The following is a 57,671-nucleotide window of genomic DNA, read 5'->3' on the forward strand; positions in this document are numbered from 1 at the left end:
GTCGTAAGGGATTTCCTTCTCCGAAAAAAAGCAGAGGACGATGTCAGTTTTATTGTTGTAGGCGTTCAGCATGACCGTCTTGCCCGGCTCATTGTACATCTGTGTCGTATTCTCCCGGATCAACAACTTATCCACGATCGTGATAGAAAAATAAGTTTTAAGGAAATGCGAAAATTCCGCCTCCTCGCCGAAGCAATATTTTCTGACGGCCGAATGAATTCCATCGCAGCCAAATACCAGGTCAAACGAGCGCTTTTGACCCCCTTTGAAAGCTACTACGACGCCATTACTTTCTTCTTTTAACGACGATATGCTATCGCCGAAAATAAACTCGACATCATCTTTGACAGCCTCGAACATGATGTTCAGCAATACATTTCGCTCGATTTCGTATTCATCTTTCGTGAGCTGCTCACTGTCTTTTTTAATGAAGTGCAATTTTTCAGTGACATCATCGGAATTTTTGAATTCCACCACTTCCATGGTTATTCTGTTCGACAGAATTTGGTCGAATAGCCCCATTCGTTTCACGATGTCGATGGTATTTTCGCGGATATTTACAGGCGTGCCACCTTTTTTGAGATCTTCGGCGATTTCAATAACGGTCACGTTGTAGCCTAATTTATTCATCCAATAGGCTGTTGAGAGTCCGGCGAAACTCGCCCCGCTGACTAGGATATTTTTTTTCATATTCTATCCTCCCCTGATGGTTGTATTCGTGTTCAATAAATCCACAATATTTTTAATGACGTTGTACAGAGTAACATCGATTTATAAACTGAATATGAACAGCTCGTGCGGAGCCAGGAATGTGCTCCGCATCAACAAAATAACGGTATATCTGGTGATCAATGTACTGAAAGTACATCTGAGTATACCTCAGCAAACTTCACGCGGTATCCGAACAAAAGAGCCTCATTCAAATCCGGGTGACGGATGAATGAGGCTCTTTTCATTTACTTCCCGCTCTTCACTTCGGCCAGCATCGACAAATCGACGAACTTGCCTAGATCCAGCTCATCTTTCTGAATCCCCTTAATATACCGGGCATCGATCGATACCTTCGCCATCTCCTCCATCACCTTCACATCCACGTCCGTGGTCAGTTTCAGGCGTGAAAGAGAGGCTTTGATCAAGCTTTTGTCCATCCCTTTGCCGCTATATCGTTTCAGCTGGTTGTTGATGAGGTCATACGCTTGATCCGGATTATTCTGGATGAAGGCAATGCCTTCCATATTGGCCTTGATGGCCCCCTTCACCATATCGCGATGGTGCCCGATAAACGTATCGCTCGCGACCATGATGACCGTCGGGTAATCGCCGTGATTGGGCGGGATCGCCTGCCAGTCGACCACGACCTTGCCCAAGCCGGCCTTCTCAATCTGCGTGCCCCATGGCTCGGGGACAAGCGCTGCATCTATTTCCTTCTGCCGGAAGGAAATGAGTGCGTCCGATGGAGACCGCACGATCAGATGCGCGCTATCGGTCCCTCTGCCGAGGCTGACATGTTCCTGCCCCAGCAGCAGGCGCAGCGATATTTCATTCGTATTCCCTTTAGATGGAATGGCGATTGTTTTATCCACTAAATCTTTAACGCTATTAATCCCTGCTCCATTGCGGGCTACGAGCACCGCCCCCCCGTTATTGGAGCCGGAGACAACGCGGTAATTCTGGCTTTTGAGATAAAAGGTCGTCGCCGGGCCCGGCCCGACAAAGCCGATGTCAATATCGCCTGTTGCCATCGCGATAGATAGATCGGAGCCGTTATCGAAGGCGGTGACTTCGATGTCGACATCCTCGCCCCAAGCCTGGCGAAAGTAACCTTTTTCCAGCGCGATATAAGCCGCTGCATGCGTGACATTTTTGAAAACGCCAAGCCGTACTTTCTTCGCTTTACCCGAAGGTGTGAGCTCTTCCCCGCAAGCGGTCAGCATAACGGAGGCCAGGAGGAGTACCGTCATGATCCATGCTAGTTTTTTCATTGTATACGCTCCCGTTATGACTTCGAGCCGGCAAGGCCGTAACGCTCCAGCACCTTATCTTCAAGTTTCTTGAAGCAAAAGTGGTCGGATACCGTACCTAGCACTGCAATAATGATGACGATGCACAGCATTAAAGAGGTATCGCCCAGATTGCGGCCGTCCTGCAGCAGTTGCCCGAGCCCTGCTCCCTTGGCAATTAGCTCCCCGGCCACCAACGCGCGCCAAGCAAACGCCCAGGCCGTTCGAACGCCATTGATCAAATGCGGGAATGCCGCCGGAATCATCACCTGCACGAACATCTTGAAGCCATTGCCGGTTCCCATCGTCTGCGCGGCGCGCAAATAAATCGGCGGGATATTCTTGATGCCCGTGCGGCTCGATAGCGCCATCGTCCATGTTGCGCCCAGCGTGGTGATGAAAATGACGGAACTTTCATTCAGGCCGAACCAAATAATCGCGAATGGGAGCCACGCTATGCTTGGAATGGTTTGCAAAGCAACCACAACAAACCCGATCGTGTCATCCACCAGCCGGTAGCGGGCGAACAAGAATCCTAACGTTGTGCCAATGAGCAAAGAAATGATGAACGAGACCAACAAGCGAACCATACTCGCAATCGTCGCTGCGATAAGCTCACCATGAACAATTCCTTCATAGAAAGCTTGCAGCGTCTGTGTAACGGAAGGAAATTTCCAGCCCCAGCCGAAAATTCTAAATCCCGCCTCCCAAGCTATCAGAAGTAGTACCAGAAAAATCGTTCTTCTTAATGCTGTACTCATCGCCCGTTTCCTCCCTTACCACTTTTTCCAGTTCATCCGCAAGGGCATCCATAATCGAATTCTCTACGTGATGCAGCACGGTATCTGCGTTATCGCGAGGTCTGGCGGCTTTCACAACAAACTCTTTCTTGATCGTGCCGGGACGCGTAGACATAACCAGAACGCGATCCGAAAGAATGACCGCTTCCCGAATGTTATGGGTTATAAAGAGGATCGTTTTGCGCGTACGCATCCAGATTTCTTCCAGTTCCTTATGTAAAATAAGCCTTGTCTGCTCATCGAGCGCTGCAAACGGCTCATCCATCAGCAGAATTTCCGGATCCATCGCCAAGGCGCGGGCAATCGCCGCCCGCTGCCTCATCCCGCCGGACAGCTCGTGCGGATACCGATCCGCAAATCGGCTGAGATGCACCGCTTTAATTTGTTCCATCGCGAGCTCATGGCGTTCTTTCTTCCCCATGCCTTTTTGCTTCAGGCCGAAAGCCACATTGTCCAACACCGTCAGCCATGGGAACAGGCCGTGTTCTTGGAATACGACAACCCGATCCGCACCGGGACCTGTCACCTTTTTCCCACTTACTTCAATCGTTCCTTCGCTCAAGGTATCGAAGCCGGCCACCAGATTCAGAACCGTCGATTTGCCACAACCGGATGGCCCCAATAAGGAGACGAATTCCCCTTTCTGTATCGTCAATGACACATCATCCAACGCTTTGTAACTGCCGCCGATCCGCTGCATGAAGGTTTTGCTGATTCCTTTGATCTCGATCATAACGCGCACCTCCAAACGTCTTAGTCCCCAAAAATGATGATTATCTCCGAAGCATATTCCGGTTACTTTTGGGGGATCCCCTTAATAATATGAAACCAAGATTTAAAATAACATCTTCAGCCCTGCCAAGACAAGCCCGATGATAAAGCCGCATATGGCGCCGTTGACACGGATCCACTGCAGATCTTTACCAATCTTGTCCTCCATCAATGCAATCAACTTCTTATTATCCAGCTTATCCAGATTCTCTTGAACGAGCTGCCCGATTTTACTGTGATTTTGCTCGAGGTAATGGATAATTTGCTGCTGAATCCAGCTTTCGCCGAACTGCATCCTATCCGGATTGCTCTTCACAGAAGTTAATAGGTTTCGAAGCATAGGCACCACATACTGGAGTGCGAATTCCGGCCCTTCTACGAACGTCTCTGCCTTCGACTTCAGGCGCTCAAGCATCCCGCCAAGCTTCTCTTCGAGCGAAAAAACTTCAGGAAGCTTCGCTTTTAGGCGCTCCAGCTCTTCCAGCAGCTTCGGATGGGTGTCCAGCTTGTTCAGCTCACCACGGATAAAGCTGAGAACCGCTTCACGGCGAGGGTGGTTCTGCAACCTCATTTGCTCAATATACGAAAGCAGGAAGTTTTGAATGATGCTCCCCAGCTTCTCCTCGCTAACCATACCCATAAAGGCATTCACCGCAAAAGCCATAAAACCGTTCGATTGCAAACCCTCAAAAGCTTTGAGCGCCATACCGCCAAGCTGATCGCGCGTCTCGAATTTGACCGCCCACGCCTCCACTTTATCCAGTACGAAATCGAACGTCTTCCCTTCATAACCGCCCTCTGTGACGACGCTTGCAAGCGAACGAACGAGACGGCTTGTATCCATGTCCTGAAGTGCCTTGCTGATCTCCTCCGCTAAAATCGGAGCCAACTTCTCAAGGTCTATCGCATGCAGCGCCTGCTTAGCTAACGCTGACATGCCCTTATGGAGCGCACCGTTATCCAGATGGTTCTCGGCCAGCTCCAATCCCCGCTCCAGGAAACGAATTTGCTGTAATCGCGCAGCAATTGTCTCTTTGGACAGCAGTTCATTTTGAACTGTTGAGACAAGCGCTTTCGTAATTTTGTCGCGATTCTTGGGCAGAAGCGCTGTATGTGGAATCGGAACCCCGAGCGGATGGCGGAATAGTGCCGTAACAGCGAACCAGTCTGCCAACCCGCCGACGACGCCCGCTTCAAAGCCGCCTTGCAGGAAGCCGCCCCATACGGTCGAAGAGACCGGAAGTGTAGCCAGGAAACCGGCTCCCATGACGCCTAAGGATACCGTAGCGATATATTTAGCTTCTCTCTTCATCTCATTAACATCTCTTTCTATGTGATATGGTGAAATCGGTGTTCCTTCTATATTATCACAAAATTCGACGCGAATATTTTTTTACATATTACCCACTCATGTTGAGCAAAATATGGAAAGTATACTTGGAGGGAAGTGACGGTCAATATGACAGGCATTGGGCTGCTTAGTATCACCATCTTGACGTTTGTGCTCATGGCGCTGCTGGACATCAAGGTTTATCATGAATCTTTCGGAACCGCATTTTTCCGGCTAAGTTACGGCTTTAACGATAACTGGAAGGCCTATTTGCTCCTTGCAGGAGCCTTCATCATAGCTTTAATTAGCGATCTACGGAGGAATTCGCGTAAGCGAAGCCTCAGAAAAAAGCATACCACGGACACAACCACGGACACGAATAGGATTAAACCATGACCCATAAATTGTCCTCCATGCAGACCTTTACGCTGATGCTCGTTTGTTTATTGGGAACCTCTATCATCTTCGGGGCACCGAAGACCGTGCCAGACAACTGGTTGATTGAATTGATTTCAGTAATACCCGCGATTCTCTTATTTTTGATGTATGTATCCATCATTTCTTTGGATGCTCGAAAAGGGTTCTATGCCCTCTTGGATTTGGCATGGGGAAGGTACCTTGGCAAAGTTATGGTGCTCAGTTACTCGGTGTACTTTCTCTATGTTGCTGCCCGTAATGTACGGGATATGCTTGAATTGGTTATGACGGCGCTTCTGCGCAGCACTCCGCCGCAGCTCGTCGTTTTATTATTCGTTCTATTAATCGCTTACGCAGCTTATGGCGGACTAAAGACTCTGGGACGTTTATCGGAATTGATCCTTGGATTGATACTATTATTTTTTATTACGTTAGCAATTTTTCTGGCGATAAGCGGTTCGCTTGTTCCGGAAAGAATGTTACCCTTTTTATCGAAGGGGATTGCTCCCATTGTGAAGGAAATCTTTACTTCCACTGTTTGGTTCCCTTATGGAGAGGTCATCGTTTTCCTCATCTTGATCCCCGGCATAGGGAGCCCTGCAAAATTTCGCAAACTGGGAATCACGGCTTTTCTGACCGCTAGCATCCTGCTCTCCTTTTCAGATCTGATTCAGATGTGGTCATTAGGGATGGAATTCGAAAAGTACTCTGAATTCCCCTTATTGGATGCTGCACGGCTCATTAATGTCGCGGACTTCATATCACGAATGGATGCGCTTGTAGCGATGATTATCATTTTTAGCGTGTTAGTCAAATGCGCTGTATTTTTATTTGCAGGTGTGAAAGGGGTATCTTTCGTATTCCGGAGCATTAGCCAATCTTACGTATATCCGCTAGCTCTTTTCGTTGGGGCCACGTCTATGATGATTACGCATAGTTTCGCCGAGCATAGCAAAGAGGGACTTTTCTATGCTGTTTACATGGTCCACATTCCCTTCCAATTTGTCGTACCCTTGTTAACCGGTATTGTAGTTTGGATTCGTTTGAAACGAAGGGGGACGCTCCGTGCAAACAACGGATAAACAGACAACACCCATCAAGGATGAGGACCAGAGCATACAATCGTTGAAGCAAGTTCATTCTTATATACAACACGTATTCGGACACACAGATGATCTTGTCATCGTGCCTGTTTGGGTTGGAGAAATCGAAGGGCTTCTCTGTTACTTGAAAACTATGACAAGCAAAGACTTTATCATGGAACATGTGATAAGGCCGATTTCCTCTTCCTCCTTGTGCACGGTTGACATCTGCCCAACGATCGTGTTGGAGCAGTTGAAAGACAAGTACTTCGGCGGACTCACAAGCGAGTTTATATCCCATCTGCAGGAAATACCCGGCAGACTGATTGCCGGAAATGCCGCACTGCTCATTCAAAATGCGGATAGGCTGCTGATGCTTGACGTAAAAAACCTGAATACAAGATCGGTCGAAGAACCGACGACGCAAACGGTGGTGCGTGGACCGAAAGAAGGATTTACTGAATCCGCCGATACGAACATGAGCTTAATCCGCAGACGACTGCTTAATGAGAACCTCCGATTTGAAAAGTTTTCCTTAGGCGATCAATCTGGAACCGCCGTCTATTTGGCTTATATAGATGGAGGGATAGACACAGAGGTGCTTCGAAAAGTAAGAGCTCGTTTGAAAACAAGCAAAATCTCAAGCTTATTCGACTCCGGGAGTTTGGAAGAAATTCTTAGACCGAGAAAGTTCTCGTTATTTCCCACTGCCTACAGCAGCGAGCGGCCAGATTCCGTCTGTGCCCTCCTCCTGGAAAAAAGACTGGCTCTCATTGTCAACGGCAGCCCGTTCATACTGGTAGTCCCAGCCGTGATGAACGATTTCTTCAAATCTCCGGAAGATCACTATCAATGGTTCGCTTTTGGCACCTTTACGCGTTTCCTTCGATATGTTTCCTTTCTCATCTCCTTGTTCATACCTTCCCTTTATGTAGCGGCCACTACCTATCACCAGGAATTAATCCCTACAAACCTGTTGACAAGTATCGCCGCGCAAAGAGAAGGGACCCCGTTTCCGGCAGTTATCGAAATCCTCATCATGGAGCTAACGTTCGAAATTCTGAGGGAGGCCGGGACACGAATGCCTCGGGTTGTCGGACAAGCCATATCGATTGTTGGTGCATTGGTGTTGGGACAGGCTGCCGTTGAAGCCGGCATTATCTCCAACATTCTGGTCATTGTTGTCGCTTTGACTGCCATCTCAGGCTTCGTCTCCCCGGTATATACGTTTGGCGCAAATGCCCGGCTTTTGAGATTTGGGGTCATCATGTTTGCTTCCATACTCGGATTGTATGGTGTCATTCTTAGCGCCTCATTCCTGATCATCCATCTGGTACGGCTGGAATCCTTCGGATACCCCTATCTTTCCCCGTTCGCTCCCTTTGTCAAAAACGGACAGAAAGACGCTCTTTTCCGTTTGCCGGCGCCCGTGCCTGGAAGCAGACAAATGCCAGAAGAGGACCAGGGTAATAGGGGGCGCTCATGAATAAAATGCGCAAGATTCTACTGTTTGTCCTTCTTACCTCTCTCATGGCTTCTTTGACAGGCTGCTGGGATCTCAACGAACTCAATGAGTCTTCCCTGATTACAGGAATGACGTTGGAGCCGGGTCAAAACCATAAAGTACGAGTGACCGTGGAACTATTGAACGCAAATGAAGCGCAAGCGCATAAACCGGGAAAAGGAGGCGCTCCAAGCATTATTCAATCTTCAGAAGGAAATACAATTGGAGAAGCTGTAACTTTATTAAACCAAAGCGTAGATCGAACTATGCTTAGTTCACACATCGGGGTCATTATCATCGACGAAAAATTGGCTAGATTAGGGATCAGCGAGCATCTGGATACACTTCAACGGGCTCGAGCGGTTCGGGAAGATGTCCAAATACTCATTTCCAAAAATACCCGTGCCTCAGACCTCTTAAAGATTCTTTATCCCCAGGGGACATATTCCAGCTTGAAGCTTCGTTCCCAATTGAACAGTTATAAAAAAACATGGGGAGGGATCGCGAATAGTCGGTTATTCGACCTTACACAAGCTCTTCTTGTCGAAGGAAGAGAAGCAGCAATCGGTGCTGTCACATTAAAGGGATCTCCAAAAGACGGCGAAAATCTGGAAAACGTCAAGTCTGTGGTTCCCAAAACGTTGGTTGAACTGGCCGGTATGGCCGTTTTTCGTGATGATAAACTGCTAGGATTCCTTACGGCCGAGAATAGCCGGATGGTTGTAATGGCAAGAAATCAGTTCCTACGCGGAACAACACTGTCTGTCCCTTTGGAAGAGAAGGGCAAGTACGCGGCAATCCGCCTGTTCCGCATCAAAGCCAAGATGCAGACAACTATGAAGAATGGCAAACCCGACATGCGGTTGACCTTGCACGGCGAAGGGATAATCGCCAGTATCGACAAAAAGGAGCATTTGGATGAGGTTGCTGGATTTCGCCACATGGAAGCTTTGACCTCCACCTATGTGCAACAACAAATGAGTACGGCTATCGACAATATACAACGAAAATATGGCGTGGATATATTTGGATTCGGTGAGCAGCTGTTCCGCAGACATTATAAGCAGTACCAAGAGATTGCAGGAAATTGGAATCAATTATTTACAAATTCGCCCGTTACCGTGGAGTGCAACATTAATCTTCTTCGTTCGGAATTAAAAACGGATAAAATTGAAAAAGAGGAATAGGCATGGCGAACGACATTGACTCTGAACTCACCGGAGTCTCGCCAAATAACCATAAATAACTTACTCAACTTTCGCAAATCTATAAGCTAGACTATATAGTTAAAGTAGAAATGATAAAAGCACCCTGATCGGGTGCTTCTTTATGCTTCTGACGAGGATTTCTTTGTGGAAACGATCACAAAAGCTGGTGTTTTGTGTACCTGTCTGCCCCTCACTTGTACTTGTAAGGACGGACTTGTTCATCAGGAGTATTATTGTCAAGCGGCAGCCTTTAATTGCTGGCCGCTGGTTATGATCACTTCATCTCGTTATAACTAAGTGCTTAAAACAGCAGCGGTAAGTCCGGCAAAGTTTATAGTGATTGTTTGCCCCCCGGATAAAGCATTGCCCGTAGCTTCTAGAGTGTAGGTATGAGTTCCTGTCAGTGGTGCTTCGTCACAAGTGGTGAGAGCAGTCGTTATAGGGCTGTTTGCTGATACTGGAGTATCATTCGCAGTGCCGATTACAGTAGCATCATCACGAACGATTCTTAGTGTAAAGGTTGGATTTGCAGAACTCGGTGTCCATGTTGCGTAGGCGGTCAACCAAACTACGTTAGTAACTGCAGCTACAGTTGCTGCTACAGTTAACACGGTGGCGGTTGGTGTTGCTGCGGTCAAAGTAATGGTTGGGGTGCCAGAAAACTTTTCACAATCAAATCCAGTTAAAAGCCCTGGGGCTCCCGCTGGTCCCTGGGCTCCTGGGGCTCCCGCTGGTCCCTGGGCTCCTGGGGCTCCTGCTGGACCCGCTGGTCCTTGGGCTCCTGCTGGACCCGCTGGTCCTTGGGCTCCTGCCGGACCCGCTGGTCCTTGGGCTCCTGCTGGACCCGCTGGTCCTTGGGCTCCTGGAGGGCCTGGAGGACCTGGTATTCTACCCATATTCGCTCACACTCCTTAAGGTTACGTTCAAAATTATGTTATTCATACCCGCCTTCAATTGTTAGGGACAATTGTACTCTAATGACAAATGTACTCTATGGAAACACAACCAATTTTTATTATTTGAATTACATTGTTGTCCAAGCATTTTCCTTCTCGTGACATAACATACTTACATGTCCCTTAGTAATAAATAAGGAGGAAAATAGTGAAAACGAAATATAGTTCTATCGGAATTATGGTTAATAAAGGTAATGAAAGGAAGTATCTTCTTAAAAAGTATCTTGATTGCAAGATGAAGAGTATTAAGATGTTCTGTTTTACCCCCTCTGATGTCGATTGGGAACGGAAGAGCATTGTCGGATATCACCGTGTTAATCGAAGGTGGGTAATGAGTAAATTCCCCTTTCCCCAAGTTGTTTACAACCGTTGTTACACTTTGAATCCCAGTTTTATTGAACGGTTAGAGGAAGTAATTGGCATTAATAAGTGCTTCAATCACATAAACCAATTTAACAAATATGAAACTTATCAAAAATTAAACGAATGGCTTGTACATCATTTGCCGGAAACTGTCCCCTTTGATAAGGAGAACGCTGCCCGCCTACTAAACATTCATAAAGTTTTATACTTAAAACCTTTTTACGGACATAGCGGGATAGGCGTATATCGTGTGGAGTTGAAGAATTCAGGGGAAATTCAATTTGGCCACAACCATTTTTTACCAGAACATCTTGTAGGAGACATTCTGCAGTTTCAAGTGAGAATTCAGGAACTTGTTGGATCCACCCCCTACATTATTCAAAAGGGAATCAATACCCCGAAAATAAATGATAAAAACTTCGATATCCGAGTGCTTGTGCAAAAAAATATGAAGGGCTTATGGTCTGTAACGAATGTCGTCAGTCGTATAGCTCATAGGGGTTACTTTAATACAAGCATCTGTGAAAAAGTCTGTTTATCAGAAGAAGTACTCAATTATTTCTATCCTCCCGATATGGTTAATGCTATTTTTCAATCAATTTATGACCTCAGTTTAAGAAGCGCAGAAATTATGGAATTACATGCTGGTTACCATCTTGGTGAGCTTAGCGTTGACTTTGCGTTGGACAACGTCGGTCATGTTTGGATAATTGAAGTAAATGGCAAGCCACAAAAAGATCTATACGGTGAAATCCGAGAACAAAAAAATATCTATAAGCGTCCACTACAATATGCTCACTTTTTATGTAGACATCAATCTATTCGATGACCCAGTATATGGATTGTGGCTTGGCTTACCCTTCTTTTTAAGCGACTTACCTAGATATTTCAAGAAATCCGGAGAAAAACAAAAAATGGCTCTTTCGCAAACGATGCGAACAGAGCCGTTCTTTTGCCATTGTTACATGGAAGCAATTTAACTACCACCGCAAAAGTTGAGCAAATTTCAGAAATGACAATTGGGTTTTCTTTGGATCATTTTTTAAACGGATTGCTTCCATAAGAAACCGAAACCCTTCTAGCTACGGGTGAATTTTTTTATAATCGGTTCACCCATCGTGTACGAGCTGCAAGGTAAAATGATCCGTGAAAATCTGGATGGAAGAAAGACCGAGATTATCCGAGTTTAAGCCCATTTGCCGATCTGCTCGCGCAAAGATCGCGACATTTGATTAAGAACGACCGCCTGATTGGCGAGTTCCTCCATCGAGGAGCGCTGTGTCACAGATAGTTCGGATATTGATTTAAACTGTTCGGAGGACTCCTTGGTCACTCCGGCAATCTCCGTAATCACGGCGGCGGTTTCCTGCGAACCTGCGGCGATCTGTTCGGATGCAGCGGAGACGTCCTGAATTTGTTCCGCAATATGATGAGTGGACTTTAAGATTTTCCCGAAAGATACGCCTGCCTCCTGAACGACCGTATGCCCCAATTGAACATCCTTTTGTACGTTATCCATCATATCGACGGATTGAGCGCTCATTTCTTGAATCTGCTGGAGCAGCGTGTAGATGCCTGAGACGGATGCGGCGGACTGCTCGGCCAGTTTTCTCGTTTCGTTGGCGACTACCGCGAACCCCCGTCCGTGCTCGCCCACCCTGGCCGCTTCAATGGATGCGTTTAAGGCAAGCAGATTGGTCTGGGAAGATATGCCTTTGATCACTTCCGCAATTTGTCCGATTTGCCGGGAAAAGTCATGCAATTGGTGAATCTTGCTCGCAGTATCTTTGACCGAATATTGAATGGATTCCATCTGAACAATCACCTTGCCCATAGCCTCGTTGCCATCCACCGCACTTTGCGAGGAATCTTGCGACGAATCCGAAACAATAGAAGCGGACTCGGCAATCCGCTGAATGCCTATCGTCATTTCGCTCATCGCTTTCGAGCTCTCTTCCGTCCCGTGCAATTGCGTCTCCGCCCTCTTGACGGTTTCCTGCATGATCACAGACAGTTGCTGGTTCGCAGCGGCGGCTTGTTCGGCAATCCTGACAATCCTGTCCGAGGAGTCGGCCACCTGATCTGCTGTCATCTTACTGGCGTTAATGATGGCTTTGACCGCATCGATCATTGCATTAAAAGAAGAAGCTGCTTCGCCCATTTCATCTTTGGTGCGCGTCGCAATGCGCGTCAGCAAATTGCCTTTGGCCACTTCCAGCGATGAGAGCCGAAAAGCGCGGACTGCTTTTGTGATGGATACATAGAAAGCGCCAAAAACGTAAAACACCAGCAAAAAGACGATAATGACAAAGCTGATGACAAAATATTTGATTTGGGTATAATGATCCACCCGCTCCAATAAACGACTGTCTAATAACGAAGCTTCCAACGTGTAAAGTGACTCGATGTCCTCTACGGCTTTCGTTGCCGAAGCCATGAACGCTTCTCCGTTCCCTGCGATCTTATCGGGTGCGATCAAATTGCTGTCAAGACCGGCGATCAACTGGGCGAAAGTGCTGCCCCATTGCTGAATCGGCGCCTCCAATTTAGGCTTCAGCTGCGGATTTTTATCATAAATGACCTGAGCGCCGGCACTCACCGCATTGGCGTTAGAGGTCACCGTGGCTTGTTTATAGATGAGCATGGTTTTCTCTTCCTTGGCGATGAGCTTTCTTCGTTCAATTCCGCTCCCCAACTCGCGAAGCTGGCTGATGTCCTCAGTTAACGCGGGAAACCTCAGCAACGAGGCATCCATTAAATAGTAGCAGTCCAGCTCGGGATCGAGAATCAGGTTAGACTTATCGCCAACATGGGCGATTAAGGCCAAGCTGTCTGCGGCAAGCTCCGTATGCAGATCGTAGCTTTCCTGGAGCTTGAGATTGGGCAGCTTGGTTTTCAAATCCTGCCACTTGGTTTTGAACGCGGACCACTGCCCTGTCGTATCGAGCTTGGCGCCAAGCTTTTGCTCCAATGCGTCCACCTGCTTGATTTGTTCGTCCACCACGGCCCCGGCGGCAGTTAGCTTGTCTTTCGAAGCCGCATCGCCATTAAGCGCAGCATAGGACAGCCTGCGGGACTCCTGCACGCCGCTTAGAACCTTGTTCATGGCATTGTTGTATGCCAATCCATAGCGCTCCATCTCTGCAAATACAATGCCTTTATTAAGCTCCGCAACGAGAAAATAAAGCGTAATCGCACAAGGCAGTAAAATCAGGACACCGATCAGCGCAAATTTTTGAGAATACTTTAAACGATTCAGCACATACAGAACAGGGAAGAAAAAACGGGACATCAACTATTCTCCTTTTCTAGGTAAAATAAAAAGCCAAGAAGGAAATACACAACTAAAAATAGTCGCATACATCTTCTTGGCTCTGTTGCCGCAAACGGAATTGACCCCTTTGTCAATCCGCATAATTATTTTTGGAACTATTGGAACTAGTAACTAATTCCTAGTATAGAGTAAATATCTGGATGTTTCAATGCGAAATTCGACAGGATTTAACAATTTTTATGAAATAAACCTCTATCTTGGCCTTTCGATGATGAGCGACCGCGTTCATAGGAAGGTTGACATGCCAATCAGAATGATGTTCTACGCGCTTTAGCGCTGTAAAGAACTTAAACATTCTGATGTGGTCAAAAAGAGAGGGCTTATCTCTCGCCTTCCCACTCTGCGTAAAACTGTTCCAGGTAATGCTCCATGAAGCGGTGCCGCTCATCCGCCAGCTTGCGGGCGTAGGCGGTGTTCATCAGCTCCTTCAGCTTAAGGAGCTTCTCATAGAAATGATTAATCGCGGTATCGTTCCCGCTGCGATACTCGGCTTCCGTCATCTGCTCCCGCACGATGACGGAGGGATCATGTATCGGGCGTCCCTTCCAGCCCGAATAAGCGAATACGCGCGAGATGCCTATCGCGCCTATCGCATCCAGCCGGTCGGCATCCTGCACGACCTGGCCCTCCAACGTGCGCACCTTCGGCCGCGCGCCGCCCTTGAACGACATCGTGCTGATGATCTCCAGCACGTGCTCTGCCTGCGCCGGCGGCGTCCCGCTGCCGGCGAGCCACGCCGTGAGCTCGCGCTGCGCAGCAGCGGGGTCGGCGTGCAGCTTCTCGTCGGCGACGTCGTGAAGCAGCGCCGCGAGCTCGCAGACGAAGCGGTCCGCGCCCTCGCCGGCTGCGATGCGCTTCGTCGTCTGCACGACGCGATAGATGTGCCACCAATCGTGGCCGCTGCTATCGCGCTCCAGCTTCTCCTTCACGAACGCTTCCGCAGCTCGAAGAATCCGTTCTTGCTCCCGCTCTTTCCCTCGTTCCGTCATTTCTTCTTCCGCCTCTTCCCTTCCGCTGACTTCGCTTCTATCGGCTTGGCCTCGGTATATTTCTGAATCATTTTCTTGAAATGTTTACCATATTTTTCTTCCAGCTTCGCACCCATATCCTTCTGCAAATCATGCATCACTATGTAATGGAAAAAGTTAGTCAGCAGCAGCTCCACCATCGCCGGATGCTCGGTGAATAATGCTTTGGTCGGTTCACCGTCGCCCCGCGTACCGACAATCGCCAGCTTGCGGTCAAGCAGCAGCGCGAATTTGCGCCCGCTGCGCTCTTGCCAAGCTTCCTCGCGTCCGCGAGGAAACAAGTGCATGCCATCCGGCAGCCCCGCCTCGCCCACCGTCGAAATAAGGATATGCGCCCCTTGCTCCCGGGCATGCACCAGTTCCTGGCTCAGCAGCTTTGCTTCTTCCGGCCACAGGTCGCAAAGCGCTTCCTCCCGCGCCTTCTTCAGCTCGGCGCGAATTCGCTCGATAACTTTCGCGTCGCCTTCTACACTGAAATATTCGGTACGTTCCGCATCCTGCTTCGGCATATGCGTCTTCACATAAGAGATTGAAGCCTGCAGATCAGCTTCAATCCTGTCGCCGATCTCCTCAATCGGCACGCTCTGGTAATGCGTAGGCTCGCCGTGGCTGGTGAGCACAACGCCCTTCTCCGCGAGCTTTTGCAGCGCGGAGTAGACGTTCGAGCGGGAAACGCCAAGACGCTTGGCGATTTCGTATCCCGTTTGCGTTCCGCACTCTGCCAGTACGTGCAAGCATTTGGCTTCAAGATCCGTGAAGCCCAGCTGTTTCAGATGCCGCAAAATTTCGTCCATGCGCGCCCCTCCTCCATAAACCGATATCTTAACCATGATTCATATTGTAGCATGATTTCCGTGATGTTATCGCCTCGAAATACACACCGCTTGGATAATTCACCCGAAAATGGCAATCCTACTTTGGACGAAAGGAGGCTAAGCCATGGTGGAATCCAGTAAGACGAAGAATAACAACTCCGAAGCTGCGGAGGCTTGCATCATTGACTACGACACCAAGAAAGACCCGGGCCATTCTGACAACGATTTGTCGAACGCCATTCCGAATGAAGAAGAATACATTGATGAACCTTGACCAGATCTGCTAGACCGCCATGATGGCGGTTTTTTCATTCCTTCGAAAGCTATTAATATACGTCCATACCAATCTGGAAATGGCACATATATTAATAGAATCATATAGGTAGAGGTGATGAGATGGCGGAGATCAGAGAGCAGGTTATTTATGAAATTTTACAATATCATTATGGTATAACGCCTCAAAACATTACGCTGATAAGACGAAAAGTGGATAGGCAAGTATGGAAAATTACGGATACTACTGGCCGCTTATATGCTTTCAAATATCTGGAAAAACGAGAACGTGCGCCGATCATCGCAGCAGTAAACGTGTACCTCTATGGAAAAGGAGTTCCGGTAACTACCGTTCTTTCCACCTTGGCCGGCGCCTCGTTCGTCAATGTCGATAGCGGCTGTTTCCTTCTGTTTCAATGGCTTGCTGGTGAACATCCTAGCTACACAGAGCCAGGAATGATAGAAAAGATGGCTATTTTGCTTGCACAATTTCATGAAGCGTCTCAAGGCTACCAGACTGCAGGCAACCCAATTACCAGTGCCCGGCTTGACTGGAACCATATCTATAGGAAAAAGATAAATAAGCTGGAAAAATGCCGTGATAAGGCCAACGTTAGCGGAGATGCATTCTCTGCACACTTTTTGAACCATTTGCCTTGGCTTCAAGCTCGCGCGCAATGGGTGCTTGATCGCCTTCCGCAAACGGCGTTAGGTACGCTGCTCGACACCACAAGGCAGGATCCGCGTCTGGCGCACGGCGATTATTCTCACCTTAATCTGCTCCGCAGCCCCGAGAGTAAGTTAACTGTGATTGATTTAGATACCGTTAGCATCGCCCTTCCGATGAGAGACATCTCCCATCTGATTACCTTCATTAACCACGCCTTGGGGGCCTGGTCCAAAGAGAGATTCCGAGTCATTTTGAATGCCTACCAGCAAGTCCGTCCCCTTTCTCCTGAGGAATATGAGCTGCTCTTGTTTGATCAAATTTTCCCCCATAAAGCGATTCGAGTGGCAAATAAATATTTTGATGCTCCGGGAAACTCATCGTCGCTGCTTCATGAATTCGAGCGTTGTATGGCAATTGACAAAGAAAAATTAGCTGACCTCGGGAGAGCTAACCTATGAGAGTGGTCATATTGGCAGCAGGAATCGGAAGCCGCCTCCATCCCCTAACCAAAAACAGGCCCAAAGCTATGCTTAAAATCAATGAGAAACCTCTGGTGCAGTATCAAATTGAAAGTGTACTGAAATCTGGTTTTGCCTATGAAGATATCTACATCATTGGCGGCTATATGATCGAACAGCTTGAAGAGCATTTCAAAGAAACAGGCATCCATTTTATCTACAATCCGTTCTATGCGTCTATGAATAATATTTATTCATTTTTACTTACCCAAGCTGTGGGAGACGATTTATTGCTGATTAATTCCGATGTTTTTTATAACCATCAGTTAATTCCGTTAATTTTGAGCACTGAGTTCCCCTCATGTCTGTTGGTTGATCGGAAGAAAGCGTTGACTGAGGAAGCGATGAAAGTCAAGCTCGACGGCAACCGATTGCGGTTGGTGAACAAGCAGTTGAATCTGGCCGAAACGGATGGCGAATATATTGGCATTTCTAAATTATCCGTTTATGACCTCAACATTCTTTACCGAAAAGCGGCTGAGCTTATCGAAGCCGGAGAAGTAAGCGGTTGGTATGAAAACGTATATGAGGCCTGCGCCGCAAATGTGGACATTCGAGCTGTCCATACGGAAGGATATCCCTGGATTGAAATAGATGATATGCGTGACTGGGAATGCGCGAAGCAGCTTTCGACTTTAGTGATTTCATAAGGGGGCTTATGATGTATAAAAAGGTGGAACTCCCTACGCATCTCATTTATGAGTCCCAAGCATTTGAACGATTGAAAGGCAGCGAACTTTGGGAAGCGCTCGCTCAGCGAAGAGTTGTTGTGATCCGCGGCATAGGACCGACTCGTCAGATCAGCGAGCAGTTGATCACGACTTTGCAGCTGTGCTCGTCACAGGTTAGAGCGCTATTCTGCGCGGATAACACACTGCGGACAATAGATGCGCTGGAATTCGAGGCACACATGTTTTTGGCCGAAATGGTCATTGGCGTCGGGGGCGGCAAGGTATTAGATGTGTGCAAAGTAGTCGGAATGCGCGTGAAAGCGCCTGTTGTGCTCGTACCGACTGCATTATCCAGCGATGCTATCTGTTCGCCGGTTGCTTCGATCCGAGTGAGTGCAACAAAGGGGACAAGTATCGAAGTTGGCATGCCGTGGGCCGTCGTGATTGATTTGGACATTATAGCCCATTCTCCCAAACGGTTATTTATTTCCGGAATCGGAGATTTGCTATCCAACAAATCAGCGCTCTTTGATTGGAAACTTGCGCATCAAGTAAAGAAAGAGAACATAAACGCCTTTGCTTGCTTGACAGCCAACCAAGCAACAGAAGCTTTTTTGAATACGGCTAATCAGGAAAACATAAGCAGCTCGTCCTTGCTGCAAGTGACGGCCGAATCGCTGATCATGAGCGGACTTGCTATGGCCATAGCAGGCACAAGCAGACCCTGCAGCGGCTCCGAGCATTTGATCAGCCATGCGCTTGATAACTATTGCGGCGGGAAAGCGCTTCACGGTGAACAGGTTGCAGTTGGGTTGTTATTCACCGAATATGTTCAGGGAACCTCGGACACTGAACATAACATGAGACAATATTATGGGCGATTTGGTCTGCCAACCCACTATGCGGAGCTTGGTTATTCGAAGGATGAAATGATCTCGGCGATTCAGAGGGCGCCCACGCTAAGAAATCGATATACCATTTTGAATCAAATGGATTTAACAGCAGCGCATATTGGTGATGTGCTAGATGAAGTTTTCCCTTTTGTCTCCTGAACCGTTACTAATTCCAAGAGGTGGTACTATTGAATACGACTAAGTATTCTTCGCAAGATGTTCGAGAGACTTATAAAAAGAAAGATGCTTGGTGGACCGTGTTTTTGGTTGACCCCATCGCATCCCGTTTATTGCTTCCTCTAGCTAACTACACCAAAATTACCCCGAATCAGCTGACCCTATTGGCGTTTATCACCGGCCTCGCCGCCGCTTTTCACTTTTATCAAGGTACCTATTTGTCGTTAGTCGTGGGCGCGGTTTTGTATCATATTAGCTTCACTTTGGACTGCATGGATGGGAAAATCTCCCGACTCAAAGGAACGGGCTCCATATTCGGGGCATGGATGGATTATATATTGGATCGTACCCGTGTCGCTATTTGTGCTTTTGCCCTCATATACGGGCAGTATCAGCCTTCAGGAGCTATCATTTATTTTTATTTAGGGGCTCTTATTTGCTTTCTGGATAGCACGCGATACATGAACTCACTACTGGTGTACAAGTCGCTCAATGAAATGAGAAAGAAAATAGACCAAGCGAATTACACACTTCAAATCGAGAAAAAAGCGATTCCGATCGATGAAATCAATCTTAAAGAAGACTTCTTGAGAGAAGTTGTCTCCCGGTACCCCTCCTATTTGAAAATACGAACTTTCTTTCTACAGTTCAGAGTTCGCTTGCATCTAATGAGTGGAATTGAGTATCAGATGTTTATTTTTATCATCGCTCCGATTATTGGCTTCATCCCCGAAGGCATTATCGCCAGTTCCGTTCTTATGATCCTATTCGAATCGGCAGTAATCTATAAGCTCTGGCTGATGACAATCGATTTCCAACGGCAGCTAAATAAGCTTACGAAAAAAATAAATAGTCTGGATCCCGAGTAATTATTGACAATGATAATCATTATCACTTAAGATGATGAGGATAATCATTTGGATGGAGGGATACCGGTGTCAAGCATTATTATTGTGTATGCCAGTATGACAGGAAATACCGAGGAGATTGCCGAAGCTATCGCGGATGGCGTAAGAGAAGCAGGCATTGAGCCTGTTGTGAAGTCTGTTATGGATGCAAAAGGCCAAGATTTAGAACAATATGACGGCATTCTTCTAGGCGCTTATACATGGGGGGACGGCGATCTGCCTGATGAATTCGAGGATTTCTATGAAGAAATGGATGAACTGAACCTTCAAGGGCGCAAATCAGCGGTCTTCGGGTCGGCTGACTCCTCCTATTCCCATTTCGGCGCCGCTATTGACACGCTGGAAGCTAAACTTGCAGCGCTTGGCGCGGAGAGAGTGCTGATCGGATTGAAAATCGAGCTGAATCCTTCCAAGGAAGAGAAACAATTTTGCTTGGATTTCGGCAAGCAGTTTGCTGCCGCCGTCGGTGTAACAGCTTAATCGGCATTGAAGCCGGAAGGAGCGCTTCTGTTTCCTAAGCTTCAGAAGCCGCTCATTTCCTATCCGTGCGCTACAGAGTTTCCACTTCCGCAATTTCGATGAATTCCATGCTCTTCAACTCGTCGTACACTTCGGAAGCATACTTGCGGTCGATGAATACGATGAAATTCAGCTCCTGCTGATCGCGGCTCAGCTCCTTGATGTGAACGCTTTTCATTCGATATCCTTTGGCAATAATCGCCTTAATGATCGAGGTCAAATTCGCTTCATGAGACACAATCAGCCTGACCCGCAGATCCTTCATAATTAACGGTTTAGGACCTACCTTTTTAATGAAATATGGCAACGCTACAACGCTGATCATAATAAGCAGCAGCCCGAAGAAAGCCTCCACGAAGAAACCCGCCCCCACAGCAATGCCAAGCCCGGCCGCACCCCAAATCATCGCGGCGGTAGTCAGTCCGATAATAACATCGTTATGCTTTCTGAGAATAACCCCCGCTCCAAGAAAGCCGATTCCGCTCACCACTTGAGCAGCAAGCCGCATTGGATCCATCACATGCAGTCCTGCTACTGCATACTTATTCGCAGATTCGATAGACACAATCGTCAACAAGCAGCTGCTTAGGCATATGACCAAAGAAGTTTTCAAGCCTAACGGCTTATTGCGGATTTCACGCTCCAGACCAATAATGAGTCCGAACACCGCTGAAAGCCCTAGTTTTAGTAAAATATGAATATCTACGCTCACCATCATGTGTGCTCTCCCCCAACCTGATAACTAAGAAGTCATTCATTAGCATAGCCTGCAATTCTTGTAAATATCATTTACAATATCTTAACAATCACCTTTTGTAAATGACCTGCCCTGAAATAACTTACTACGTAATCGAAATTACTATGACTAACGATTACGTTTGCGAGTCCCCTATTTCATAAAAAAACCTAGCGGAAGATCACAGATCACCGCTAGGTTTTTTTGCTGTGCTATACGATACGGTTGTGCGTGGAAGAGGGAATGCCGGACCGCCAATTCCCCATGTACAGCGATATCGACGGAACTACGATGCCTTATTCCACTGCAACGTCCCTTTTCTCCCCCTGAAGCGGAACTAGGGTGCGTTAAATGAGCGAAAACGTGCCTGAAACCCAGCATTTCCTGCTGATAACGCACGGTAGTTCCGCGAAATGTCCCTACAACCGGAAATACCGCCGCATAACGCACCCACGTTCCGCTCACCCGCAAAAAGACGATCTATCGCAAGATCGAGGCCGTATTTCAATACTCCGAACAACTGTGGCACTTCCGGATCTTCTACCTCCATCCTGCCAGATGCTCGTACCGCACGATGCGTGCGGAACCTCTCCGCTCTGCGAGCTCGTCAAACACACATACCTGACGACATAGGCTTTCCTGTTAGCATGGGGATCCCTAACGCAATCTGCAAAAAAAGCCTGGGAAGAGCATATGCTCCTCTCAGGCTTCCTTCATATCCGGAACCGGTACCCCGCTCCCCAGATCGTCTCGATATATTGCGGGTTGGACGGGTCCTGCTCGATTTTCTCACGCAGCTTGCGAATGTGGACGGTCACCGTCGCGATCTCCCCCATGGCATCCATCCCCCACAAATGGTCGAACAATTGATCCTTGCTGTACACACGATTGGGGTTCATCGCGAGGTAGGTCAGCAAGTCGAATTCTTTGGTAGTGAAAATGACTTCCTTCTCGTTCACGAAGACGCGCCGGGCCGTTTTATCAATCATAAGGCCGCGAATGCGAACTTCATCATTCTTGGTCTCCCGTTTCCCCATCAACCGCTCATAACGCGCCAGATGCGCTTTGACCCTTGCCACGAGTTCTCCCGGGCTGAAGGGTTTGATCATATAATCATCGGCGCCGAGACCCAAGCCGCGTATCTTATCAATGTCTTCCTTTTTAGCGGAAACCATTAGGATGGGAATATCTTTCTCGCTGCGGATTCTGCGGCAGATTTCGAAGCCGTCCACCTTGGGCAGCATCAAGTCGAGAACGATCAGATCGTATTCGGTGTTCATGGCTCGTTGAAGCCCTTTGTCACCGCTATTTTCAATATCGACCTCATAGCCGCTGATTTCCAGATAATCCCTTTCCAGTTCAGCGATGCTTTGCTCGTCTTCAATAATCAAGATGCGGCTCATTATGCACACTCTCCTCCTGCTTGATTAGCGGCAGTACCATATAGATGGTCGTTCCCTGGCCCCATGTGCTTCTCGCGCCAATCCTTCCGCCATGCTCCTCCATAATTTGTTTAGCAATCGCCAGCCCTAGCCCGCTCCCGCCCGTCGACGTGTTGCGCGATGGGTCAGCCCTGTAAAACCGGTCAAAGATATGCGGCAGCGCTTCTTCAGAAATGCCCTGGCCATTGTCTTCTATTTGAATGACGGCGTGGCCGTCGATTTCTTTCACGTCTAGTCGAATCGTACAATTCGCATCGCCGCTGTATTTGATCGCATTTTCGATCACATTTAACAGCACGCGTTTGAGCTTTTCCCGGTCGGCGGTAACGAGAATCGGCGACTCCGGGAGCTCCTTCAATACGAAGTGAACGCCCTTCTTCTCCATCTCGAACTGCAGTTCCTGCGCGCAGTCCTGCACATACCCGCCAAGATCGACAGGTTCAAATTGAAACGGCACTTTGCCGAGATCCAGCTTGGAGAAAAGAAACAACTCATCAATGAGCCGATCCATGTCAGCCGCCTTATTGTAGATCGTGCGGACATATCGGTCAAGCTTATCCGGTGAATTGGTTACGCCGTCCATAATGCCTTCGACATACCCTTTGATTGCGGTTACCGGCGTTTTCAGATCATGCGAGATATTGGATATCAACTCTTTACGGTTTTCCTCATATTGAAGCTGCATCTCGACGGATTGCTTCAATTTGCGCCGCATTTCTTCAAATGCGATACTGAGCTCTCCGATCTCGTCATCGGAGTGAGGAACGACTTCGAAATCAAGATTGCCCTCTTTGATTTCTTCGGCGGCCTTTTTGAGCGCCTTCAGCGGACGGATAATGCTTCGCGAGACAAAGTAAGTGAGCACCCCGTTGGTCACGACCAGAATCGTAATAAATGCGAAAATGACGAAGCTGGAGAATTGATGCAAATAGTTTTGAAACCGGCTTCCATCCAGAAAAATGAACACGGACCCTTTGCTCTGATCAGAAAAAATAAAATCCTGTTGGCGAGTTATCCAAAGCGATCCCTGATTTCTCTGAAAATGGCCTGTAGAGGTCCCGAAGCTTGGAAGCCGCGAGGTATTGGCTGCCTCCGCTTGTTTCAGATAAGGCGAAGCGTACGTTATTTCCTTGTCTTTGCGAATAATTAACCCCATATTGATTTTGCGAAGCTTCTCTTCGACTGCTTTCACGAAAACTTGATCGAGAAACAAATCCGGCTCACTATCTGACTTTGCCTTGATAGTTGCCACAATTTCCGCTTCTTGCTCGACGACTCTCTTAATCGGATTGCCTTGGGAGAAATCAACCTGAAACACAGATTTCAAATTGCCAAGCGTCGCGATGCTAATCAAAATCACGGCTAGCCCGGAAAGCACAAGCGGCACAAGAAGCATGGCTACATAAGAAAGCACCAGCCGTAAGCGAATAGACATCTGGATCAAATCTCCTTTTTGTCAAATAAATAGAAACCTGCTGTAAAAAACAATATACTACAAGCTATCAAAAACATAAAGATGCTGCTGATTTTGCCAATGGCCATCGAGCTCCCGATCCAAAGCATATGCCAATCAGTGTAAGCCGTCGGCGAATAGGTGGCGATTTGCGGAATGAAGAAAGCCGCCACTTTAAAGGCTAAGTATAGGAGAATACTTACCGTCAACGCAGAGCTGCTGCTGCTGAAAAACTGCGACATACAAACAGCTGTAATGCTCAGTACGAGCAGGGGAACAAAGGCTGAAGCATATGCGAGAATCCAATTGATTACTGTGCCGAAACCGCCAAAATGCTGAAAGAACAGCGCCGACAAGATGGAGGCCAGCAAACCTGCGATCAAATACAGGGCTATATATAAGCTGAGCGCGATCTGTTTGGACGCGAACACTTTAAACCTGGTGATCGGTCGGGTCAGCGTGATTTTCATCGTGCGGTCGCCCATCTCACCGGAGAATACATCCGCGGCTCCCATAAAGACGAACAAAGGCAGAAAAATGCTAGTAAACAAACCAAGCATGACGATCGGAAAGTCCTGCGATGCGATGGCGCCGATGCCAATGCCAATTTGGAAACGGGAGAGCAGTACACCCGCCAGAACCGGGAGAAGCAAGGTTGCCGCCAGGAAAAAGAGCGTCTTTTTCTTCGCTGTGATCTTGATCGTTTCGTTCCACACATTTGCCGTTAAACTATGCATGAGCCGCTAACCTCCTAACGCCTTCAATTTCGCGTAAATACGCTTGTTCCAGCGATTCGCTGCCTTGCATTAACTCGGACAGGAGCCCCTCTCGCACCAGACGCCCTTGATGGATGATGCCCATGCGATTGCACATCAGTTCCATCTCGTGAATGAGATGGCTGGAGATCAGGAACGTGATCCGTTCTTCACGAGCCAGACGAAGGATAATCTCGCGGATGTGCACCATCCCCTCGATATCGAGACCGTTCGTGGGCTCATCGAGGATCAGCAGCTCCGGCTTCGACAGCATCGCCGCCGCCAGGCCGAGCCGCTGCTTCATGCCCAGCGAATATCCAGCCACCTTTTCATGTTGAAAGGGCGTCAGGCCTACGATGTCGAGCACTTCATCGACACGCCCCTTGCCGATGCCGGGATAAAAGCGCGCGGCCAGCTCCAAATTCCGCCTGCCGCTCATATATGTGAAAGCCTCCGCCGTCTCAATCAGCACCCCAACCTTCGCCATCGCTTGCTCATAGTGGGTCGAGACGTTCTTGCCAAACAGCTTCACCTCGCCATGCTGCGCTCTGCTGAGACCCGCCATAATCTTCATGACCGTTGTCTTGCCTGCCCCATTAGGCCCGAAAAAGCCGTAAATATCGCCTTGCTGCACGGTCATATGCACATCGTGTATGCCGCGCAGGTTCTTGAAAATTTTGGTTAATCTCGTGATTTCAACGATGGGTTCCATTTCCCTGCCACCTTTCGTTCGTAGAGAATAAAGAGGTGAAATGCTCACGAATACCCGCATTTCGCCTCTCTCTTTGCGAGTCTTATTACTTGTTGCCCCATTGTTTCCGGGAATAGTGTTCGAACTTCACATTTTCCACTTGCTTGCCTTCCAAATCTACGGTGTCTGGTGTCGTGCTGTTCAAGCTCGAAAGCGTCATATCCACATTCAGAACAACATCATGGTTGGCACCCTGCGCATCTTTGCCGGAGATGTGAATTTGCGCCGTTTGGTTGGTGATATGGTTATCTCCATCCACAGTTGCGTTAACCTCTACAGCGTCCATTTTGATGTCGTTAGCCAGCTGGGGAAAGCTGTTTTTCAGCGTGCTTACATCAAACCCGAGCTTATCTACTGCATCCGGTACCGGATGATGTCCGTTCTCTGCGACGCCGTGCTTAATGACAAGCGAGCCAATCGTATTTACAACTGGGGAAATTTGGCTGCCGGATACTTTGAAGTGAATGTCTTTGCCGTTGCCGGACGTTTCATCCATCGTGATGTAGTTCTTCAAGTTGCCGACCAAGGCGTCAACCACATTTTCAACCTCTTGAACCGTTTGCGGATCAGGCGTAAAGTGCTTATCTTCGAGCTTGTTGTACTTCTCATATTCGCCATCAAACACGATGACTTTGTAGACATCCGAATCCGCCGTCTTCACAATTTGTTTGCCGCCTTGGCTGTAGTAGTTGATCGTCTGCTCTTCCGTACCGGTTTTCACCGTTACTGCGGCGCTGCCTTCACGTTCGGATTGACCGGTCTTGATCGTAGTTTTCACATTCATCACTGACGAGCCGTTATCCTGTACGGACACATTTACTTGGCGGGTGGCATTGTGCACCTTGGCCGTCTCTTTGAAAGCCGATTTGTATGACTCATACCCCGGTGCATCGCCAACTCCTGCATAAACCGAAGTGACCAGCATCATGCTGCCTACCGCCACGCCCAATCCCATCATAGCTAACTTCTTATTCATATCTTTACCTCCGTAAGCTTTACGCTTTATCTATTTGGATGCGTCCCTCGCCTCCATGTATTCATCTTATCCCGTCAGCCTTAACTCCCTCTAAAACAGTTCTAAACCGCTCCTAAAACAATTATTAAAACTTTATAAAAAAAGAAAAAACCACCCTGTAAGAACAAGGTGGCTGATGGTTGCTGCGTTAGTCGATCTCCGGATTACTGCATATCTTCCTCTTTTTTGGATACCAAATACCGCGGGGCATCCAATTGATGCTTTGGCAGTGTAATTCGCACGGTCGTGCCGCTTCCTACCGAACTTTGCATGGTTACCCCATACCATTTGCCAAAATGCAGCTTGATCCGTTCGTTCACATTGCCGATTCCATACCCCATGCTCGTCCCATTCACATTAAAAATTTGATCCAGCGTTTCTTCGCTGATCCCGAGCCCGTTATCCTGAATTTCAAAAATAATCGTTTCTTTATCTCCATAAGCCCGAATCCAAATGGAGATCAAATCGTCATACCAAGCATGTTCCAGCACATTCTCAACAAATGGTTGCAAAATAAATTTGACTGTCGCGTAATCCATAATAACGGGGTCGATCTCATAATTAACGAGAATACGTTCCGCATATTTAATGCGCTGGATTTCGATATACGCCCGAATTTGCTGAATTTCTTTATCTATTTTAATCATTAATTCTCCCTTGTTGAGCGTGAGCCTGTAAAACTTCGCTAAACTGCGAATCATTTCGTGCATTTTATCGATTTCTCCAAGCTTGGCCATTCGACTGATCGAAGAGAACGTATTATATAAAAAGTGCGGGTTGATTTGAGAATGCAGCACCTGAAGCTCCGCTTCTTTTTTTTGCAAATTGCTCACGTAGACTTCATCAATTAATTGTTCCATGGTGGCGGCCATATCGTTAAAAGCTTTTGCTATCCCAACAAATTCATCGTTGCCGCTGTATGTAATCCGTTTGTGGAATTCACCCTCTTGAAAAGATTGGAGCGATTGCACCAGCTTATTGATTCGTCTGGAGAATCGTTGCGAAATATAGAAGCTAATCGCGCTTAACACGGCAAGACTCAGCAAACAAACGATAATTGTCACCGTGCGCACCTTCAGCGAACTCTCTCTCAACGTAGAAGTAGGAATGAAAGCGACAAGTTGTGCAGGGAAATTGGTTATCGTTTTCGTTTTAGTCAAATACGGCGTTTTATCCTGAGCCAGCAGCACTGTTGAACTAGTTGCATCTGAGGAACTGGCATACAGCAGGTTCTGGCGATCATTCAGCACAAACAAATGCGTGCCCTGGCCTAGTTTATTATAGTCGACCGATCCGAATATATCGCTTAATTTAACCGTGATCTTCATAAATCCTTGTGATTTCAAAGAATCGTAATCAATAATCGGACGTACAAAAGAAATATTCTGATACTGCTCGTCGGATTCAATTTGCATCCAGGCTTTGCTGTTGAAATCGAAATTCAACTGCGAATACCAAGCAGCATGCTTCAGTCGATCCGTATGAAAAATACTGTAATTTCTCCCGGTTTCCAATGGGTCTCCGGAAATTTTGTAATAGGCTTCGCTAATCGCCGGGTGATCCAAATAAAGGGATAGACTGACCGGAATAAGCGATAAATGAATAGCTGATTCGACTTTGGGTATGACATACTGCGTCGTAAATAAGTACTTGTCCCAATCCGGATAGCTGTTTGAGAAATATCGTGATAACACTTGATCATTAAAGATTTGATCGGACACCCGCAAAATATCGGCCAATCGGTAATCGATATTCGTATCCATTTGCTCCATGGCCACCTGAAGGTTGCTTTCCGTTCGTTCTCGAATCGATTGCACCGAAGAGTAATACGAATAAGAACCTATTACGATAACAGGGATCAACACTAAGCATAAATAAGAAAGAAACAACTTAAGGCTTAGGGGCACATACTTTCTGGTTAACCCTTTCACTCCACATTCACCCCTGTTTTCTGTAATCCCCCGGTGATGAACCGAAATATTCTCGGAATTGCCTGCTAAAATATGTCAAGCTCTTGTAGCCCAGTTGATCGGCTATTTCATATATTTTCAGGCGCGGATTGTGAAGCAGCTGCTCCGCCTTCTCCATTCGGATTCGAATGACGTAATCGCTAAAGCTTTCATTGAAATGTTCTTTAAACAAGAAACCAAGATGGTTGGGCGAATAGGAATAATAATTGGCGACATCCCGGAGCGTAATATCCGTAGAAAGCCTGGACTCGATATACTTCAGCATGTCATCGAAGAATCGGTTATTTTTGACTTGCCGATTGAAATAAATCATTTCCGATATTTGAAAAACCGTGCGGCGAAGCCAAGATTTAATATCATCAATCGTTTCAAACTTATGAATCAGGTCAAGATGATCCAACTCCCAGCCAAGCAAGCTTTGAAACGTTTTATTTCGCTTATTAAGGTGAGAATCCAGCTTCGAAATCATATGTACCGCAAAATTATACACCGTAACACGCTGCTCAAAGCCCTTCGCTAAGGCAAATAGTTCCTCGATGCAATCCGATATTTGGACAAGCCCGTAACTATCCATGGCGGTAAACATGGTGCCCAGAATTTCGTTGAAATTTGTTGAACCCGCGACTAAACTCATCTTCGTAGACTTAGAAGTAATCATGCGATTTTTGCCTACAAACATCTTGAAGTTAAGCATTTCTTTGGCATGATGGAAGGATCTCCATACGTCTTCCGCACCTTGTACTTCATATCCGACACCTATCGTAATCGTTAGTTTCGTCGTTTCGTTGATGAACAGCACCAAGCGGTTCATCTCCTCTTCCAGATCGGATCCGTAAGTTCCATGAACGATGAGTCCCACTTGAAAATGAGACAATTTGCAGTGCAGTCCTAACTGGCGGGAGTCCACATAATCCGTTATGAGCTGGACTACCGATTGCAGCTCTGCCCGCTGTTCCTCGACCGAAGCTTGATGCAATTTGAGAACAACATCGTCGATTTCAGCGATGATCGCTACCAAGGTCTCCCCCCGCTGTAAGACATCGTATTCTTGCAGAATAAGGGCAAACTCGTCCTGCTCACAGGTGCCCTCCAGCAAATGAAGAATAAAATTGCTTTTCACATAATTAAACGACTGCTTCAAACTCGTATCAGCGTGATGCTTCCGCTTTTCGGCATCCAGACGCTGCACCGTTTCCTTGACAATACGAATGACCTCATCGTCATCCACCGGTTTCAGAATATAGCCGCAAGCTTTCATCTGAATGGCTTCCCGGGCATATTGAAAATCCTCATAGCCGCTAATAAAAATAACATTCAAGTCTGGATTGTGGAGAAGCGCTCTCTTGGCCAGCTCAATCCCTGAATGCACGGGCATTTTAATATCTGTGATCAAGATATCGACAGCGTGATTACATATATAGGCTAAGGCCACTAAGGGCTTATTCACTGAACAGACGACTTCAATGTTTAAATCCGCCCATGGAATCAGCTTCTTCAAGCCTTCCAGATCAAAATTCTCATCGTCGACCAGCACGACGTTATACACGCAGCATCGTTCCTTTCAGTTATGCCATTACGCACCATTACGCTTGGATACGAGAAAAAGAAGGTATACAATGAAGTATATCTTCTTTCCCTGCGTCTTGTATAAGCAATTATTTACCAAGTTTCTTCAAGTTTTCTTGCCAAACGTTTGTTTTCCATTTCAATACTTTGTCGTAGCCAAGCTTCACCGCTTCTTGCTGCGCACTTCCAAGCAAGCTCTTCACTTCGTCTTCGCTTTTCGCGAATACCATTTTCGCAATGGCTTGTTTGTATTGATCTTTCAGACGTTGCATCGCGATACCTTCCTCAGTGTTAGGCTGAGGGTCAAGATTTGAAAATTCTGTAATGTTTTTCGAAGTTTTAAAGGTTACGTTAGCTTGTGCAAGTGTTGTCCAGTCTTGAGCTTCCGCCGGCAACATTTTTTCCCGTGCTGCTTTCGCGCCGTCGATAAACGAGGTGTTGCCATACCAGTTGTACTCGTTGATTTTCAACTCATCATATTTTTTATTGTCGCGCTTAATGTAAGCTTCATTCGGGATTGGAACTTCATTTTCCACTTTATCGTAGAACATGCCTTCCGGACCAAAGAACATGATTCGTTGACCTTGTGGACTTGTAGCCCAGTTCATGTAGGCGAAGATCGCTTCTGGATCTTTTGCGTTTGTAGTAATAACGTTAACGTTCCAGCCTAATGTGGAGTAGTTGCCAGGGAATACCTTGTTTTTATCTAAGCCATCTTTATGAACAGGCCAGATTGCCGTGTAACCATCTTCTGGATCCACTGCTTTCAATTTGCTGTTCGCTTCACGTCCGATAACTTCAGCGACTGCATCGAAAGCGCCGAATACCGCGATTTTCCCCGTATTCAACTTCTCTTTAACTTGATCGCGAGTTTGTGTGAACATATCTTTGGAAAGCAAGTTCCCGCGGAACAATTTATTCGTAAACAGTACGGTTTCCTGGAATGCTGGGTCAGCGTAGATGGAAGTCAATTGATTGCCTTTAGGAATACCAAACACTTGACCTGCTCCAGGCGAGACGAATGAGGTGCTCACATCGGTTGCAGCGCCACTGTACAGAATACCGAGTTGTTGCACTTCAGCGCCGTCACGAATTTCACCGGAATCAAACGGAACGACATCCGGGTATTTTTCTTTTACAAGCTTCAAGTAGGCTTCAAGATCATCCCAGGTTTCCAACTTCGGAGAACCGAGCGCTTTGTAAATTTTCTTTTCTACAATGTATCCGGCAACGCCGTTGCCATTCTCACCATTGATGTACCAGTTAGGAATTTGATACAGCTTGCCATCCGGGCTTCTCAACATGTTCAGCGTTTTCTCGCCAACTGTTTTCACAAACTCTGGATATTTCTCCAGATAAGGGTCCAGAGCAACCAATTTGCCTGCTTGTTGTAAGCGCTCAACATCTTTACCGCGATCAAGTACAATGGCGTCAGGCAGCTCGTTGGCGACGATCATGGAATTTAATTTTTGCGCTGCAGCTCCGTTGGATTGAATTGGCGTAATGTTGATTTTTAATGTTTCTTTCAAATACTTCGTATTCGGCTGATCACCGAATTTCAGAGATGTGTGCCAATCGTAGTTGACATACTGAGTGAAATCCACCGGTTTTAATTTAGATTGCGGATCTCCGCTGGCAGCCACTGGAGCAGAAGATGCAGCCGCTGTAGCCTTGCCAGGATCAGTGGAAGTTGCTGGATTCGCATCTTTGGAACTGGTGCAGCCAGCTAACAACATGCTAACGCTGAGTACTGTGGCTACAGAATACATACCTGTTTTCTTAAAATTCAATGTGTTTCCCCCTCAAGTATAAATGTATTATATGTTGAAACAAATCTATAAGAAAAGCTCTTATTCGGAGCTATTTCCACGCTACTCTTTCATAGAACCGACAAGGGCACCTTTAACGAAGAACCGTTGTACGAATGGATAGATCAGCAAGATTGGCAGCGTAGCGACCATCATCGTGGCCATCTGGATCGATTTGATCGTCGCCGTCTTTCGAACTACAGACTGTGCAGCTACAGATCCCATATTTTGAATAAACGATTCTGCTGAACCCTGATTAATGATCTGAATCATTATGGTTTGCATAGGAATCAGCTTCTGATTGTTGATAAAAACGGCTGGGAAAAACCAGTCATTCCACAACGTTACAGCTGTGAATAAGCCAAGCGTCGCGAGAACGGGTCCCGAGATCGGGAGCACGATTCGGAAAAATACGCCGAAGTTTGACGTTCCGTCGATCCGAGCCGCTTCCTCCAACCCTTCCGGCAGCTCCATAAAAAACGTGCGGAAGATGATTACGTTGTACACATTCACCATGCCGTGAATAATGAGGAACCAGTACGTATTGTACAGATGCATTTGGTGGATCAAAATAAAGTATGGAATCAGTCCACCGCTGAAATATAACGTGATGATGCAAATGATCATATAAAACTTTTTAAATACGATGCCTTTCTTTGATAGGCCGTATGCAAACATCGCTGTGAAAAACATCGATAATGCTGTGCCTAGCGCCGTTCTGGAAATCGTGATCAAATAGGCGTTCAGGAGTGATTTTTCTTTAAATACGACTTTATAATTTTCAAAGGTAAAGCTTCTTGGCCAAAATGTAATCCCGCCATTCGTCGTATCCGAGCCAACGTTAAACGAAATAACGAGCGAGTTCCAGAATGGATAAAAGGTGACAAAGGCCAGCACTAGAAGGATGAAGTAAATACTCCACTTCAGTGTTTTGTCCATAACATTAAGTTTCATAGATTTCCCCACTTTCCAAAATGACAGATGCCGCTAACTTACCAGAGACTTGTTTTGCCCAGCTTTCTGGCAATCGTGTTGGCAATCATCAGAACGATAACACTGACGATTGATTTAAATAATCCCGCTGCTGTTGCGTAGGAGTAACGCTGCTGGATAATTCCCATTTGATACACATAGGTATCAATAACATTCGCTACCGAGACGATGACACCGTTGTTCATATTTTTGGTCAGTACCAATACATCTTCAAATCCGGCATTCAAAATGTTACCTACGCCCAAGATTAAGAAAATGACAATAACGGGCATAATACTCGGAATCGTAATTAAGAAAATTTGTTTAAATCGATTCGCTCCATCCATCGCTGCCGCTTCGTATAATGCTGGATCAATACCTGCGATAGCAGCCATATATACGATCGAACCGAAACCAATTTCTTTCCAAACATTGGTCGTGACCAGAATCGCCCAGAACAGTTTCGGTAAAGACAACCAGTTAATCGGCTCATTGATCAAGGAAAAGCTTGTGAGCAATTCATTCACCGAACCGTTGTCAACGGCAAGCATCGAGAATAAAATACCTGCTACGACAACCCATGACAAAAAATGAGGAATGTATGTGATGGTTTGCACGATCCGTTTATACAATCCGTGCGTGACTTCATTCAGCATCAATGCCAGAATAATTGGCGCAGGGAAACCTACGAACAGTTTGAGCAAACTGATACAAATCGTATTACGCATAATATCCCAGAACTCCGGGGATTCGAAAAACATCCGGAAATGCAGCAACCCTACCCATGGACTTGCCTGAAATCCACTGAATAAGTTGTATTCCTTGAATGAAATAAGCACACCCCACATCGGGATGTAATTGAAGATGAGAATGAACAGCAAGGCGGGTAAAATCATCAATTGATAATCCCATTGTTTGAAAAACTGAACTACCTTCGATTCCCTTCTGGATGGACGGCTATCCGCTGCCAGCTCCACTTGATTTTCCATTGTTTTCATTGTCAACGCTCCACTTTTTTATTTGATCTGAAAGTAATTGTATCGAAATGAAACCGTGCACAACACTTTACAAACCAACGAAAAGTGTAAGAATGACATGTCAATTGCGTTCAGCTGTGCCTCAGGTCTCTAAACCCATACGTCCAGGCATGGGAGGGAATGGGTATGGGATTCCGACCGCTATCGCTTCTCCACCCCATACCCATTCCTTTTTGTTCTACTTTGCGCTGCCTTCCACTTCTCATTTCCCTAACCTGTCTTCCATCCGGTATTCTTATCCATGAACACCCTTGTAAGATTCCGGGTACATGTCGCCTCCGCATGCTTCGCAAGAAAACGGAGGCGATACTGCCTGTCAGACACCGCCGACTCCCCATGCCGGGTTGACCGCCGCCATGCGCCGGCGAAGCAATGCGCGCCCAGGATTCGCGGCGTTGGGGCAGCGATATTGACGGAACTACGATGCCTTATTCCTCGGTAACGCCCCTTTTCTCCCCCTGAAGAGGAACTGGGGTGCGTTAAATGAGCGAAAACATGCCTAAAACCCAGCATTTCCTGCTCATAAGGCACGGTAGTTCCGCGAAACGTCCCTACGACCGAAAATACCGCCTCTTAACGTACCTACGTTCCGCTCACCTGTGCATAAAGGTGATCTATCGCAGATCGCATACATTTGAGTATAAGGAGGGAATTGGATATTGGATTCCGACCGCTATTGCTTCTCCACCCCATACCCATTCCTTTTTGTTCTACTTTGCGCTGCCTACCATCCGGTATTCTTATCCATGAACACCCTTGTAAGATTCCGGGTACATGTCGCCTCCGCATGCTTCGCAAGAAAACGGAGGCGATACTGCCTGTCAGACACCGCCGACTCCCCATGCCGGGTTGACCGCCGCCATGCGCCGGCGAAGCAATGCGCGCCCAGGATTCGCGGCGTTGGGGCAGCGATATTGACGGAACTACGATGCCTTATTCCTCGGTAACGCCCCTTTTCTCCCCCTGAAGAGGAACTGGGGTGCGTTAAATGAGCGAAAACATGCCTAAAACCCAGCATTTCCTGCTCATAAGGCACGGTAGTTCCGCGAAACGTCCCTACGACCGAAAATACCACCTCATAGCGCACCCACGTTCCGCTCACCTGTGCAAAAGACGTGCAGATCGAGGCGGTATAGGGTGATCCAAACCGTTGTAGTACTTCCAGATCGCACCTCCATTCCGCTCACCCGTGCATAAAGGCGATCTATCGCAGATCGAGGCGGTATTCCAATACTCCAAACCGCTGTGACACTTCCGGATCGCACCTCCGTTCCGCTCACCCGTACCAAAAAGCGCTCTATCGCAGAGCGAGGCGGTATTCCAATACGCCAAACCGCCGTGGCACTTCCGGATCTCCTACGTCCATCCTGTCAAATGCACGTACCACACGATGCGTGCGGAATCTCTCCGCTCTGCGAGCTCGTCACACACACAAAGCTGACGACATCTGCTTTCTGGCGTCAGAATGGGTATCCCTACTCCTTTAGTTCTGTAGAGGATTAATCATTCAGGCAACAAAAAAACCATCGCAACCTGTGCGATGGTTTGCCTAACATTCTGTTCCTGTTCACGAGCGACATGCCTTAGCCAGCATTCGTATTTCATCGCTTAGCTTGGCATTGACCGGATAAATCTCTTCGATGAAATCCAAAATGTGGAGAGCTGACTCAGGGATCTTATCATACCCCTGCATCATTTGGCCGATTCGATTTGCAAATCCAGGGTATCTTTTTTCGAGCCTTCTGTCGTTTCCGAATGGATCGGGGTAATAGTCCACTTCTTGTTCCGATACATGCAAGGCTGATAGGATGCTGTCTATTGCATATTGCTCGACAAACCTTACAGCGGACAGCTTTTCTCCCCTTGCGTATCTGCCAAGTCCCACATATAAATTGGTTAACGCCTCGTTGAACACATGGTCGAGAGATACGACTTTGATTCTAGAGGAGCTCACCGCCGATTTAACAATTCCTACGTTCTCATAGGAAGGGTCCTTCCAGACGATCCTTCCTTCCGAATAGGCGGCATGCGCTAATTCCTGCTCTTCAAAAATAGCAAATTCGCCATAGATGCCGTCATGGAACATAACTTTATAGCCGATATCGCAATTTTTAAACGAATACGCTAACGGATACGCGGCCTCCAGCCAATCTAATTGGTCGATGAATCTCATCTTGTGACCTGGCTTCGCAATAATGAAGAAATCAAGATCCGAGTACGCGTCCAAACGTTCTATCTCTTTGCCTACGGAGCCAAGACCCAGTAACATGAAGGCTCCGCCTTTCATCTCCAGTATTTTCCCAATTTCATCAAGTCTTTGAAGCAGCCTCTCTTCTCTTCGCATCTAAGTCGCCTCCGTCAAATGAAATACGCAAAAAGGGTTCAACCCCACAATGAAGCGAGGTTGAACCCGAAGGTTGCATTGCCTTTCTATTCCTTAAATCATGACACATCAGCCGCAATTACGTCAATACTCTTGCCGCTGTTTCTGTTGCATTTTGTACATACCGGAGTGCATAATTTTCACATCCACACGAATCGTTCCTAACTGAACTTCTTTCAATGGCTTAGTGCCTTGGGCTGTTAATTGGGACCACTGTGAAAAAGCGTTTTTATATAAGTAATGCTCCAAACTAAATAGATCGATTCCCTGCTCCATTCCTATTTTAAACGTACGTTCGACCTCCTCTTTCATTTCCTTTTCAATCTGTTGTTTGAGCAGATTCTCATCGATCTTCTTTGTGATTTCTTTAATCACGGCCTTACCTTTGATACCAATAGCAAAGCTTATCCGCCCATCGATTACTTGCGGCTTTATTGTAGCTCTAGGATTTAGAATGGAGGCTGTGCCAACATTTTCACCATTTATAGTAATCTTTAACACGGCACGCACTGTATTCTTGTCCATCCAGCGCAGTCCAGCGAGTTGATCTTCTGTAAATGTAACTGGGCTATGAGTACGGTCAATCGCATGAACGCCGCTTATTTGGAGCTTCGGATCGGTTTTGTCATTTTTTTCCCAGACATTTTTATTAATGGACAGTACGGGAATCAGTGTGGTCATGCCAGGCTCGCGGAAATCGGCTAACACATGGTACAAGCGCACCGGCTGAATGTAGGAGCGCTGACGATAATTATCTAAAGGATGGGCAAGAATGGAAGCGACCGGCGATAAGTTGAAAAATGGAGTAACCGTGAAAATGCGATCGATAGGCTCATAGGTGCTGTAAAACCACTGTGTAAATCTGGTTTCGCCATACCGTACAATTCCATCCGTAAAGACATTAATCCCTTTTTGCAAGGCCGCATCGGTAAACACGAATGCAAAGACATGCCCCCAAAACATCCGCTGTTGAGCAGTCCTGTAAAGCTTGTTGAACGCATCGTCAACCGTTTCCCCTTCTTCGTGCCCTACCCATACGGTAGCCGGCTGACCGGATTTGCCTCCTTCTTGTTTAGCCACGCTCGAGAAGTCGATCATTTGACCATACACAACATACTTCCCTTTCTGATAATCGAAACCGATGGCTGTAATGTAATTTGTGTCCTGGATGGTCTTGATGTCCCAGCAGCCGGTTAGGCTTAGCAACAGACATATTTGCAATCCCAGCAAGATGATTTTTCTCATCATGAGGATTCATCCCCTTGGCGGGTTGCATCATTCGGATTCAGCATCTGCGGTCTCCTCCGTATTTTGTCCCACGGCTTGGCGAATACAGCCGTAATCATTTCCCGGAATCCCGGTGGCGACAAGGGAGCTAGATAAGGAATGCCGAAGGATTCCAATGTGGACAGGTACAACACAATGCCCATTAGGCTGAGCATAAAACCAAAGATGCCAAAGATCGATGAGGCAAACAAGACGAAAATTCTTAGCAGCGTCACTGTACCTAATAACGATTGATTAACGAGCGTGAACATCGATATCGTCGAAATAGAGGTAATCACGAGCGTAGTTGGGCTTGTTATCCCTGCGCGTATGGCCGCATCCCCAACGATAAGCCCGCCAACGACCGTAACGGTCTGACCAACGGATTTGGGCAATCGCATGCCCGCTTCACGAAACAGCTCAAACAAAACTAACATAAGAATAAAATCCATCGGCCCAGATATCGGCAGCCCAAGCCTGGAGGATGAGATCGTTGCAACGAGCGGAAAAGGAATTTGTTCAATATTGTAAGCTGATACCGCAATCCAAAAGCCAGGCAATAAGGAAGAGACGACCAGTCCGCCCAGCCGCAAAATACGTTCAAAGGCCACATAATAAAAAGGATAATGAATATCCTCCGGAGATTTCAATAAGAAGGTGAGGTTCGCTGGCGCAATGAGCACCATAGGCGACCCATCTACAACAACCGCAAACCTTCCGCGCAGTAAGCTTTGCACGACATAGTCGGGTCTACCCGTTATCTCCACAAGAGGAAAAAACGAATGCTCGCGCCCGGCCAAAACAGCCTCTAATTGCGAACTAGCGACGAGCGCATCTATGTCGATATCGAATAAGCGTTGTTTCGCGTCTTCGATAATGTTCATGTCGATAACATCGCCGATATAAAGAAGAGCCACCATGGTGTGACTCCGCTGCCCGATTGCTATTTTCCAACAACAAAGAGAGCTCGTCAGCAATCGTTTTCGCACCAGGGCGACGTTCGTAATCATGCTTTCCGTAAAGCCATCACGAGGGCCTTTAATGGACGTTTCTGTACTGGATTCCTCCGGTGTGCGATTAGGCGGCGAAGAAATATCCAGAGCATAAAACTTGTTTGTTTCTTCGAAAAAGAAAATTAGCTCGCCGCGATACAAACTCACCGTCAGCTCTTTCATCACATCTGAGCCATTGATCTCATGAAACTGGAGCATCATATTCAAATCCAGCTCTGAGGGATTCCGGTCAATTTGTTTGGACATTAAGGATTGCATCTGTGGGAACACCGATTGCTCAAGATGATCAATACTCGTCATCCCTTCGCAATACATCGCAACGAACTTCTGATGGTAGCTGCCCTCCCCTAGCTGATACGACTTTATAATGACATCCGCAGAATCGGCGAACAATTGTCGAAGTTCATCTTCATTCATTTCCTTTCACTCTCCTTGGACTTGGCCGGCAGCATGGATAATAGAAGAAGGACAAACAGCATACAGACACCGACTCCAAACATCGACGGATAATACCAGGTCTCGATTTGTTTCAGAATCAGATTGTCATCCACGGGAATTAGACCTAGAACGAAAAAGAACAAACTGAAGCCAAACAGAACCATCGTTCGATTCTGCTTTTTCTGGACACCGATTGTATCCAGGATTAGAAAAAGCAGGAGAGACATCCGAATACACGCGCCAGAAATCCATTGGTAGATAGATAAAAAATCAAGGTGCGAGATATATTTCCCCATGGTAACCATACGCCACTGTTCGAAGGCCGGGTACCTTAAATCAGCTGCTTCAAATGGACCGAATATCGCAATCGCGCCTGTCAGCGGCCCGATGGTCAAAATCAGGAGAACAAGGGCAAGAATAAGCAAAGAAGACAACCGAATGCGCGTCGAGACATGATGCTGAATGAAAATGATGCTTATCATTTCGAATGAAGCGCCGCATGTAAGTATCATGGACGTCATTGCAGGCTCATAGCCATGTGTAAACAGAGGAGTAAGCATGCCGTAATCTTTGTAATGGAAATTAGCGCTCATTACCAATAATCCTAAAAAAACAACCCCAGGGAGCAAAATACCTGCTGTTATGGCGATTGCCCGCAGCCCTGCTAAAGCAGCAAAAAAGCAAAAAATCATGAAAACCAAATTGATTGTCCAAGAAGGGGACTGCGGCAAATAGCTCACATGCGTCCAGATCACGATATCTTTTAAGGTCACGATGGCATCGATGACGCACACGCCTATGACGATGAGCATACATAGACCTGACGTGAATCTCCCGAACCTTATCTTGAGCCAATCCATGATTCGCTGATGAGCTGTCTTTTTAATTAGCATGTATAGCAAGAGTACCCAAATCACTAAAGGGACGACTGCAGCAGCAGCTCCAATCCAGGAGTCACGCTTGCCGTTTTGCAGCAACGCGGGAATTAGAATCACATGATTCGTGATGCCGATTGAGAGCATAAGAACAAAGTATAGCTGCAGGGCGGATATCTTCTTGTTTCCATGCATTTTTCATTCTCCCATAGAAGTATTGAGGCGGAAGCTTTTCTTGTTAAAATACCCACAATTGGCGAAAACATGCATGCATAACCAGACAGGCAAATAGGCCGCACCCACAATAAGTGGAATGCGGCCTATGATGGCGTATGTTTGCAATTAGAATGTTGCCAGGATGATAACTAACAGAACATAAAGAACCAGAATAACAGCTGTGCTGTTGGAGCCAACATGAGACATGGTTATTCCTCCCTTCACCCTGACCTATCTTCTATGCTGTTGCTTGATACATCCTATGAAGTTGCAGGCGGATAGGTATGGACTCACGTCTATGTCCCGGCGAGAAATGGTGTCAAAGCACCCAGATGGAACACATCCAGGTGATGCTGCGCGCGGGTGCAAGCCGTGTAAAACAGCTTGCGCTCCTTGGCCTCCGCGTAGACGGCCTCGCCCGCGTCGTAGAGAATCACGGCGTCGAACTCGAGCCCTTTGGCGAGGTACGCGGGCAAGATCATGACGCCAGCCTCGTAGTGCTGCGTTGTTTTGTTAATGCGCTGCAAGCCGGGCAGCAGCGGCTCCAGCTTGGCGTGCACGCGCTCCGTCTCGCGCTCGGTCTTGCACAGAATCGCGACGGAGCTGGCTCCGCCGTCGCGGCGCTCTTGAACAGCCGCCGCGATGAGGCGGCTGAGCTCGGTCTCGTCCTCTGCGCGCTGCAAGCGCGGAGGCTCGCCGCTGCGGCTGAACGGCTCGACCGGCTCGCCGCCCGGTAAAACCCCGCACGCGAACAATGTGATTTCGCGTGTCGAACGATAACTCTTGACGAGTCGAATCGTCTCCGTCTCGTCTTCTTTCATGAGCTCGCTGATGGAGGCGTACTCGCCCTCCGTCGAGTTCGCATTCACATTCGCATTCGCATGCGTGAAAATGCCCTGGTTCCAGTCGCCAAGCAGCGTAAAGCGAGCGCGCGGGAACAGCTTCTTCAAATACGCATAGTGAAACGGCGAATAGTCCTGCGCTTCATCCACAACGACATAGCGAATCGTGCCTACGCGCAGCTGCCCTTCGACCAAGCCCTTCAAATACACGAGAGGCGTCGCGTCCTCGTAGAGGATCCGGCCTTGCTCAAGCGCTTCTGCCGTGAAAACCCGAATCGTCTCCCATGCGGCAGGAAGCGCCTGCCCGGCGCTCTCCGCCAGCTCATGATGCAGCGCCGTCTGGGTAAATAGATCCTTGTACATCCCCAGCGCATCGACATACGCCAAGCTGTGCACTTGCTCCTTGAGCGGTTCAATCGCCTTATAGGCTTTGCTCTTGCTCATCCGTTTCATTTCCTGCTCGGTGCCTATATATTTCGGCTCTCGGACCATTTTACGATAAAATCGTTGCTGGACATCGCTTTGAATCTCATCCAACTTGCCCAGAACCCATTCGCTGAGTTGCTCCATCCGATCTCCGATCGCTTGCGTCGAAGCTTTGCGGTAGAAGCGTTCACTCAGTTGCTCGGCCGTAATCAGTACCTTCTTGCCCACAGCGAAATCGCGAAACCGCAAACCGCCGGTCTTCAGCTTCTCACCGTATGCTTCAATTACCTGCAGGAATGCCGCCGAAGTCTTGTAATGAATCCCTTGCAGCCGCGCCTGATAGGCCGAATCTTGATCCGTGCCGGTCAAAACATATTCCAACTGATCATAGGGGTCTTCAAGAGATAACTCCGTGCCGCTCAGCTTGTGCGTCAAATAGTCCTGAAACGTCGTCTGCTGCATATTGGCTTCGCCCAGCTCCGGCAGGACGTTCGAGACATAATCGCTGAACAGCGAGTTCGGCGAAAATAAAATCATATTATCGGCGCTCAGCGTCTTCCGATATTTGTACAAGAGGTAGGCAATCCGTTGCAGCGCAACGGATGTTTTGCCACTGCCCGCCGCGCCCTGCACAACGAGCACCTTATGCCGATCATCGCGGATGATCTGGTTCTGCTCGCGCTGAATCGTCGTGACGATGCTCTGCATCTTCTCGTCGGCGCTGCGGCTAAGCATCTGCTGGAGCATCTCATCGCCGATGGAAATGCCCGTGTCGAACACGTCCTGCAGCGCGCCCGCTTTGATAATATACTGCCGCTTCAGCAGCAGCTCACCGCTGACGTCCATCTCCGGCGTCAAGTAGGTGGCCGGACCTGGTGGATAATCGTAGAAAACACTCGCGATCGGCGCTCGCCAATCGTAAATCAGAATTTCATCACTGTTCGGATCGATGAAGGAAGTCAGACCAATGTAGATCTTCTCCCGATCGTTCTCGCCTCGTTCCCGGAAATCAATCCGGCTGAAATAAGGCGTGTCTACGACACGCTGCAGCTTGCGCAGCGCATCTTGGGCGACACGATAGCTTCGCTCTTGTCCCAGTAGGACATGCTCTTGCTGCGCCATACTTGCCGCAGTTTCAATAATATCATCCGCGTTATCGGCGTTAACGGAAATATCATCCCAGAAGCTCCGGCCTATCGCCGTAACTTCCGAGCGCCGTTCATCGACGATTTGGCCCAGTTCCTCGATTCGCTGCTTGATGCTTGTTCGAACCGTGCTGACACGGTCCGCTTCGCGCTCGCGTTCTTCTTTTTCGATAGGCATACTCGTGTCTCCCTTCTATGTATAAACCCCTTGGATCACTTCTTCAAAGTCCGGCTCTTCCATGTGCACATCGTCCATATCGCCCCAATCGCTAACGACGCGAAGCACTTCCATCACCTTCAACTCTTGACGGTTGCAGGCAAGCGTCAGCCTATGCGGTTCCTGTTCCACGATTCGGAACGGCAGCCCCCAACCCGCCGGTACTTGATAAGGGCCTCGAAAAGTAACCTTCATCATCGTCGGCAGGCCGATCCGCTCCCGCAGCTCGCTAATCGAACCATCATAGCCAATTTGCCCATGATTGATGACGATGACGCGCTGACATAATTGCTCGATGTCATCCATATCATGCGTGGTAAGGAGGATTGTCTTCCCAAAATCCTCATTTAACGCCTTCAAGAAGCCGCGAATATTCCGCTTCGCCACAACATCAAGCCCGATAGTCGGCTCATCAAGAAACAAAATATCCGGATCGTGCAGCATCGCCGCAGCCAAATCTGCGCGCATGCGCTGGCCGAGCGACAGCTTGCGGACGGGTGTGTCGAGGAACTCATTCAGTTCCAGGAGATCCTTTAATTCGCCTAAACGGCGGCGTGCTGACGCTTCATCGACGCGATACATCGCGGCCAGAATTTCGTAAGAATCTTTAACCGGCAAATCCCACCACAGCTGGCTCCTTTGGCCGAACACGACGCCGAGCCGCTGCACGACGCGTCTCCGGTGCTTTTGCGGACTAAACCCGTGAATAAGCACTTCCCCCGACGTTGGATGGAGAATGCCCGTTAGCATTTTGATGGTTGTTGATTTGCCTGCGCCATTAGGTCCAATATACCCGACAAATTCGCCCGATTCAATGTTGAAGCTTACATCGCGCACGGCTTCCTTCTCTTTGTAAGCTCTCGACAGCAGCGTGCGGATGCCGGCAAACTTGCCTTCTTGGACAAGCGGAGTTTGAAAGGTTTTGCGTAAATGTTTAACGGTTATCAAACGATCAGCTCCCTGTGCTTTGATAGCGGGACAAGCCTAACTTCCATAAACGCATAGCGAGAAGCAGGACCGCTGCCGACACAGCCATCGTCCCAAGAAGCATCCATAGGCTGCCTTGATCCCGCAGGAGATATAAAGTAGGTATGTAATTCACAAAGCCCACCGGAATCAGCACAAGCAATGCACCTTGCAACCATTTCGGATACAAGGACAAGGGATAGCGGGCCGCTGTTTGCGCAGCATCCTCTGTCATATTTTGCAGCGACTCGATGCGGGTCAACCAGAAGCCGGCAGCCGCCGTCGCAAGCCCTATGGCGAATAAAATCACTGTCCCCGTGCCGATAATGAGCAGCGTAAAAGGTATCGCTAACCAGCCGATCTGCCCGCTGGCCATCATAGCTTTCATTGAAATTGCCAGCAGCAGGACGCCCTGCGCCATTTCGGCGAATAAGATTCGGTTGTTCTGCGTCATCAGCGCAAGCAGCACCGGTATAGGCCGCGTAAGAAGCGGATCCAGGTCACCGGTTACGAGATACTTTTCCAAGTGATGCACGTCGGAGGCGAACGAGCGATAAATCGCTCTGGACATCATCATAACCCCATAGAGATAACAGACCTCGTACAAGTTCCAGCCCTTGATATTGCCGAATCGCATGAGCACAAGCGCCACCATCAGGAACTCGGAGATATGCACCATGGCGCCCATCGCGGTTGAAAAGAGAAAGTTGAACTTGTACTGCATCCGGCTCCGCAAACTGGCTTTGATAAGCAGCATATACAGCTTCAGCATCGTCATCCTCCCTGCACCTCCAGCTTTCTGCGCACCCCATGCGTTGCCGCCAGACAGACACAAGTAAACCCGATGCACCACAGGAGGGCGCCGAGCGTGGCAGTTCCATGTTCAAGCTGCATATAAATACGCGTTGGGTAGTAGAGCAAATACGGGTAAGGCGACCAAAAACCAATCGTGCGCAGCCAGCCCGGCAGCCACTCCAAAGGGATAAAAAAACCGGATAACAACATGCTGAACGCATAATTTACCCAGTAGAACCAGCGGGATTCAGTTGTCCATAAAGCGGCGACACCGATTAAATAATTCGTGCAAATGGAGATATAAGCTGCGAAGACAAGCGCAATCGCTGTCCAAGCATACACTGAAGCTTGATGTGGAAGCCGTAAGGAGAAGATGAAGAAGTAGAGGATGTAGATCGGCAGAAACTTGTAAAGAAATTGATAGATCACCTGCCCCCATTCCCGGCTCATCGCCTGATAGAACAAGTGAACCGGCCGCATGAGATCAACCGCAATTTGCCCGGTGCGAACCGACTGCTCCAAGCCCAGCCCATTCGTTGTGAACAGGGTGATCCATAAAATCGCCTGGTTGAATGCGATATAGCTCACGATTCCCTTCTGTCCGTAGTCGCCGAGCGATGTATCGCCGCCCAAACCCGTCCAGATGCTCACATAAATGAAGCCAAACGCAGCGCTTACCACATTGTGCAGCAAATGCGCCCCACGATACTGCAAGTTCCTGGCGTACGCCTTGCGCGCCAAAACCGCGAAAAGCATGAAACACCTCCTGAGCTTGTTGAGTTAGAGAAACTAGCTTGTTGATGCAGCCGCCGCGTAGAGAGAGAAATCTATATTACCAAAATTGCCCTGATGCTGGCAATGGTTTTTTTTCATCCATTTCTCCGCCGAAAATACCCCGTTGGCACAGCTACATTGACGGAACTACGATGCCTTATTGTATGGAATCGTCCCTTTTCTCCCCATGAAGAGGAACTACGATGCGTTAATCCGGTGAACATGCAGCTTTATCCCATTATTTCCTGCTCATAACGCACGGTAGTTCCGCGAAATGTCTATTGAACCGAAAATACCGGCTCATAACGTATCTGCGTTCCGTTCGCCCCTGCAAAAGGACAATCTATCGCAGTTCGAAGCGGTATGGGATGGTCAAAATGGAAAAAAACCCGAGGCTTATGCCTCAGGTCCTTGCCTTATTTCACATGTATGAGCGTTTCTGCCATTTCGCGGAACAACGAGCGCTGATATGAACGCGCCACCCTGTCAGCCCCGCAAGTCAGAAGCGCTTATTTAATAAAAACATATTTGGTCTTTTGAATGCTTTCCACATCGCTCTTTGCAATGACCAGCTTATCGGTCTCGCTGCGATCCTCAATCTGCAACGCAGTTAGCATTTCATCCACGATTTCCGGTTTAAACTCGGTAGGCAACACAATTCGGGGCTTTATTTGTTGCACAGCCCGGATTGACGTCGCTTTTTTAATATTCCAGGTGGGCGCATCGTTAAAATAGGTGAGCAGGATATCAATCTTGCCCAGTTGGTCGAGCTGTTCCTTCGTTAATTCATCCTGGCCCAAACCGCCGATATAGGCGATGCGCAAATCATCCACCTCGTAGACGTAGATGACATTTGTCGGCGCAGCTGGCTGAATGGGAGCTGTAGACTGAGAGGCGGCAACGCCGATCACCTTAACATCTTTCACGGTAAAGCGTTCCGCTTTCATTTCCGAAACTTTTGCTTCGGGATTATACTTTACGAAAACAGGGTCCTGATGGCTATGATTAATAAAGCTGGACGTAATAATGTCCGCGTGAAGCACGCCTTTCGTTACTGGCATCTCATGAGGATCGGCTACGATAACGGTTCCTTGCTTGGACACAATCGCAAACGACATATGATTGCCGCCCTTTTCTTCAGTAACACTTTTGATCAACGTTTTTCCAGTGTTGTTTTGGAGCGTTTCGGTGTCCTGCTTAGGCGATTTAGACGGAGCAGGCGATGGTTCCGACGTTGAAACGGGAGTCGCTTGTGCAGCCTGGGTAACCTCCGGCGCTTTACCGGCAGGGGTTGTCCCGTTAGAGCATGCTTGAAGAAATAAGATACTGGCAACGAGCAAAACCATGAATAGAGAAACGATGGTACGATGCATGTAATAGCCCCCTTCAATGTAGAATCCTTCACCAGATTAAATCAGTTTCCGGATGGAAAACATTGTGAATTGGAAGCAAATTACTGCAAATATGGAATTTCGGTCTATTTGTGTTTCAGCATCCAGCAAAATTGGTTGCGGTATTCTGCCGGCGTACAGCCCGTAAACTTACGAAAATTGCGATTAAAATGCGCGCTGTCCTGGATGCCCACCATCTGCATGATTTCGCTGACGGATAAGGTCGTATTTCTAAGCATAGAGCTGGCCATTTGCATACGAATAGCATTCACATACGCCATCATGGTGAGTCCAAGATGCTCTTTAAACTGGTTATTCAGTGTCGTTTTATTGGTGTTGAACGCTCTTGTCACATCTTCGACTTTAATCTTTTGCCGATAATTCGCGTGCACATATTGAATGATGGCTTCAATTTGCTTCGACGCTCCGTAAAGGATCTTGTCCGCCTGCAACTCCGAGCGATCATACAACCTTCGAACTAACGATAGAAGTTCCAGCATGAACGAACGGCTTCTGCACGGCCATGAAACATCGGGTTGAGCCGTCAATTGCTCATCAATCTCATCGATGATTTGCGAGATGTGCCTCGCGAACATCGGATCAATTTGTACACATTTCGCATAACAGCCGCTCCGGTCCCTGAAAGGCCGCAAGCACCATAAATCTTGCCGATCCGTGTCCGACCAGTCGTGTCCTTGCTCCATGACCGTTAGAAAGTCAAATTTATAATTAACAATTAACGGATGAAAGTAGATCGTTTTGGCCGCGATAGCGGAATCGCTGACAAGGGACAGGGATTCGTTTTCATTCAAGCAAATGATGGCCGGTGCGATGATAGGCACACTCTGTCCGTCGATTTGCAAAGCGCCGAAGCTTTCTTCGATGAGCATGAATCTGTACCTCGTACGCATGGCTTCCGCACTTTGGATATGTTCGTTACGATCCGTCCACATCAGATGGTGATAACCAGGATAAATTTTCCTGCCCACCGTTGTCCATTGCATGCTGAATTCCCCCGCTATAATAAAATGAAATTTTATGCAGGCAACCTGAAAGTTCGCCTATTCCCTTTATTTGAGACCCGCAAGCCACGTCGCCAAAGCTTTCAATTCTTCATCCTTCAAAGCCACTTGGAAGGGTGGCATGCCGCCTCCGCCCTTCTGAATCCGCTTGATAATCTCCGCTTCATCGAGGCGTTCTCCGACTTTTTGAATGTTTGGCCCCTCGCCGCCCTGCAAATTAGCACCGTGGCAAGAAATACAGAAGTTTTTATAAATCGTGGGGGCATCCGCTTTCACAGCTGCCGGCTCAGCTTGTTTTTCTTGATTCCCGCAGGCGGACAAGCTAAGAACAAGGATGACCGCACTAAGCAGCTTGAACCTCATTGGACATCATCTACTCCCTTAATCTCTTTTCCTATTATGATACCAGAGGCTTGGCTGAAAAATAAAGAAACTCGGAAAAGGACACGTTTCGTTTTATAAACTTGACTCAAAAAAGTCCGAATACGGTGAATAGATTTCTATCATCTGTGAAGTCATTTTACAAGTCTATGATCTATCTTAGACAGTATCCCTTCGATAACCCTCTAATCGATTCACAAGCCTAATTTGAACAGTTTTTATTCCCAATACCGCCATTTGATTCAAGCGATTTTTCTTTTAGAAGGTCTGTTCGCGATTGATGTCTTTACGACAACAGGAGCTTGTAGATAAGCTGATACAGGCGGAGCGTTCATTGCCGAAAACCATTGTAAATGGACTTCAAGTATTTTTGCACAGTTTAGTCGAGATGAATACGAACGGGAGGTTAGTTTTAATGTTACTGAATAAATTCTCCTAAGGAAAATATTGACACCACTGTAGTGATTTGAGATGATATGTTAATTTCTATGCTTTATCCGAGGTGATCCAAGTGAAGGAGTCCATTCAAAAAGCTGCCCAACGGATCAATATGGCTGTACGCCAACTGATCGGGAATTATTGGATCCCTAAGTCAAAATATCTGTATAAAATGGGGTTGCTTTCGAGACGATGAATATGCAAGATGACAATTTGCTGCCGATGGCGTCAGGTAACGCCGACGAATCGCTTGATGCAGAAACGGCCCGTCTAGCACGGCTGATTCACACCTATACGCCACATGACGGCACCTTTAGCCAGCGCATCCCCGGTTTGCACGTCAGTCGCTATTCACAAGTAAACATTGACTACGTAAAAACCTTCGACTCACCCTCTCTGTTAGTCGTTGCACAGGGGGCAAAGGTCGTCACCGTGGGGCAGGAGGTCTATCAGTTCGGCTGGTCGCATATGCTCATGTTCCCCGTTGCTCTACCAATCGCTGTGAAAACCATACATGCTAGCCATTCCGAACCATTCCTGAGTGTTAAGCTGAGCCTTGACCCGCAAAGGCTTGCTGAGTTGGCACTGAAAGTCTATCCCCAAGGCCTGCCTGCCGTTCGTAATTGGAGCGCGGGTTACGTTATTAGCGCTGATTTGGGCATGGTCAAAGCTGTGACGAGGCTAGTGGAGTGTCTCGCCAATCCCGGTGACGCTGAATTGCTTGCCCCGCTTGTGGTGGATGAGATTTTGATAAGAGTCCTGCGCAGCCCCATCGGCGTTCACGTCGCTGAAATTTGTTTTGCGGATTCTGACGCGCAGCGGGTTGTGAAGTCGATTGCTTGGCTCCGCGACAACTTCTCCCAACAGATGAAGGTTTCAGATTTGGCCGAGCTGGTACATATGAGCGAGTCCTCGTTTCACGAACATTTTAAGGCAGTCACTTCAATGAGCCCGTTGCAATATCAAAAAGCGCTGCGCCTTCATGAAGCGAGGCGTCTGATGGTTTCCAACTCCATGGATGCGAACACTGCTTGCCAGCTGGTGGGGTATGTGAGCACCTCTCAATTTAGCCGAGATTACAGCCGCTTTTTCGGAAGTCCTCCAAGGAGAGACGTCGCTAGATTGCGTCAACAAACGCGAATATTGGACTGATCAAATTGTATGGGATAGCAGGAAGAGCTCCACCTTCCCTGCTTCAGCCTTTACTGACCGAGTTGCTTACAATCCCCCTATTTTTCCTTCATAGCCCGCGGCCGTAAGGCTTGGCGGGCTATCATTCTATCATTCTATCAATCGAAAACCAGCCATATCGGACTACCTACAGATTAATCCATGAACGGTCAGAGGTCAGGGGGTGTTCCGGAGGATTAGGCAAGAAGTGACGAGGAACAGGCAAAGATCTGAGTGAGACGCAGATTATAATGAGATTAGCCTTGGGGCCGGTGGTGCTGATCGTTTATGCGCACAGTTGGTGGCTCAAGTAGATCTACTACTCAACAACTTAAGGAGGACTGCATTATGCGTATTTTTGTCACAGGAGCGACGGGCTTTATCGGTTCCGCCGTCGTCCGCGAACTCATCGATGCAGGGCATCAGGTAGTTGGCCTTGCCCGCTCAGACAAGGCTGCCGAGTCGCTGACGGCAGTCGGGGCTGAGGTGCACCATGGCGCCCTCGATGACCTCGACAGCCTGCATAAGGGTGCTGCCGCGGCAGACGGCGTCATTCACCTGGGCTTCAAGACCGACTTCTCGGACTTCGCCGGCGCAGTCGCAGCCGACCTGCGTGCCGTCGAGACGTTAGGTGCGGCGCTCGAGGGCTCCGAAAAACCGTTCGTGTTCACCTCGGGAACATTGTTGGTCGCATGGTCGACCCCGCTGGGGCTTCTCGGGACGGAGGAGGTCGCGGTCGACGACGCAGTGCCCCGGGGCGCAGCGGAGAATGCTGTGATCGCACTAGCAGAGCGCGGGGTGCGATCATCGGTCGTCCGTCTCGCACCGTCCGTGCACGGCCCGGGTGATCATGGCTTCGTCCCGATGCTGATCGACATTGCTCGCGACAAGGGCGTCTCCACCTACATCGGCGACGGGTCCAACCGCTGGCCAGCCGTTCATCGCCTCGATGCGGCGCGCCTGTACCGTCTCGCCGTCGAATCCGCACCGGCCGGCTCACGGCTGCACGGGGTCGACGAAGAAGGTGTGCCATTCCGTGACATCGCCGTCGTCATCGGTCGCCACCTAAACCTGCCAGTGGCCAGCATTTCCCGCGAAGAGGCAGAAGCCCACTTCGGCTTTCTAGGCGCCTTCACGTCGTCTGATAACCCGATGTCGAGTGCACTGACCCAGGAACGCTTGGGATGGCGGCCAGTGCACCCCACATTGATCCAGGATCTCGAACAGGGGCTTTACTTCAACCACTGAACTGAACCCATCGGCTCTAACTGTGTCTAAGCGGAAGGAAGCCCGCTGCTGGGCCTAGTTGTGTGATTGCTCTCATGGCATCTCATTAAGCAAACGGTGAACTACAGCTCAATACCAATACCACAGGCTGCCGCGAGAAATGAATGGCAGCCTTGCTGTGCTAACTGGCAGTATAGTTCTAAACATTTACATTTGAGAATTAGATTTAATGGTTATTGAAAGAAAGGTCTCAGATTTTGGGTAAATCTACGATCCGCTCCATACAAAGTCTTGATCTATAAACAACGGCGGTTGTTCGAAGGTCGATTTACTGAATAATTATGTTGTTGTAAATAACGAAAAGAAATGGATAGAAATTCAGATGTTTTCTGAAACTTCTATCCATTTTATTTAGCCAATAAAAACTCATTATTACTGGCTTTATTGGATTTCATCGTTTCTTTATTAATGATATTCCGTTTATACCAGCTTCAAACGAATCACGTTCCATGAAGCTTTAGACAGAGTCGCCTGCACCTGACCGCTGCTGGTTACAACCGCGTTACCATTCGTATGAGGCTTCACTTGATCCTGAGCTTCGAGGGTATTCGCCGCTTTCAGATCTTCGTTCTCCAGCACGATATGTTCGATCACGCGACTGCCGCCGAAGCTGCGCAGATCCAGCTCTAGCGGCAGTGCATCCTGCAAGTTGCGGTTAACAGCGAAAATCGTCACTTCTGCGTTCTCTTCATGATGAACTGCCACTGCTTCCAAGTATGGAACATCGGTATAGTCTTTGGCATCATATTTCGGCGATTTGATAAGCGGTACCAACACCGTTCCCCGCCCGAATACACTCGCGTGCATGTAGGGGTAGTAGATCGTTTGTTTCCAAGCGGCTCCGCCATTCGCTGTCATAATTGGCGCGATAACATTGACGAGCTGCGCCATGCAGGCCATCTTCACGCGATCCGCGCGTTTGAGCATGGAGATCAGCATACAGCCGACCAGCAGCGCATCCTCATGATTGTAAATGTCCTCAAGCTGCGGAGGGGCAATGCTCCAAGGCTCGATCTTCCGATCGGCATCGTTGGAGTGATACCATACGTTCCACTCGTCAAAGGAAAGGTGAATTTGCTTCTTGCCGCGTTTCTTCGCCTGCACATAGTCAGCTGTGGCAATGACAGTGTTGATGAATTTATCCATGCCGAGCGATTGTGCAAGAAAATTGGAAGAATCGTTATCCCGGTTGCCATAATATTGATGAAGCGAAATATAATCAACATGATCGTAGGTATGTTCCAGAACTGTCGCTTCCCATTCCGGGAAAGTTGGCATGTTCAGCGCAGAGCTGCCGCAGGCAACCAGCTCGATCGTTGGATCCACCCATTTCATTACTTTAGCCGTTTCACAGGCGATGCGGCCATATTCGGCAGCTGTTTTGCTGCTGATTTGCCAAGGGCCGTCCATTTCATTGCCCAGGCACCATGTCTTAATATTGTGCGCTTCCTTGTAGCCGTGCGAAATCCGCAAATCGCTCCAGTAGCTGCCCGACTTATGGTTAGCGTATTCGACCAGCTCACGTGCCTGATCTGGCCCTCTCGTGCCTAAATTTACAGCCATCATAGCCTCAGTCTTCGCTTTGCGGCACCAATCCATAAATTCATTGAGCCCGAAATAATTAGGCTCCAGCGTTCGCCAAGCAAGCTCCAGGCGCTTTTTACGCTGCTCCAGCGGACCCACGCCATCCTCCCAATTGTAACCGGATACAAAGTTACCTCCCGGGTAACGAACAATCGGAACATCCAATCCTTTAACCAGCTCCAGCACATCTGTCCGGAATCCTTGCTCATCCGCTTGCGGATGGCCCGGCTCATAGATGCCGCCATATACCGCGCGTCCCAAATGCTCAATAAATGAGCCATATATACGTGGATCGACTTCCCCCACTTTAAAATCCCTGTCAACAATCATGCTCGCTTTCATAGACATCGCCTTCACCTCATCGTATAATTAATAAAAATATGAATCGATTAATATTTTTATGATCTATAGACTTATTAAACAATACCCCAGCTATAATTTCAAGCTTTTCATTTCGCTTTTTTTGAATTAATATTTTCATTAATTAGTCGTTCGATCCGTCATTCATAGCGGATCCGAACATGAATCTCATTTTGAATCGAGTCGACGATTCCACTAAATAAGGAGTTATGACCTATGATCCAGACAACCACCGATCGCAAATGGCTGCCGCTCTATGAAGCATTGGCCAGTGATGTGAGGCTTACCATATTGGAGCTGCTTGCGGAGCGGCCAATGAATGTGAAGGATTTGGCAAATACGCTTGGCCTGAGCAGCGCTATTGTAACTATGCATGTGAAGAAGCTGGAGAAAGGCGGGCTGATTGTCACGGAGCTCGTCCGCAAGCAAGGCGGCACGCATAAAATATGCTCGCTGGCCGTGAACCGCATCGAAATGAACCTCCCTCAATCCGCTGAACAGCAGCGGACGTTCGATGAGGTTTCAATTCCGATCGGCCATTACACGCGATTCGATGTGCATCCGACCTGCGGGCTTGCGACAACGGAGCATACGATCGGTCAATACGATGATCCCCGTTATTTTTTTGAACCGGAGCGCATGCATGCCAGCATCCTGTGGTTTGGGCGCGGATTCGTCGAGTACCGGATCCCCAATTATGTGCTGCCCGGTCAAACGCTCGAAGAAATCGAGATCTCGCTGGAAATAGGCTCCGAGGCGCCCGGCATTCAGGAACACTGGCCATCGGATATTCACTTCTACGTGAATGACACACTGCTCGGCTATTGGACGAGCCCGGGAGATTCCGGTCGGGGACGCGGACTGCTCACGCCGGCATGGTGGCCGGACTCCATCAACCAATATGGCTGGCTGAAGGTTATCCGCATCACCGAGCTGGGCACCTTTCTCGATGGACAGCAGCTTTCCGCTGTCACGGTCAAGGATATCCGCATGTCCCGCAACGAGTGGCTACTACGTTTGGAAGTACCGGAACATGCGACACATGTCGGGGGATTGACGCTCTACGGCGAGGGCTTCGGCAATTACAATCGCGACATCACTTTCCGTACATATAGACGGTAAACAAAGCAAAAAACCGACCTCCCCTTCAAGGGAACGTCGGTTTCCATCTTATCTATCCATAATATCTGTAAACAATTGCTCTTTTCTTCAGGCTTATCTCGGTAACATGCAGGTAATCGAATATTTCAAAAGAATAATCAACAAAAGCCCGGCCTTTGGCCGTGATGACATGCCCGTCTTTTACGACACGGGTGTCAACGTAATTTCTCCGCGGGAATGGATTCCTCTACGCCTAATAGATAGATCCTATCCAGCGAGCAAGAGGCAGCCGGGCCGCTGACCCTTCTCCGCCGCCTGTAAGGGCCGTTTCGGCTCTTTCACGCTCGCTCACTCGCGTCTCCTGCTGCTGTAACGCCCAAAATGGACGCTTCAACTCGGTCAGCCAGGCCGCCGACCCTTCTCCGCCGCCTGTAAGGGCCGTTTCGGCTCTTTCACGCTGCCTCACTCGCCTCTCCTGCTGCTGTAACGCCCAAAATGGACGCTTCACTTCGATCTGCCAGGTCGCTGCCCCTTTTCCGCTGCCCGTAAGGGCCATTTTGGCTCTTTCACGCTGGCTCTACTCGCTATCCCGCTGCCGTAACGCCCAAAATGGACGCTTCAACTCGGTCAGCCAGGCCGCTGACCCTTCTCCGCCGCCTGTAAGGGCCATTTTGGCTCTTTCACGCTCGCTCACTCGCCTCTCATGCCGCTGTAACGCCCAAAATGGACGCTTCACTTCGATCTGTCAGGCCGCTGATCCTTTTCCGCCGCCTGTAAGGGCCGTTTCAGCCCTTTCGCGCTGCCTCACTCGCTATCCCACTGCCGTAACGCCTAAAATGGACGCTTCAACTCGGCCAGTCCGGCCGCTGACCCTTCTCCGCTGCCCGTAAGGGCCGTTTCGGCCCTTTCACGCTGCCTCACTCGCCTCTCCCGCTGCCGTAACGCCCAAAATGGACGCTTCAACTCGGCCAGTCCAGCCGCTGACCCTTTTCCGCCGCCTGTAAGGGCCGTTTCGGCTCTTTCACGCTCGCTCACTCGCCTATCCCGCTGCTGTAACGCCCAAAATGGCCCCTTCAACTCGATCAGCCAGGCCGCTGACCCTTCTCCGCTGCCCGTAAGGGCCGTTTCGGCTCTTTCACTCTCGCTCACTCGCCTATCCCGCTGCCGTAACGCCTAAAATGGACGCTTCAACTCGGCCAGTCCGGCCGCTGACCCTTCTCCGCTGCCCGTAAGGGCCGTTTCGGCTCTTTCGCGCTCGCTCACTCGCCTATCCTGCTGCTGTAACGCCCAAAATGGACGCTTCAACTCGGCCAGTCCGGCCGCTGAACCTTCTCCGCCGCCCGTAAGGGCCGTTTTGGCCCTTTCACGTAGCCTCCTCGCTACCCCGCTGCTGTAACGCCCAAAATGGACGCTTCACTTCGCTCAGCCAGGCCGCTGACCCTTTTCCGCCGCCTGAAAGAGCCGTTTCGGCCCTTTCACGCTCGCTCACTCGCTATCCCGCTGCTGTAACGCCCAAAATGGACGCTTCAACTCGGTCTTCCGGGCCGCTGACCCTTTTCCGCCGCCTGAAAGGGCCGTTTCGGCCCTTTCACGCTCGCTCACTCGCTCTCCCGCTGCCGTAACGCCCAAAATGGACGCTTCAACTCGGTATGTTTTCCCCTTCTAGCTCCCTGCGTTCTAGCTCTCTGCCTCCCAACCTGCCTCATTGATTTTGCCCATAATGAACTTCGTTTCGCCGTCGACGATCAGCCGATCCAGCCCTTTCCCCGCACAGAAACCGTTGCGGCGTCGTCACCAACTTTTTGCATACCTTCTTCATTCTCCGGGCATGTACGCCATAATAGCGAATGGTTTTAAAATTTTTGTTGGCTCATCATTCAATATTCTCATTAAGAAGGAACGCCCAGCTCCGTCCCTGCTCTAGGAGCAGCCTCAGCCTGCTGATTCCGCTCTGCTCTCCTCAAATACTTTTGGCGGCGCCAGCGAATTACGACCAGAATGCCTCGCAGATACTCGTCACAGATCATTGCCACATAAATGCCGGCTAATCCCCAGCCCATGCGGATGCCCAATACATAAGAAAGGCCAGCTGCTACGCCCCACATGGAGATCAAAGAAATGACCATATTATACCGTGTATCCCCGATCGCATTCAGCGAATTCCCCATCCCCATGTTGAGCATCCTCCCCGGCTGCAGGATCAGCGTAAGCACGATACAGGAAAGCGCCAGCTGAATAATCGCTGGGTCGGAGGTGAAGAGTCCGAGAAAGCTTCTGCCAATCAACACAAGAATCCCGCAGTTGAAGGCGACAAGCCCTAGTCCTATCCAAGTCCCGCGATACCCGCTCCGGTACGCCTCTTTCAAATTCCCTGCACCATAGAGATGAGCAATTTGGATTTGCACAGCCAGAGCGATCGAATAGCCCAGCATAAAACAAATCGACTCCAACGTGTTCATGTACGTTCGGGCCGCTAATTCCTTGGCCCCCAGCATCGCCAGAAACGTGTAGATCGTTAACTGCGTAAGCACCCACGACGACATGTTAATGCCAAGCGGCCAGCCGATTTTCAATACTTCGCCAAACAGCTTACGATTGAAAAGGAACAGATCCCGCCACTGCATCCTGCGCTCAAAGGCAGTAAGAAACATGTAGAGCAGCATCAGTGTCGCAAGCAGGCGGCTGACTAGCGTGGAAATCGCAACCCCCGTCAAGCCCAGCTGAGGAAAGCCCAGTTCCCCATAAATGAACCCGTAATTAAATACAATATGAATGACGTTCATTCCGATTGCCGTAATCATCGGCCCTTTGGTATTGCCCGTATTCCGGATGACCGTGCTGAGCGCAGCGGTTAAAGCGGTTAGCACCATTCCTCCGCCGACGATGGAAATATACGTTTCCGCCAAAGGCAGCAGGCGCTCCTCCAATTGAAACAGCTTCGCAAGCGGTCGCGCTTCGGTAAACAAGAGCAGACTGAGTGCGAAACCGATGATCGCGCTAACCGTTACGGCCATAACCGCGACAGTACGCGCGTCTTCATTGTTTTTGGCCCCCAGCTTTTGGGCAATCAGGATGCCTGCTCCGCTGGCGATGGTCATGAACAACGTCGTTAACGCTTGAAACAGTTGATTCGACAGTCCTACCACGGCTACAGCATCATCAGAAACCCGGCTGACCATGAGTGTGTCAACGGCTCCCAGCAGCAGTTGCAGCAGTAATTCGATAAAAATGGGCCACGCGAGCAGCCAAAGCGAAAATTTGTTAGTTTCTTTAATCATGCACTCTCCACCATCCAAGCATTCTGTCTTTTTTTTGTGTAAATAAAACTTTGTTTTCTGCTCAAATTATAGATGCTTTACTTGAATCCGTGTATGATGAAAGCAACCCAAACTTTCAAAATTCCAACTTCTCTCCAGAAGATCAGAAAGGCAGACTTCTCATGGCTCTTATTGCATTCACCGTCCCCCCGCTGCCCCACTATATCATTAGCGGATCCAACACCATTCCCAAAGGCGGCAGCCATCCGAGTCGGCACAACATCCAGGTGTTCGATCTGTTAGTCACCACAAACGGCTGCTTCTACATCGGCGAAGACGACAATCACTTCGAAGTGTCCGCCGGGCATGCTGTCATCTTGCGACCGGACCGCTATCACTTTGCCATGCAAAAATGCGCCCAAGATACGGATACGCATTGGCTGCACTTCCATGCCGGCGGTACCTGGGCGATGGTCGATGACACTTTGCCTCATACGTCGTTTGAAGAATCGGCGCATAAGCCGATCCAGCCCTTTGCCGTGGAGCCATTCACGATTCGTATTCCGCAATTCACGCGCCTCC

51 protein-coding genes (2 of these 51 cut by a window edge) are annotated in these 57,671 nt (G+C 48.5%); 15 read left to right on the top strand and 36 right to left on the bottom strand.

The window, feature by feature from the left end:
- The 5 genes from ABRS97_RS22460 to ABRS97_RS22480 form a co-directional block, all read right to left on the bottom strand.
- A protein-coding gene (locus tag ABRS97_RS22460; RefSeq protein ID WP_367818102.1) for an FAD-dependent monooxygenase crosses the window boundary here: on the bottom strand, positions 1-690 show its 5' portion. Its footprint begins 417 nt before the window's first position; only the first 690 of its 1,107 coding nucleotides appear in the window; its start codon is at positions 688-690; the stop codon falls past the left edge of the window.
- Between the two features lie 266 nt (positions 691-956).
- Positions 957-1,982, bottom strand: coding sequence for an ABC transporter substrate-binding protein (locus ABRS97_RS22465; protein WP_367818104.1), 1,026 nt, complete (start codon positions 1,980-1,982; stop codon positions 957-959).
- A gap of 14 nt (positions 1,983-1,996) precedes the next feature.
- Positions 1,997-2,761: an ABC transporter permease gene (locus ABRS97_RS22470; protein ID WP_367818106.1), complete on the bottom strand. Its 765-nt coding sequence runs from the start codon at positions 2,759-2,761 to the stop codon at positions 1,997-1,999.
- Positions 2,694-3,533, bottom strand: a complete 840-nt coding sequence (locus tag ABRS97_RS22475; RefSeq protein ID WP_367818107.1) for an ABC transporter ATP-binding protein — start codon at positions 3,531-3,533, stop codon at positions 2,694-2,696. Before ABRS97_RS22475 ends, ABRS97_RS22470 begins: the two co-directional genes overlap by 68 nt.
- A 102-nt stretch (positions 3,534-3,635) precedes the next feature.
- Positions 3,636-4,883 (bottom strand): DUF445 domain-containing protein, encoded by a 1,248-nt coding sequence (locus tag ABRS97_RS22480; protein WP_367818108.1) that lies wholly within the window; start codon positions 4,881-4,883, stop codon positions 3,636-3,638.
- 135 nt (positions 4,884-5,018) lie between these two features.
- On the opposite strand from ABRS97_RS22480, the gene ABRS97_RS22485 reads away from it, so the two are divergent.
- The 4 genes from ABRS97_RS22485 to ABRS97_RS22500 are packed head-to-tail and all read left to right on the top strand — an operon-like array spanning position 5,019 to position 9,091.
- Positions 5,019-5,297, top strand: a complete 279-nt coding sequence (locus ABRS97_RS22485; RefSeq protein ID WP_367818110.1) for a hypothetical protein — start codon at positions 5,019-5,021, stop codon at positions 5,295-5,297.
- Positions 5,294-6,400: a GerAB/ArcD/ProY family transporter gene (locus ABRS97_RS22490; RefSeq protein ID WP_367818111.1), complete on the top strand. Its 1,107-nt coding sequence runs from the start codon at positions 5,294-5,296 to the stop codon at positions 6,398-6,400. The genes ABRS97_RS22485 and ABRS97_RS22490 overlap by 4 nt, the downstream gene beginning before the upstream one ends.
- Positions 6,384-7,886, top strand: a complete 1,503-nt coding sequence (locus ABRS97_RS22495; protein ID WP_367818112.1) for a spore germination protein — start codon at positions 6,384-6,386, stop codon at positions 7,884-7,886. The genes ABRS97_RS22490 and ABRS97_RS22495 overlap by 17 nt, the downstream gene beginning before the upstream one ends.
- A complete protein-coding gene (locus tag ABRS97_RS22500; protein ID WP_367818114.1) occupies positions 7,883-9,091 on the top strand; it encodes a Ger(x)C family spore germination protein in 1,209 nt (402 codons plus the stop codon). The genes ABRS97_RS22495 and ABRS97_RS22500 overlap by 4 nt, the downstream gene beginning before the upstream one ends.
- A 314-nt stretch (positions 9,092-9,405) precedes the next feature.
- Here ABRS97_RS22500 and ABRS97_RS22505 read toward each other — a convergent pair whose 3' ends face one another.
- Positions 9,406-10,008, bottom strand: coding sequence for a hypothetical protein (locus ABRS97_RS22505; protein ID WP_367818116.1), 603 nt, complete (start codon positions 10,006-10,008; stop codon positions 9,406-9,408).
- 208 nt (positions 10,009-10,216) lie between these two features.
- Here ABRS97_RS22505 and ABRS97_RS22510 point away from each other — a divergent pair, with 208 nt between their 5' ends.
- On the top strand, positions 10,217-11,260 hold the full coding sequence (locus tag ABRS97_RS22510) for a YheC/YheD family endospore coat-associated protein (protein ID WP_367818118.1): 1,044 nt from the start codon (positions 10,217-10,219) through the stop codon (positions 11,258-11,260).
- Positions 11,261-11,617: 357 nt separating this feature from the next.
- Here the strand turns inward: ABRS97_RS22510 and ABRS97_RS22515 are convergent, their stop codons facing one another.
- The 3 genes from ABRS97_RS22515 to ABRS97_RS22525 form a co-directional block, all read right to left on the bottom strand.
- Positions 11,618-13,723 carry a methyl-accepting chemotaxis protein gene (locus ABRS97_RS22515; RefSeq protein WP_367818120.1) on the bottom strand — a complete coding sequence of 702 codons (2,106 nt, stop codon included), beginning with the start codon at positions 13,721-13,723 and terminating at the stop codon, positions 11,618-11,620.
- A gap of 362 nt (positions 13,724-14,085) precedes the next feature.
- On the bottom strand, positions 14,086-14,754 hold the full coding sequence (locus ABRS97_RS22520) for an HD domain-containing protein (RefSeq protein ID WP_367818122.1): 669 nt from the start codon (positions 14,752-14,754) through the stop codon (positions 14,086-14,088).
- On the bottom strand, positions 14,751-15,587 hold the full coding sequence (locus ABRS97_RS22525) for a TrmB family transcriptional regulator (RefSeq protein ID WP_367818124.1): 837 nt from the start codon (positions 15,585-15,587) through the stop codon (positions 14,751-14,753). The genes ABRS97_RS22520 and ABRS97_RS22525 overlap by 4 nt, the downstream gene beginning before the upstream one ends.
- Positions 15,588-15,732: 145 nt before the next feature.
- Here ABRS97_RS22525 and ABRS97_RS22530 point away from each other — a divergent pair, with 145 nt between their 5' ends.
- The 6 genes from ABRS97_RS22530 to ABRS97_RS22555 all read left to right on the top strand — a co-directional run bounded on the left by ABRS97_RS22530 (position 15,733) and on the right by ABRS97_RS22555 (position 20,198).
- Positions 15,733-15,882, top strand: coding sequence for a hypothetical protein (locus ABRS97_RS22530; protein ID WP_367818125.1), 150 nt, complete (start codon positions 15,733-15,735; stop codon positions 15,880-15,882).
- Between the two features lie 122 nt (positions 15,883-16,004).
- On the top strand, positions 16,005-17,009 hold the full coding sequence (locus tag ABRS97_RS22535; RefSeq protein WP_367818127.1) for a phosphotransferase: 1,005 nt from the start codon (positions 16,005-16,007) through the stop codon (positions 17,007-17,009).
- Positions 17,006-17,719, top strand: a complete 714-nt coding sequence (locus ABRS97_RS22540; RefSeq protein WP_367818129.1) for a phosphocholine cytidylyltransferase family protein — start codon at positions 17,006-17,008, stop codon at positions 17,717-17,719. Before ABRS97_RS22535 ends, ABRS97_RS22540 begins: the two co-directional genes overlap by 4 nt.
- Before the next feature lie 8 nt (positions 17,720-17,727).
- Positions 17,728-18,792 (top strand): iron-containing alcohol dehydrogenase family protein, encoded by a 1,065-nt coding sequence (locus ABRS97_RS22545; RefSeq protein ID WP_367818130.1) that lies wholly within the window; start codon positions 17,728-17,730, stop codon positions 18,790-18,792.
- Positions 18,793-18,821: 29 nt separating this feature from the next.
- Positions 18,822-19,679: a CDP-alcohol phosphatidyltransferase family protein gene (locus tag ABRS97_RS22550; RefSeq protein ID WP_367818131.1), complete on the top strand. Its 858-nt coding sequence runs from the start codon at positions 18,822-18,824 to the stop codon at positions 19,677-19,679.
- Between the two features lie 66 nt (positions 19,680-19,745).
- Positions 19,746-20,198: a flavodoxin gene (locus ABRS97_RS22555; RefSeq protein ID WP_367818133.1), complete on the top strand. Its 453-nt coding sequence runs from the start codon at positions 19,746-19,748 to the stop codon at positions 20,196-20,198.
- Between the two features lie 70 nt (positions 20,199-20,268).
- On the opposite strand, the gene ABRS97_RS22560 is transcribed toward ABRS97_RS22555, so the two are convergent.
- From ABRS97_RS22560 to ABRS97_RS22665, 22 genes are all read right to left on the bottom strand, one after another.
- Positions 20,269-20,952, bottom strand: coding sequence for an MgtC/SapB family protein (locus ABRS97_RS22560; RefSeq protein WP_483312497.1), 684 nt, complete (start codon positions 20,950-20,952; stop codon positions 20,269-20,271).
- A 734-nt stretch (positions 20,953-21,686) separates the two neighbouring features.
- A complete protein-coding gene (locus ABRS97_RS22565) occupies positions 21,687-22,385 on the bottom strand; it encodes a response regulator transcription factor (RefSeq protein ID WP_483312494.1) in 699 nt (232 codons plus the stop codon).
- Entirely contained in the window at positions 22,354-23,850 is a 1,497-nt protein-coding gene (locus ABRS97_RS22570; RefSeq protein WP_367818138.1) for a sensor histidine kinase, read from the bottom strand. Before ABRS97_RS22570 ends, ABRS97_RS22565 begins: the two co-directional genes overlap by 32 nt.
- Positions 23,851-23,855: 5 nt before the next feature.
- Positions 23,856-24,605 carry an ABC transporter permease subunit gene (locus ABRS97_RS22575; RefSeq protein WP_367818140.1) on the bottom strand — a complete coding sequence of 250 codons (750 nt, stop codon included), beginning with the start codon at positions 24,603-24,605 and terminating at the stop codon, positions 23,856-23,858.
- Positions 24,598-25,335, bottom strand: coding sequence for an ABC transporter ATP-binding protein (locus tag ABRS97_RS22580; protein WP_367818141.1), 738 nt, complete (start codon positions 25,333-25,335; stop codon positions 24,598-24,600). Before ABRS97_RS22580 ends, ABRS97_RS22575 begins: the two co-directional genes overlap by 8 nt.
- Positions 25,336-25,420: 85 nt before the next feature.
- On the bottom strand, positions 25,421-26,350 hold the full coding sequence (locus tag ABRS97_RS22585; RefSeq protein WP_367818142.1) for a hypothetical protein: 930 nt from the start codon (positions 26,348-26,350) through the stop codon (positions 25,421-25,423).
- Between the two features lie 203 nt (positions 26,351-26,553).
- On the bottom strand, positions 26,554-28,320 hold the full coding sequence (locus ABRS97_RS22590; protein ID WP_367818144.1) for a sensor histidine kinase: 1,767 nt from the start codon (positions 28,318-28,320) through the stop codon (positions 26,554-26,556).
- A 7-nt stretch (positions 28,321-28,327) separates the two neighbouring features.
- On the bottom strand, positions 28,328-29,905 hold the full coding sequence (locus tag ABRS97_RS22595) for a helix-turn-helix domain-containing protein (protein ID WP_367818145.1): 1,578 nt from the start codon (positions 29,903-29,905) through the stop codon (positions 28,328-28,330).
- 109 nt (positions 29,906-30,014) lie between these two features.
- Positions 30,015-31,715, bottom strand: coding sequence for an extracellular solute-binding protein (locus tag ABRS97_RS22600; RefSeq protein WP_483312495.1), 1,701 nt, complete (start codon positions 31,713-31,715; stop codon positions 30,015-30,017).
- Between the two features lie 81 nt (positions 31,716-31,796).
- On the bottom strand, positions 31,797-32,687 hold the full coding sequence (locus ABRS97_RS22605; RefSeq protein WP_367818147.1) for a carbohydrate ABC transporter permease: 891 nt from the start codon (positions 32,685-32,687) through the stop codon (positions 31,797-31,799).
- 38 nt (positions 32,688-32,725) lie between these two features.
- A complete protein-coding gene (locus tag ABRS97_RS22610; RefSeq protein WP_367818149.1) occupies positions 32,726-33,703 on the bottom strand; it encodes an ABC transporter permease in 978 nt (325 codons plus the stop codon).
- Between the two features lie 1,606 nt (positions 33,704-35,309).
- The gene (locus tag ABRS97_RS22615) at positions 35,310-36,086 is read right to left on the bottom strand and encodes a hypothetical protein (RefSeq protein WP_367819223.1); all 777 of its coding nucleotides are present in this window, start codon (positions 36,084-36,086) and stop codon (positions 35,310-35,312) included.
- Positions 36,087-36,209: 123 nt separating this feature from the next.
- The gene (locus tag ABRS97_RS22620; RefSeq protein WP_367819221.1) at positions 36,210-37,373 is read right to left on the bottom strand and encodes a Ger(x)C family spore germination protein; all 1,164 of its coding nucleotides are present in this window, start codon (positions 37,371-37,373) and stop codon (positions 36,210-36,212) included.
- Positions 37,370-38,821, bottom strand: a complete 1,452-nt coding sequence (locus tag ABRS97_RS22625) for a spore germination protein (RefSeq protein WP_367819219.1) — start codon at positions 38,819-38,821, stop codon at positions 37,370-37,372. The genes ABRS97_RS22620 and ABRS97_RS22625 overlap by 4 nt, the downstream gene beginning before the upstream one ends.
- On the bottom strand, positions 38,818-39,912 hold the full coding sequence (locus ABRS97_RS22630) for an endospore germination permease (RefSeq protein WP_367819217.1): 1,095 nt from the start codon (positions 39,910-39,912) through the stop codon (positions 38,818-38,820). Before ABRS97_RS22630 ends, ABRS97_RS22625 begins: the two co-directional genes overlap by 4 nt.
- A 317-nt stretch (positions 39,913-40,229) precedes the next feature.
- Positions 40,230-42,524 (bottom strand): RNA polymerase recycling motor HelD, encoded by a 2,295-nt coding sequence (gene helD, locus ABRS97_RS22635; RefSeq protein WP_367819215.1) that lies wholly within the window; start codon positions 42,522-42,524, stop codon positions 40,230-40,232.
- A 15-nt stretch (positions 42,525-42,539) separates the two neighbouring features.
- Positions 42,540-43,511 (bottom strand): ABC transporter ATP-binding protein, encoded by a 972-nt coding sequence (locus ABRS97_RS22640; RefSeq protein ID WP_367819213.1) that lies wholly within the window; start codon positions 43,509-43,511, stop codon positions 42,540-42,542.
- 4 nt (positions 43,512-43,515) lie between these two features.
- Positions 43,516-44,307: an ABC transporter permease gene (locus ABRS97_RS22645; protein WP_367819211.1), complete on the bottom strand. Its 792-nt coding sequence runs from the start codon at positions 44,305-44,307 to the stop codon at positions 43,516-43,518.
- Complete coding sequence (locus ABRS97_RS22650) at positions 44,304-45,080, bottom strand: ABC transporter permease (protein WP_367819209.1); 777 nt, start codon at positions 45,078-45,080, stop codon at positions 44,304-44,306. Before ABRS97_RS22650 ends, ABRS97_RS22645 begins: the two co-directional genes overlap by 4 nt.
- Positions 45,081-45,607: 527 nt before the next feature.
- Positions 45,608-46,471, bottom strand: coding sequence for an MBL fold metallo-hydrolase (locus ABRS97_RS22655; RefSeq protein ID WP_367819207.1), 864 nt, complete (start codon positions 46,469-46,471; stop codon positions 45,608-45,610).
- Between the two features lie 104 nt (positions 46,472-46,575).
- Positions 46,576-47,493, bottom strand: a complete 918-nt coding sequence (locus ABRS97_RS22660; RefSeq protein ID WP_367819205.1) for a helix-turn-helix transcriptional regulator — start codon at positions 47,491-47,493, stop codon at positions 46,576-46,578.
- Between the two features lie 66 nt (positions 47,494-47,559).
- Positions 47,560-47,874, bottom strand: a complete 315-nt coding sequence (locus ABRS97_RS22665; RefSeq protein ID WP_367819203.1) for a c-type cytochrome — start codon at positions 47,872-47,874, stop codon at positions 47,560-47,562.
- Positions 47,875-48,522: 648 nt separating this feature from the next.
- On the opposite strand from ABRS97_RS22665, the gene ABRS97_RS22670 reads away from it, so the two are divergent.
- Complete coding sequence (locus ABRS97_RS22670; RefSeq protein WP_367819201.1) at positions 48,523-49,482, top strand: AraC family transcriptional regulator; 960 nt, start codon at positions 48,523-48,525, stop codon at positions 49,480-49,482.
- A 366-nt stretch (positions 49,483-49,848) separates the two neighbouring features.
- Positions 49,849-50,748, top strand: a complete 900-nt coding sequence (locus tag ABRS97_RS22675) for an SDR family oxidoreductase (RefSeq protein WP_367819200.1) — start codon at positions 49,849-49,851, stop codon at positions 50,746-50,748.
- A 459-nt stretch (positions 50,749-51,207) separates the two neighbouring features.
- Here the strand turns inward: ABRS97_RS22675 and arfA are convergent, their stop codons facing one another.
- The gene (gene arfA, locus ABRS97_RS22680) at positions 51,208-52,719 is read right to left on the bottom strand and encodes an arabinosylfuranosidase ArfA (protein WP_367819198.1); all 1,512 of its coding nucleotides are present in this window, start codon (positions 52,717-52,719) and stop codon (positions 51,208-51,210) included.
- Positions 52,720-52,947: 228 nt separating this feature from the next.
- Here arfA and ABRS97_RS22685 point away from each other — a divergent pair, with 228 nt between their 5' ends.
- Positions 52,948-53,853 carry an ArsR/SmtB family transcription factor gene (locus ABRS97_RS22685; RefSeq protein ID WP_367819196.1) on the top strand — a complete coding sequence of 302 codons (906 nt, stop codon included), beginning with the start codon at positions 52,948-52,950 and terminating at the stop codon, positions 53,851-53,853.
- Positions 53,854-54,085: 232 nt separating this feature from the next.
- Here ABRS97_RS22685 and ABRS97_RS22690 read toward each other — a convergent pair whose 3' ends face one another.
- The 4 genes from ABRS97_RS22690 to ABRS97_RS22705 form a co-directional block, all read right to left on the bottom strand.
- On the bottom strand, positions 54,086-54,388 hold the full coding sequence (locus tag ABRS97_RS22690; protein ID WP_367819195.1) for a hypothetical protein: 303 nt from the start codon (positions 54,386-54,388) through the stop codon (positions 54,086-54,088).
- 275 nt (positions 54,389-54,663) lie between these two features.
- Positions 54,664-54,981: a hypothetical protein gene (locus ABRS97_RS22695; protein ID WP_367819194.1), complete on the bottom strand. Its 318-nt coding sequence runs from the start codon at positions 54,979-54,981 to the stop codon at positions 54,664-54,666.
- A 214-nt stretch (positions 54,982-55,195) separates the two neighbouring features.
- Positions 55,196-55,321 (bottom strand): hypothetical protein, encoded by a 126-nt coding sequence (locus ABRS97_RS22700; RefSeq protein ID WP_367819193.1) that lies wholly within the window; start codon positions 55,319-55,321, stop codon positions 55,196-55,198.
- Between the two features lie 400 nt (positions 55,322-55,721).
- Positions 55,722-57,110, bottom strand: coding sequence for an MATE family efflux transporter (locus tag ABRS97_RS22705; RefSeq protein ID WP_367819192.1), 1,389 nt, complete (start codon positions 57,108-57,110; stop codon positions 55,722-55,724).
- Between the two features lie 161 nt (positions 57,111-57,271).
- On the opposite strand from ABRS97_RS22705, the gene ABRS97_RS22710 reads away from it, so the two are divergent.
- A protein-coding gene (locus ABRS97_RS22710) for a helix-turn-helix transcriptional regulator (RefSeq protein WP_367819190.1) crosses the window boundary here: on the top strand, positions 57,272-57,671 show its 5' end (the start). Its footprint extends 479 nt past the window's final position; the window shows 400 of its 879 coding nt (coding positions 1-400); its start codon is at positions 57,272-57,274; its stop codon lies beyond the right edge, outside the window.

Origin of the sequence: Paenibacillus tabacirhizosphaerae (genome assembly GCF_040812395.1) — a bacterium.
Classification (GTDB): Bacteria; Bacillota; Bacilli; order Paenibacillales; family NBRC-103111; genus Paenibacillus_E.

Bases quoted from the DNA above. Each gene is read 5' to 3' on its own strand.
- ABRS97_RS22465 (WP_367818104.1), bottom strand. From the start codon at position 1,982: ATGAAAAAACTAGCATGGATCATGACGGTACTCCTCCTGGCCTCCGTT.
- ABRS97_RS22470 (WP_367818106.1), bottom strand. From the start codon at position 2,761: ATGAGTACAGCATTAAGAAGAACGATTTTTCTGGTACTACTTCTGATA.
- ABRS97_RS22475 (WP_367818107.1), bottom strand. From the start codon at position 3,533: ATGATCGAGATCAAAGGAATCAGCAAAACCTTCATGCAGCGGATCGGC.
- ABRS97_RS22480 (WP_367818108.1), bottom strand. From the start codon at position 4,883: ATGAAGAGAGAAGCTAAATATATCGCTACGGTATCCTTAGGCGTCATG.
- ABRS97_RS22490 (WP_367818111.1), top strand. From the start codon at position 5,294: ATGACCCATAAATTGTCCTCCATGCAGACCTTTACGCTGATGCTCGTT.
- ABRS97_RS22500 (WP_367818114.1), top strand. From the start codon at position 7,883: ATGAATAAAATGCGCAAGATTCTACTGTTTGTCCTTCTTACCTCTCTC.
- ABRS97_RS22505 (WP_367818116.1), bottom strand. From the start codon at position 10,008: ATGGGTAGAATACCAGGTCCTCCAGGCCCTCCAGGAGCCCAAGGACCA.
- ABRS97_RS22515 (WP_367818120.1), bottom strand. From the start codon at position 13,723: ATGTCCCGTTTTTTCTTCCCTGTTCTGTATGTGCTGAATCGTTTAAAG.
- ABRS97_RS22520 (WP_367818122.1), bottom strand. From the start codon at position 14,754: ATGACGGAACGAGGGAAAGAGCGGGAGCAAGAACGGATTCTTCGAGCT.
- ABRS97_RS22525 (WP_367818124.1), bottom strand. From the start codon at position 15,587: ATGGACGAAATTTTGCGGCATCTGAAACAGCTGGGCTTCACGGATCTT.
- ABRS97_RS22530 (WP_367818125.1), top strand. From the start codon at position 15,733: ATGGTGGAATCCAGTAAGACGAAGAATAACAACTCCGAAGCTGCGGAG.
- ABRS97_RS22535 (WP_367818127.1), top strand. From the start codon at position 16,005: ATGGCGGAGATCAGAGAGCAGGTTATTTATGAAATTTTACAATATCAT.
- ABRS97_RS22540 (WP_367818129.1), top strand. From the start codon at position 17,006: ATGAGAGTGGTCATATTGGCAGCAGGAATCGGAAGCCGCCTCCATCCC.
- ABRS97_RS22545 (WP_367818130.1), top strand. From the start codon at position 17,728: ATGATGTATAAAAAGGTGGAACTCCCTACGCATCTCATTTATGAGTCC.
- ABRS97_RS22560 (WP_483312497.1), bottom strand. From the start codon at position 20,952: ATGGTGAGCGTAGATATTCATATTTTACTAAAACTAGGGCTTTCAGCG.
- ABRS97_RS22570 (WP_367818138.1), bottom strand. From the start codon at position 23,850: ATGTCTATTCGCTTACGGCTGGTGCTTTCTTATGTAGCCATGCTTCTT.
- ABRS97_RS22575 (WP_367818140.1), bottom strand. From the start codon at position 24,605: ATGCATAGTTTAACGGCAAATGTGTGGAACGAAACGATCAAGATCACA.
- ABRS97_RS22580 (WP_367818141.1), bottom strand. From the start codon at position 25,335: ATGGAACCCATCGTTGAAATCACGAGATTAACCAAAATTTTCAAGAAC.
- ABRS97_RS22585 (WP_367818142.1), bottom strand. From the start codon at position 26,350: ATGAATAAGAAGTTAGCTATGATGGGATTGGGCGTGGCGGTAGGCAGC.
- ABRS97_RS22605 (WP_367818147.1), bottom strand. From the start codon at position 32,687: ATGAAACTTAATGTTATGGACAAAACACTGAAGTGGAGTATTTACTTC.
- ABRS97_RS22610 (WP_367818149.1), bottom strand. From the start codon at position 33,703: ATGAAAACAATGGAAAATCAAGTGGAGCTGGCAGCGGATAGCCGTCCA.
- ABRS97_RS22615 (WP_367819223.1), bottom strand. From the start codon at position 36,086: ATGCGAAGAGAAGAGAGGCTGCTTCAAAGACTTGATGAAATTGGGAAA.
- ABRS97_RS22620 (WP_367819221.1), bottom strand. From the start codon at position 37,373: ATGATGAGAAAAATCATCTTGCTGGGATTGCAAATATGTCTGTTGCTA.
- ABRS97_RS22625 (WP_367819219.1), bottom strand. From the start codon at position 38,821: ATGAATGAAGATGAACTTCGACAATTGTTCGCCGATTCTGCGGATGTC.
- ABRS97_RS22630 (WP_367819217.1), bottom strand. From the start codon at position 39,912: ATGCATGGAAACAAGAAGATATCCGCCCTGCAGCTATACTTTGTTCTT.
- helD (WP_367819215.1), bottom strand. From the start codon at position 42,524: ATGCCTATCGAAAAAGAAGAACGCGAGCGCGAAGCGGACCGTGTCAGC.
- ABRS97_RS22645 (WP_367819211.1), bottom strand. From the start codon at position 44,307: ATGACGATGCTGAAGCTGTATATGCTGCTTATCAAAGCCAGTTTGCGG.
- ABRS97_RS22650 (WP_367819209.1), bottom strand. From the start codon at position 45,080: ATGCTTTTCGCGGTTTTGGCGCGCAAGGCGTACGCCAGGAACTTGCAG.
- ABRS97_RS22655 (WP_367819207.1), bottom strand. From the start codon at position 46,471: ATGCATCGTACCATCGTTTCTCTATTCATGGTTTTGCTCGTTGCCAGT.
- ABRS97_RS22660 (WP_367819205.1), bottom strand. From the start codon at position 47,493: ATGCAATGGACAACGGTGGGCAGGAAAATTTATCCTGGTTATCACCAT.
- ABRS97_RS22665 (WP_367819203.1), bottom strand. From the start codon at position 47,874: ATGAGGTTCAAGCTGCTTAGTGCGGTCATCCTTGTTCTTAGCTTGTCC.
- ABRS97_RS22670 (WP_367819201.1), top strand. From the start codon at position 48,523: ATGAATATGCAAGATGACAATTTGCTGCCGATGGCGTCAGGTAACGCC.
- ABRS97_RS22675 (WP_367819200.1), top strand. From the start codon at position 49,849: ATGCGTATTTTTGTCACAGGAGCGACGGGCTTTATCGGTTCCGCCGTC.
- arfA (WP_367819198.1), bottom strand. From the start codon at position 52,719: ATGTCTATGAAAGCGAGCATGATTGTTGACAGGGATTTTAAAGTGGGG.
- ABRS97_RS22685 (WP_367819196.1), top strand. From the start codon at position 52,948: ATGATCCAGACAACCACCGATCGCAAATGGCTGCCGCTCTATGAAGCA.
- ABRS97_RS22690 (WP_367819195.1), bottom strand. From the start codon at position 54,388: ATGGCCCTTACGGGCAGCGGAAAAGGGGCAGCGACCTGGCAGATCGAA.
- ABRS97_RS22705 (WP_367819192.1), bottom strand. From the start codon at position 57,110: ATGATTAAAGAAACTAACAAATTTTCGCTTTGGCTGCTCGCGTGGCCC.